The organism is Clostridiales bacterium FE2011 (genome assembly GCA_017569305.1).
Taxonomy (GTDB): domain Bacteria; phylum Bacillota; class Clostridia; order Christensenellales; family Aristaeellaceae; genus Aristaeella.
The window spans coordinates 2,248,927-2,304,507 of sequence record CP069418.1 but is presented as its reverse complement, the minus strand read 5'-3'; the positions used below and the strand labels follow the sequence as shown (position 1 = coordinate 2,304,507).

General features: G+C 52.7%; 66 protein-coding genes (2 of these 66 cut by a window edge). 35 read left to right on the top strand and 31 right to left on the bottom strand.

What is annotated here, in order from left to right; genetic code table 11:
* The 6 genes from JRC49_10450 to JRC49_10425 form a co-directional block, all read right to left on the bottom strand.
* Window positions 1-437, bottom strand: partial view of a hypothetical protein gene (locus tag JRC49_10450; GenBank protein ID QTE70220.1) — the 5' portion only. It extends 325 nt beyond the left edge of the window; the window shows 437 of its 762 coding nt (coding positions 1-437); the start codon lies at window positions 435-437; its stop codon lies beyond the left edge, outside the window.
* Window positions 438-442: 5 nt separating this feature from the next.
* The gene (locus JRC49_10445; protein QTE70219.1) at window positions 443-832 is read right to left on the bottom strand and encodes a hypothetical protein; all 390 of its coding nucleotides are present in this window, start codon (window positions 830-832) and stop codon (window positions 443-445) included.
* A 193-nt stretch (window positions 833-1,025) separates the two neighbouring features.
* Complete coding sequence (locus JRC49_10440) at window positions 1,026-1,379, bottom strand: hypothetical protein (GenBank protein ID QTE70218.1); 354 nt, start codon at window positions 1,377-1,379, stop codon at window positions 1,026-1,028.
* A gap of 16 nt (window positions 1,380-1,395) precedes the next feature.
* Window positions 1,396-1,926, bottom strand: coding sequence for a hypothetical protein (locus tag JRC49_10435; GenBank protein ID QTE70217.1), 531 nt, complete (start codon window positions 1,924-1,926; stop codon window positions 1,396-1,398).
* Between the two features lie 67 nt (window positions 1,927-1,993).
* A complete protein-coding gene (locus JRC49_10430; GenBank protein ID QTE70216.1) occupies window positions 1,994-2,959 on the bottom strand; it encodes a calcium/sodium antiporter in 966 nt (321 codons plus the stop codon).
* A gap of 111 nt (window positions 2,960-3,070) precedes the next feature.
* Window positions 3,071-3,931 (bottom strand): hypothetical protein, encoded by an 861-nt coding sequence (locus JRC49_10425; protein ID QTE70215.1) that lies wholly within the window; start codon window positions 3,929-3,931, stop codon window positions 3,071-3,073.
* A 106-nt stretch (window positions 3,932-4,037) separates the two neighbouring features.
* Between JRC49_10425 and JRC49_10420 the strand changes: the two genes are divergently transcribed.
* From JRC49_10420 to JRC49_10395, 6 genes are all read left to right on the top strand, one after another.
* On the top strand, window positions 4,038-4,403 hold the full coding sequence (locus JRC49_10420) for a hypothetical protein (GenBank protein ID QTE70214.1): 366 nt from the start codon (window positions 4,038-4,040) through the stop codon (window positions 4,401-4,403).
* A 149-nt stretch (window positions 4,404-4,552) separates the two neighbouring features.
* Window positions 4,553-5,026 carry a GNAT family N-acetyltransferase gene (locus tag JRC49_10415; protein QTE70213.1) on the top strand — a complete coding sequence of 158 codons (474 nt, stop codon included), beginning with the start codon at window positions 4,553-4,555 and terminating at the stop codon, window positions 5,024-5,026.
* 23 nt (window positions 5,027-5,049) lie between these two features.
* The gene (locus JRC49_10410) at window positions 5,050-5,658 is read left to right on the top strand and encodes a histidine phosphatase family protein (protein QTE70212.1); all 609 of its coding nucleotides are present in this window, start codon (window positions 5,050-5,052) and stop codon (window positions 5,656-5,658) included.
* Between the two features lie 149 nt (window positions 5,659-5,807).
* Window positions 5,808-6,362 (top strand): SH3 domain-containing protein, encoded by a 555-nt coding sequence (locus JRC49_10405; GenBank protein ID QTE70211.1) that lies wholly within the window; start codon window positions 5,808-5,810, stop codon window positions 6,360-6,362.
* A gap of 329 nt (window positions 6,363-6,691) precedes the next feature.
* Window positions 6,692-7,000, top strand: a complete 309-nt coding sequence (locus JRC49_10400; protein ID QTE70210.1) for a hypothetical protein — start codon at window positions 6,692-6,694, stop codon at window positions 6,998-7,000.
* Window positions 7,001-7,003: 3 nt separating this feature from the next.
* Complete coding sequence (locus JRC49_10395; GenBank protein QTE70209.1) at window positions 7,004-7,159, top strand: hypothetical protein; 156 nt, start codon at window positions 7,004-7,006, stop codon at window positions 7,157-7,159.
* Window positions 7,160-7,163: 4 nt separating this feature from the next.
* Here the strand turns inward: JRC49_10395 and JRC49_10390 are convergent, their stop codons facing one another.
* From JRC49_10390 to JRC49_10380, 3 genes are all read right to left on the bottom strand, one after another.
* A complete protein-coding gene (locus JRC49_10390; protein ID QTE70208.1) occupies window positions 7,164-7,301 on the bottom strand; it encodes a hypothetical protein in 138 nt (45 codons plus the stop codon).
* 35 nt (window positions 7,302-7,336) lie between these two features.
* Complete coding sequence (locus tag JRC49_10385) at window positions 7,337-7,735, bottom strand: hypothetical protein (protein QTE70207.1); 399 nt, start codon at window positions 7,733-7,735, stop codon at window positions 7,337-7,339.
* 151 nt (window positions 7,736-7,886) lie between these two features.
* Entirely contained in the window at window positions 7,887-8,321 is a 435-nt protein-coding gene (locus JRC49_10380) for a DUF3277 family protein (GenBank protein ID QTE70206.1), read from the bottom strand.
* Window positions 8,322-8,416: 95 nt separating this feature from the next.
* Here JRC49_10380 and JRC49_10375 point away from each other — a divergent pair, with 95 nt between their 5' ends.
* The gene (locus JRC49_10375; protein ID QTE70205.1) at window positions 8,417-9,049 is read left to right on the top strand and encodes an HDOD domain-containing protein; all 633 of its coding nucleotides are present in this window, start codon (window positions 8,417-8,419) and stop codon (window positions 9,047-9,049) included.
* A 158-nt stretch (window positions 9,050-9,207) separates the two neighbouring features.
* On the opposite strand, the gene JRC49_10370 is transcribed toward JRC49_10375, so the two are convergent.
* Complete coding sequence (locus tag JRC49_10370) at window positions 9,208-10,314, bottom strand: DUF3383 family protein (GenBank protein ID QTE70204.1); 1,107 nt, start codon at window positions 10,312-10,314, stop codon at window positions 9,208-9,210.
* A gap of 182 nt (window positions 10,315-10,496) precedes the next feature.
* On the opposite strand from JRC49_10370, the gene JRC49_10365 reads away from it, so the two are divergent.
* Window positions 10,497-11,231, top strand: coding sequence for a MerR family transcriptional regulator (locus JRC49_10365; GenBank protein ID QTE70203.1), 735 nt, complete (start codon window positions 10,497-10,499; stop codon window positions 11,229-11,231).
* A 65-nt stretch (window positions 11,232-11,296) separates the two neighbouring features.
* On the opposite strand, the gene JRC49_10360 is transcribed toward JRC49_10365, so the two are convergent.
* Window positions 11,297-11,695: a hypothetical protein gene (locus JRC49_10360; GenBank protein QTE70202.1), complete on the bottom strand. Its 399-nt coding sequence runs from the start codon at window positions 11,693-11,695 to the stop codon at window positions 11,297-11,299.
* 247 nt (window positions 11,696-11,942) lie between these two features.
* Between JRC49_10360 and JRC49_10355 the strand changes: the two genes are divergently transcribed.
* A complete protein-coding gene (locus JRC49_10355; protein QTE70201.1) occupies window positions 11,943-12,227 on the top strand; it encodes an HU family DNA-binding protein in 285 nt (94 codons plus the stop codon).
* Between the two features lie 33 nt (window positions 12,228-12,260).
* Here JRC49_10355 and JRC49_10350 read toward each other — a convergent pair whose 3' ends face one another.
* Window positions 12,261-12,644 (bottom strand): hypothetical protein, encoded by a 384-nt coding sequence (locus JRC49_10350; GenBank protein QTE70200.1) that lies wholly within the window; start codon window positions 12,642-12,644, stop codon window positions 12,261-12,263.
* Between the two features lie 97 nt (window positions 12,645-12,741).
* Between JRC49_10350 and JRC49_10345 the strand changes: the two genes are divergently transcribed.
* From JRC49_10345 to JRC49_10330, 4 genes are all read left to right on the top strand, one after another.
* Window positions 12,742-13,398 (top strand): hypothetical protein, encoded by a 657-nt coding sequence (locus JRC49_10345; GenBank protein QTE70199.1) that lies wholly within the window; start codon window positions 12,742-12,744, stop codon window positions 13,396-13,398.
* A gap of 164 nt (window positions 13,399-13,562) precedes the next feature.
* Window positions 13,563-14,033: a hypothetical protein gene (locus tag JRC49_10340; protein ID QTE70198.1), complete on the top strand. Its 471-nt coding sequence runs from the start codon at window positions 13,563-13,565 to the stop codon at window positions 14,031-14,033.
* A gap of 87 nt (window positions 14,034-14,120) precedes the next feature.
* The gene (locus tag JRC49_10335) at window positions 14,121-15,173 is read left to right on the top strand and encodes a hypothetical protein (GenBank protein QTE70197.1); all 1,053 of its coding nucleotides are present in this window, start codon (window positions 14,121-14,123) and stop codon (window positions 15,171-15,173) included.
* Between the two features lie 185 nt (window positions 15,174-15,358).
* Window positions 15,359-17,233 carry a hypothetical protein gene (locus JRC49_10330; GenBank protein QTE70196.1) on the top strand — a complete coding sequence of 625 codons (1,875 nt, stop codon included), beginning with the start codon at window positions 15,359-15,361 and terminating at the stop codon, window positions 17,231-17,233.
* 57 nt (window positions 17,234-17,290) lie between these two features.
* Here the strand turns inward: JRC49_10330 and JRC49_10325 are convergent, their stop codons facing one another.
* The gene (locus JRC49_10325; GenBank protein ID QTE70195.1) at window positions 17,291-19,522 is read right to left on the bottom strand and encodes a hypothetical protein; all 2,232 of its coding nucleotides are present in this window, start codon (window positions 19,520-19,522) and stop codon (window positions 17,291-17,293) included.
* A 180-nt stretch (window positions 19,523-19,702) separates the two neighbouring features.
* Between JRC49_10325 and JRC49_10320 the strand changes: the two genes are divergently transcribed.
* The 7 genes from JRC49_10320 to JRC49_10290 all read left to right on the top strand — a co-directional run bounded on the left by JRC49_10320 (window position 19,703) and on the right by JRC49_10290 (window position 23,080).
* Complete coding sequence (locus JRC49_10320; GenBank protein QTE70194.1) at window positions 19,703-20,326, top strand: TRIC cation channel family protein; 624 nt, start codon at window positions 19,703-19,705, stop codon at window positions 20,324-20,326.
* A gap of 7 nt (window positions 20,327-20,333) precedes the next feature.
* Window positions 20,334-20,858 (top strand): GNAT family N-acetyltransferase, encoded by a 525-nt coding sequence (locus tag JRC49_10315; GenBank protein QTE70193.1) that lies wholly within the window; start codon window positions 20,334-20,336, stop codon window positions 20,856-20,858.
* 1 nt (window position 20,859) lies between these two features.
* On the top strand, window positions 20,860-21,483 hold the full coding sequence (locus JRC49_10310) for an RpiB/LacA/LacB family sugar-phosphate isomerase (protein QTE70192.1): 624 nt from the start codon (window positions 20,860-20,862) through the stop codon (window positions 21,481-21,483).
* A 43-nt stretch (window positions 21,484-21,526) separates the two neighbouring features.
* Complete coding sequence (locus JRC49_10305; protein QTE70191.1) at window positions 21,527-21,967, top strand: GNAT family N-acetyltransferase; 441 nt, start codon at window positions 21,527-21,529, stop codon at window positions 21,965-21,967.
* A 7-nt stretch (window positions 21,968-21,974) separates the two neighbouring features.
* A complete protein-coding gene (locus JRC49_10300) occupies window positions 21,975-22,598 on the top strand; it encodes a hypothetical protein (GenBank protein ID QTE70190.1) in 624 nt (207 codons plus the stop codon).
* A gap of 94 nt (window positions 22,599-22,692) precedes the next feature.
* Entirely contained in the window at window positions 22,693-22,842 is a 150-nt protein-coding gene (locus JRC49_10295) for a hypothetical protein (GenBank protein ID QTE70189.1), read from the top strand.
* On the top strand, window positions 22,826-23,080 hold the full coding sequence (locus tag JRC49_10290; protein ID QTE70188.1) for a hypothetical protein: 255 nt from the start codon (window positions 22,826-22,828) through the stop codon (window positions 23,078-23,080). The genes JRC49_10295 and JRC49_10290 overlap by 17 nt, the downstream gene beginning before the upstream one ends.
* A 1-nt stretch (window position 23,081) precedes the next feature.
* Here JRC49_10290 and JRC49_10285 read toward each other — a convergent pair whose 3' ends face one another.
* Complete coding sequence (locus tag JRC49_10285) at window positions 23,082-23,588, bottom strand: hypothetical protein (protein ID QTE70187.1); 507 nt, start codon at window positions 23,586-23,588, stop codon at window positions 23,082-23,084.
* A gap of 81 nt (window positions 23,589-23,669) precedes the next feature.
* Here JRC49_10285 and JRC49_10280 point away from each other — a divergent pair, with 81 nt between their 5' ends.
* Entirely contained in the window at window positions 23,670-24,332 is a 663-nt protein-coding gene (locus JRC49_10280) for a hydrolase (protein QTE70186.1), read from the top strand.
* Window positions 24,333-24,336: 4 nt separating this feature from the next.
* On the opposite strand, the gene JRC49_10275 is transcribed toward JRC49_10280, so the two are convergent.
* From JRC49_10275 to JRC49_10250, 6 genes are all read right to left on the bottom strand, one after another.
* The gene (locus JRC49_10275) at window positions 24,337-24,744 is read right to left on the bottom strand and encodes a DUF4054 domain-containing protein (protein QTE70185.1); all 408 of its coding nucleotides are present in this window, start codon (window positions 24,742-24,744) and stop codon (window positions 24,337-24,339) included.
* On the bottom strand, window positions 24,725-26,170 hold the full coding sequence (locus tag JRC49_10270) for a leucine-rich repeat domain-containing protein (protein ID QTE70184.1): 1,446 nt from the start codon (window positions 26,168-26,170) through the stop codon (window positions 24,725-24,727). The genes JRC49_10275 and JRC49_10270 overlap by 20 nt, the downstream gene beginning before the upstream one ends.
* A gap of 70 nt (window positions 26,171-26,240) precedes the next feature.
* Window positions 26,241-26,600, bottom strand: a complete 360-nt coding sequence (locus JRC49_10265; protein QTE70183.1) for a hypothetical protein — start codon at window positions 26,598-26,600, stop codon at window positions 26,241-26,243.
* Window positions 26,601-26,871: 271 nt separating this feature from the next.
* A complete protein-coding gene (locus JRC49_10260) occupies window positions 26,872-27,843 on the bottom strand; it encodes a DUF2184 domain-containing protein (GenBank protein ID QTE70182.1) in 972 nt (323 codons plus the stop codon).
* A 148-nt stretch (window positions 27,844-27,991) separates the two neighbouring features.
* Window positions 27,992-28,483 (bottom strand): hypothetical protein, encoded by a 492-nt coding sequence (locus tag JRC49_10255; GenBank protein ID QTE70181.1) that lies wholly within the window; start codon window positions 28,481-28,483, stop codon window positions 27,992-27,994.
* Complete coding sequence (locus tag JRC49_10250) at window positions 28,476-29,765, bottom strand: DUF2213 domain-containing protein (protein QTE70180.1); 1,290 nt, start codon at window positions 29,763-29,765, stop codon at window positions 28,476-28,478. The genes JRC49_10255 and JRC49_10250 overlap by 8 nt, the downstream gene beginning before the upstream one ends.
* A 126-nt stretch (window positions 29,766-29,891) precedes the next feature.
* On the opposite strand from JRC49_10250, the gene JRC49_10245 reads away from it, so the two are divergent.
* Entirely contained in the window at window positions 29,892-31,514 is a 1,623-nt protein-coding gene (locus tag JRC49_10245) for a polysaccharide biosynthesis protein (GenBank protein ID QTE70179.1), read from the top strand.
* Between the two features lie 7 nt (window positions 31,515-31,521).
* On the opposite strand, the gene JRC49_10240 is transcribed toward JRC49_10245, so the two are convergent.
* The 10 genes from JRC49_10240 to JRC49_10195 form a co-directional block, all read right to left on the bottom strand.
* Window positions 31,522-32,823: a DUF1073 domain-containing protein gene (locus JRC49_10240; protein ID QTE70178.1), complete on the bottom strand. Its 1,302-nt coding sequence runs from the start codon at window positions 32,821-32,823 to the stop codon at window positions 31,522-31,524.
* 130 nt (window positions 32,824-32,953) lie between these two features.
* Entirely contained in the window at window positions 32,954-34,201 is a 1,248-nt protein-coding gene (locus tag JRC49_10235) for a PBSX family phage terminase large subunit (protein ID QTE70177.1), read from the bottom strand.
* Window positions 34,198-34,611 carry a hypothetical protein gene (locus tag JRC49_10230; protein QTE70176.1) on the bottom strand — a complete coding sequence of 138 codons (414 nt, stop codon included), beginning with the start codon at window positions 34,609-34,611 and terminating at the stop codon, window positions 34,198-34,200. Before JRC49_10230 ends, JRC49_10235 begins: the two co-directional genes overlap by 4 nt.
* A 179-nt stretch (window positions 34,612-34,790) precedes the next feature.
* Window positions 34,791-35,594, bottom strand: a complete 804-nt coding sequence (locus JRC49_10225) for a hypothetical protein (protein QTE70175.1) — start codon at window positions 35,592-35,594, stop codon at window positions 34,791-34,793.
* 195 nt (window positions 35,595-35,789) lie between these two features.
* Window positions 35,790-36,935 (bottom strand): hypothetical protein, encoded by a 1,146-nt coding sequence (locus JRC49_10220; protein ID QTE70174.1) that lies wholly within the window; start codon window positions 36,933-36,935, stop codon window positions 35,790-35,792.
* Window positions 36,932-37,753 (bottom strand): carbohydrate ABC transporter permease, encoded by an 822-nt coding sequence (locus JRC49_10215; protein QTE70173.1) that lies wholly within the window; start codon window positions 37,751-37,753, stop codon window positions 36,932-36,934. Before JRC49_10215 ends, JRC49_10220 begins: the two co-directional genes overlap by 4 nt.
* Window positions 37,750-38,502, bottom strand: a complete 753-nt coding sequence (locus JRC49_10210; protein QTE70172.1) for a sugar ABC transporter permease — start codon at window positions 38,500-38,502, stop codon at window positions 37,750-37,752. The genes JRC49_10215 and JRC49_10210 overlap by 4 nt, the downstream gene beginning before the upstream one ends.
* Before the next feature lie 194 nt (window positions 38,503-38,696).
* Window positions 38,697-38,933: a hypothetical protein gene (locus JRC49_10205; protein QTE70171.1), complete on the bottom strand. Its 237-nt coding sequence runs from the start codon at window positions 38,931-38,933 to the stop codon at window positions 38,697-38,699.
* Window positions 38,926-40,233 (bottom strand): extracellular solute-binding protein, encoded by a 1,308-nt coding sequence (locus tag JRC49_10200; GenBank protein QTE70170.1) that lies wholly within the window; start codon window positions 40,231-40,233, stop codon window positions 38,926-38,928. The genes JRC49_10205 and JRC49_10200 overlap by 8 nt, the downstream gene beginning before the upstream one ends.
* Window positions 40,234-40,283: 50 nt before the next feature.
* On the bottom strand, window positions 40,284-40,796 hold the full coding sequence (locus JRC49_10195; protein ID QTE70169.1) for a hypothetical protein: 513 nt from the start codon (window positions 40,794-40,796) through the stop codon (window positions 40,284-40,286).
* A 282-nt stretch (window positions 40,797-41,078) separates the two neighbouring features.
* Here JRC49_10195 and JRC49_10190 point away from each other — a divergent pair, with 282 nt between their 5' ends.
* From JRC49_10190 to JRC49_10130, 13 genes are all read left to right on the top strand, one after another.
* A complete protein-coding gene (locus JRC49_10190) occupies window positions 41,079-42,278 on the top strand; it encodes a GTP-binding protein (GenBank protein QTE70168.1) in 1,200 nt (399 codons plus the stop codon).
* The gene (locus JRC49_10185; protein QTE70167.1) at window positions 42,275-43,225 is read left to right on the top strand and encodes a GTPase; all 951 of its coding nucleotides are present in this window, start codon (window positions 42,275-42,277) and stop codon (window positions 43,223-43,225) included. The genes JRC49_10190 and JRC49_10185 overlap by 4 nt, the downstream gene beginning before the upstream one ends.
* A gap of 169 nt (window positions 43,226-43,394) precedes the next feature.
* On the top strand, window positions 43,395-44,498 hold the full coding sequence (locus JRC49_10180; protein ID QTE70166.1) for a hypothetical protein: 1,104 nt from the start codon (window positions 43,395-43,397) through the stop codon (window positions 44,496-44,498).
* A 23-nt stretch (window positions 44,499-44,521) separates the two neighbouring features.
* Complete coding sequence (locus tag JRC49_10175) at window positions 44,522-45,355, top strand: DegV family protein (GenBank protein QTE70165.1); 834 nt, start codon at window positions 44,522-44,524, stop codon at window positions 45,353-45,355.
* Between the two features lie 347 nt (window positions 45,356-45,702).
* A complete protein-coding gene (locus JRC49_10170; protein QTE72863.1) occupies window positions 45,703-46,218 on the top strand; it encodes a sigma-70 family RNA polymerase sigma factor in 516 nt (171 codons plus the stop codon).
* A complete protein-coding gene (locus tag JRC49_10165) occupies window positions 46,211-47,188 on the top strand; it encodes a hypothetical protein (protein QTE70164.1) in 978 nt (325 codons plus the stop codon). Before JRC49_10170 ends, JRC49_10165 begins: the two co-directional genes overlap by 8 nt.
* A gap of 191 nt (window positions 47,189-47,379) precedes the next feature.
* Window positions 47,380-47,868, top strand: a complete 489-nt coding sequence (locus tag JRC49_10160) for an RNA polymerase sigma factor (protein QTE70163.1) — start codon at window positions 47,380-47,382, stop codon at window positions 47,866-47,868.
* Window positions 47,865-49,115, top strand: a complete 1,251-nt coding sequence (locus tag JRC49_10155; GenBank protein ID QTE70162.1) for a hypothetical protein — start codon at window positions 47,865-47,867, stop codon at window positions 49,113-49,115. Before JRC49_10160 ends, JRC49_10155 begins: the two co-directional genes overlap by 4 nt.
* Before the next feature lie 60 nt (window positions 49,116-49,175).
* On the top strand, window positions 49,176-50,234 hold the full coding sequence (locus tag JRC49_10150) for a hypothetical protein (GenBank protein ID QTE70161.1): 1,059 nt from the start codon (window positions 49,176-49,178) through the stop codon (window positions 50,232-50,234).
* A gap of 18 nt (window positions 50,235-50,252) precedes the next feature.
* Complete coding sequence (locus JRC49_10145) at window positions 50,253-51,377, top strand: hypothetical protein (GenBank protein QTE70160.1); 1,125 nt, start codon at window positions 50,253-50,255, stop codon at window positions 51,375-51,377.
* A gap of 2 nt (window positions 51,378-51,379) precedes the next feature.
* Entirely contained in the window at window positions 51,380-52,444 is a 1,065-nt protein-coding gene (locus JRC49_10140) for a hypothetical protein (protein QTE70159.1), read from the top strand.
* Between the two features lie 27 nt (window positions 52,445-52,471).
* Entirely contained in the window at window positions 52,472-53,548 is a 1,077-nt protein-coding gene (locus tag JRC49_10135; GenBank protein ID QTE70158.1) for a hypothetical protein, read from the top strand.
* Between the two features lie 259 nt (window positions 53,549-53,807).
* Window positions 53,808-54,503, top strand: coding sequence for a hypothetical protein (locus JRC49_10130; GenBank protein QTE70157.1), 696 nt, complete (start codon window positions 53,808-53,810; stop codon window positions 54,501-54,503).
* Window positions 54,504-54,576: 73 nt separating this feature from the next.
* On the opposite strand, the gene JRC49_10125 is transcribed toward JRC49_10130, so the two are convergent.
* A protein-coding gene (locus JRC49_10125; GenBank protein ID QTE70156.1) for a hypothetical protein crosses the window boundary here: on the bottom strand, window positions 54,577-55,581 show its 3' portion. Its footprint extends 102 nt past the window's final position; only the last 1,005 of its 1,107 coding nucleotides appear in the window; its start codon lies off the right edge, out of view — the gene reads right to left on this strand; it ends in the stop codon at window positions 54,577-54,579.

Below are 55,581 nucleotides of genomic sequence, written 5' to 3'. Positions count from 1 at the left end.
AAAGCCTGTCCGCGGCTGCGGACAGGATCCTTTCCGGGAAAAGACAGCAGCGGGATTCCCGTTCCGGAGGCAGCCAGGATTCTCCGCAAGGTTTCGGACATGGAAACGCCGGCCTCCACAGACAGGGAGACCGGTGCTTCCCACAGGGCAAGGCCCGGGGAAAAGGCCACTTCCGTGAGCGCTCCCTCCGGCACATTCTGCCGGAGCACTGCTGAGATCCTGCCGTATGCCAGCAGGGAGTTATCCCGCAGGACAGTCAGTTCTTTCGCGGCATACAGCTGCCCGGCACCGGAATCCGGCAGGTTCAGGATCCGCAGGGTATAGGGCAGCGGCAGCAGCCCCAGGGCTTCCCTGCCTGTCAGGTGCGCATAACAAAAACCGGTCACCTGTTCCCCGTCCGCGAGGACGGTCAGTGACCGGAAAAGATTCTTTTCCATATCTCTTATATATTCACATACTCCGAAACGTCCATACCGATCCGGCTCATGGCGTCCCTCAGGCCCGTGAGGATTTCCTCCCGGCTGAATCCCGCCTTGGCAAGGAAGTCGTCATCCTTGCTGTTCACGTGCTCATAGAACATGAGGATCAGCGGCCCCAGCGCGTCCTTGGGCATACCGGACGTCTCGATGATTTCAAACAGCCGGTTTTCCGCCGCGTTGATTTCTCCTTTATCCACCAGTTCCAGCAAGTAATCATTATTGCCCTTGAATTCATCTCCATAGGCAATGATCAGATCCTGGGCGTCCAGCTTTTTCCCGAAAAGGATCACGGCCAGCATCTGGATAATGCCGTAGATCATGCGCATGATGTAGTCTTTCTCGTAGATATACATGGCCGAAATCTCCGTTTCGTGGTTTTTGTTCATTGTACCCTATCCCTGTCCGCAGGGCAAATAGAAACTATCACATTCGACGTCAGTCGAATATTTCACATCGCGAAGCGATATTTCACATTGAGTCGCCTGCGACTCAATATTTCACATTTGCCACAGGCAAATATTTCATTTTCAATTTACCTCCTACTTCCTACCTGATCTGGTCACTCCAGATCAACTCCAATTCCCTCAAACTCTCCCACGCCGTCTCCTCTCCCGCTCTCAGACAAATCAGCGAACCCACCCCTTTTCCTTCCCGCAGATGCCGGAAAGGCAGGAGCAGGTCGTTCACTTCTCCCCGGGAGCAGATCAGCGGAATCATGTTCACCAGCATCTCTCCCGTTGCGTGATCCCGCAGTGAAAAGAACCACTGATCCGGCGCCGGCAGGTACCGGATCTCCACCTGTGCCTGCATAGGTTCTCCGTCCAGGGTAACGTTCAGGGTCATCACCTGGCGGGGAGAGGAGGTGATAGGAAGGAGATAAATGTTTAATTCACAATTCATAATTCATAATTCATAATTATTCATTCACGTTGATACCGGCTCTCTGCAGCATCTGTAGAAAAGCGGATTCTGTGACTCTTTTCACCGTGCCGGTAAAACCAGTATTCTCACGGGTTGAGGAATTGTCGTTGGTCTTCACAGCGTTCTCCCCGTCCGACGGTACATATTGGGTAAAAGTCAGGCTTCCGCTCCAGCCGCACTGGTTCTCCTCATCCTGGGTGGCTGTGATCTCCGTCAGCAGCATATCCGTGTAGCTTCCCATGGAGGTGACCACACCGCACAGCATGCGTTTCCTCTTCAGCCCTGCCATGGCCGCCAGCATACGGGCCGCCCATCCGGGCGAATGCTCCGCGTCCGTTTCAATCACAGTAAGCGTCACCCGGTCCGGCTGGTTCCTGGCCCCGTTGATCACATCCGTGCCCTGAGCGGCAGTGCTGCTCAGGTTCAGCGACAGGCTGTGCTCAATGGCTGTTACGCCGGTAAAATGCCAGGCACAGGGGGCGCCGTTCACCCGGGCGGTCACGTAGGCGGCGGACGCGGCATTCATATTCTTTCCTCCTTTCGGGCATAAAAAACAGCCTGCCGTCGGCAGGCCGGAATGGGTCGATCAATGATTATCTGACAAACTGGAAGATGCAGAAGGCCGCATAAACACACAGCAGGATGATGCCCTGGGGCCGGGTCAGCTTCTGGCGTTTCAGTGCGGGGAGGGTCATAAACAGCATGACGAAGAACATCACCGGGATATCCACAGCCAGGGAGACCGGAATCCCGAAGAGGCTCTTGGCGGTAGGCACCGCGAAGGGGCAAAGTGCCGTGCTCAGGCCGGACACCAGCACCAGGTTGAACAGGTTCGCGCCCACGATGTTGCCCAGGCTCAGGGCGCTGTGTCCCTTGCGCAGGGCGGTAATGGCCGTCACCAGTTCCGGCAGGCTCGTGCCCAGCGCCACAAAGGTCAGGGCGATCACGGATTCCGGCACACCCAGCCATTCGGCGATCAGGGTTCCATTGTCCACCAGCAGCCTGGCGCCAATGGCAATCGCCGCCGCGCCGACCACCAGCATCAGCATCGTTTTCCAGAGGGGATTGTCCTCGGTATTTTCCGACTGATCCTCCACGCCGAAGCCGTGCCGTTTTCCGGACCAGATGGTGTAGGCGATATAGGCGGCAAACAGCAGCAGCAGGGCGATGCCGGACAGCCGGGTGAAATACCGGTCAATGTAGGCATTCAGCGCGTAGAAGACCGCCGCGGCGAAGAAGAAAATCACCGGCGTACGGAAGGTTCTCGCTTCCACCTTACAGGGCCGCACCGCGAAGGTGATGGCCGAGATCAGCGCCGTGTTGCAGATCACGCTGCCGATGGCATTGCCGTAGGCAATTTCACTGTGGCCGCTGAGGGCGCCGGTTGCGGAAACCAGCACCTCCGGCAAGGTAGTTCCGATGGATACCACCGTCGCTCCGATCACGAGCTCCGGCACATGAAAACGGCGGGCCAGATCCGTGGAACCGTCCACAAACCAGTCTCCGCCCTTAATCAGCAGAATCAATCCGAGTATGAATAACAGAACCGGCACGAGCATGCTTATCTCCTCCTGACCGGTTGATTATACCACACTAACTTCATATCGCGACCCTTGCTTTGAGAAAATAGTCCCGGCTATTCCGCCGAAAACCGCAAAATAGATTTTGCCTCAGCTGAAAGCAGACTCCAGCGTCCGCTGCAGGTACCGTTCCGTCATGCTGTACAGGGACTGGCCGACCTGTTCCGGATCCGTGCCGGAGGCGTGCACCTGGATGCTCACCGGCGCGGAAACATTCTGATGGGTCTGGTAAATGGTCGTCCCAACCTCTCCCGCCGCAAGGCTTCCGGAGAGAATTGTTCCCGCCCGCTCCCGGCTTTCCGCAGGCATTAATTTCATATCCTGAATTCCCGATCCAGAGTTTGTTATGCTTTCCCTCGCTGCCGGAGACAGTTCTGAAAGCAGCTGGCGCAGCAGGGGCAATGCCTTCTCTTCCTTCTTCACGGGAATAATGTATTCCGCGTCCCCGTCCTCCGCCACCTGCACGTCCGTCGGAGAAGAAAACCTGCCGCCGGTGGACATCTTCAGGGTTGTTCCGGTGCTTTTGCTTTTCTCCCCGCCCAGATCCGCCCGGAACCTGATATCCACCGGCTCGGCAAAAATGCTGCGGACGCTGCTCATGGCGGACCGCGCGGCGGAAGTGATTCCGGAGGTATTCACTTTCAGCGATAGAGGCTGTTTCACCAGCGCGGTAAAAGCCTCATAATCGCTGAAAGCCTTTGACAGATCCAGTCCCACCGCCAGCCCGCCGAAGCCGCTCATGCCTTCCGTGGTGATGCCGTATCCGTTGGAAAAGTTGGGCAGGATCCCCAGGTCCTCCGCGAAGGAGCGAATTGCCTCCGAAGCTGCGTTGAAGGCCGCCGCCAGGGAATCCGCCAGTTCCCGGTTTTCAGTCAGGATCGCCTGGAGCCGGGATACCCCGGCCTCATCAATGTCCACCGCAAAGGAAGCCAGGAACTCCTGATCCGCCATACCATCATCTCCCTGAAAAAAAATATCAATTCATGGAACTTTCCGGAATTCCCGGCGTCTGAATAAGTGCAGCGGGAAAAACGCTGCAGGAAAGGAAGTAACGAAAATGAAAAAACTGATTGCCCTCATCCTGATGCTTCTGATGATGATCTCCGCCGCCTCCGCTGAAGGTCCCCTGGAAGGCGGCTGGGCGCCCTCCGCGGATCCCGCTGTTACCGAAGAGCTTAAAACCCTCTTTGACAAAGGAACGGAAACCCTGACCGGCGCCAGCTATATCCCGGTGGCCTACCTGGGCAGCCAGGTGGTTGCCGGAATCAATCACGCCTTCCTGTGCCAGGCCGTTACGGCTTATCCGGGTTCCCTGGAAAAAGCCCCGGCCTATGCCATGGTTTACCTGTATGAAGACCTGGACGGCAATGTGTCCATCCTGAGTATCGCGGACTTCGATATCGGTTCCCTCTGCACCTATTAATCCATTCCCCTCCATCCTCCTTCCATCCCCGGGCCGCTTATGGCCCGGGGATCTTTCTGTCCCGCACTGGACACGGACGGTTCGGGAATGCTATCATTACCTCTGTTCACACAGCACTTCAACCGGCATATGCGGAGGAACAACAGCAGATGAAACTGATCAGGCCTGCCATGGAATATGACCTGCAGATCCAGGCTTTCCGGAAGGAATATATGGCATATGGCGGTTCCATGGACGGAAGCTCCGGTCTGCGGAAGTTTGAAAACACCCGGGACTGGCTGGATCAGCTGAATCCCCGGGAGACGCTTTACCTGTACCTCCGGGAAGAGGACAATAAGGTCGTAGGGATCATCAAAATCCGTCATCAGCCGGAAGAATACGCGGGGCACATCGGCTACTGCGTGCTCCCCAGCGAGCGACGGAAAGGATATGCCGGTCAGATGCTGACCCTGGTCCTGCCGGAATGCAGGGAGCTGGGCATCCATGACGTGCTGGTTTACTGCCTTGCAGGCAACGAGGCCAGCCGGAGAACCATCCTGCACTGCGGCGGCGTTTATGAAGCAACTGTTTCTGAACCCCGCAGCGGGAAGCAGCTTGAACAATACAGGATCCATCCGGACTGATCAGGACAGGGAGGAATACAGCCATGAAAACCATTTATACGGTTCAGCATACACAATCCATCCATCACACCAACGGCATGGTCGGCTCCTGGACAGACTGGGAACTGACAGACCTGGGCAAGCAGCAGGCGGATCAGATCAGTCTCAAGCTGCAGAAAGAACTGGAAGGAAAAGACGTGGTTCTTTATTCTTCCGACCTGATGCGCGCAAAGCAGACCGCCGGGTTTATCGCCGACCGCCTGCAGGTCACGCCGGTTTACCGGACGGAGCTGCGGGAGCGCAATCTCGGCAAATGCTGCGGCAAATCCGTGCAGTGGCTTCGGGAAAACATCGAATGCCCGGAAAAGACGATCGACGACCGGCTTTTCTCGGACGCGGAAAGCCGCCGGGACGAATGGAACCGGCTGAAGCCCTTCTTTGACAGCGTAATGGCGGAAGAAGCAGAACACATCATCATTGTGTCCCACGGAGATCTGCTCAGCGTTTTCAATGCCATGTTCCTCGGCCTGGAAGCGGAATCCCTGAACGCTGTGGATCTGTTCGGCTTTGCCGGCGGGGTTTCCCAGATGATTGTCAAAGACGACGGAAAGCGGACGATCCGGCGTCTCAGCGATATGTCCTACGTCGGATAAACAATACAGGATCCGGCTTTTCTGAGAAAAATAAAAATCATACTGCCATCCTTTTTTCTGCTGCGTACAAATTCATGACAGGCCGATGAAGCCTGCCTGATCTGAAAGCAGCTACCGCCTGTTGAAGGCGCTGAAAGGAAGGATATTTTATGAAAAAGATTCTCAGCATCGTCATGATCCTGGTTACCGTGTTTGCCCTGATGGTCCCCGCCTTCGCCTCCGCCGAAGAATACAGCGGCGTGGATATGTGGGTGAACTGCGATAACGGAAAGAAGCTGAACGTCCGTGAAACGACCAATACCAGCTGCCGGATCATCACCCGCCTGGAATGCGGCACCAAGGTACAGGTTGACTACTTCACCGGAGACGGCTGGGCCGCCATCAGCGACTATCACTTCTCCGGTTATGTGCAGGCCAAGTTCCTGGTCAGCGAAAAGCCCGGCAAATACGGAATCACCGAGCGGGATGATAACTTTGTGAATGTGAAGAATCCCTACCTGGTCAGCGCCGTGCGCCGGAGCGCGAAATCCGACAGCAGCGTCGGCCTTCGCGAGAAGCCCAACAAGACCGCCAAGGCCATCCGCCGCCTGACCGCCGGCGACCAGCTGCAGGTGATTGCCCGCGGCACCGTCTGGAGCAAGGTTGTGGACCTGCAGACCGGCAAAACCGGCTATGTGGCCAACGACTATATCCGGAAGATCTGAGACAGGAGGACAAGGATATGAACAGCAATCGTCGTGAACTGACCATGGAAGAACTGGAGCAGGTAAACGGTGCCGGCTTCTGGGATCTCCTGAAGGAAATCGGTGAAATGATCCTGGACGGCATGACCGGCGCGGACAACTGACGCCCCGACGCCATATCATTCAATGCTTCCACCCGCGCAGCATCCGCCGTGCGGGTTTTCATTTGGAAAAATAACCGGGGATATTTCTCCCATTTGAATCTGTTTTTCCCGCTCCCGCTGCCTTATCCTATGCACGTACCAAATGATTGGTACACCTGATAAGACTTGAAACGGAGGAACATTAAAATGCTGCGCCTGCTTGGAATTCTGACCCTTGGAAATCTGATCTTCGGTGGCAATCGCCGCCGCAATGACAGTCTCCTTGGAGGTCTTTTACTCCTGGCTGCGCTGATTTTTGGCGGCTGGGTTGCCCTTGCCGTGATTGGCGGTGTATTCAGCCTGATTGCCACGGTCATCGGCGGAATCTTCTCCGGACTGGCTTCCATTGCTTCCGGGATCTTCTCCGGCCATGGCCTTGTGATCGGCATCATCATCAGTGTCGCCCTGTATTACTACGTCCGTCGCCAGAACAACGATACTGCCGAGGAGGAGTAAAGCATGCTCATACTGATTGGCATTCTGGTCTTCAGCGCTTTCCTGTACCGGAAGAGCCTGCGGCTTGAAGGAGCCGCCGAAACAAACCAGGATCTGTCTGTCCGCGCCTATGTGGACGGCAAACGGGTAACCTCCTATGTAAAAGATCACGTTTCCTGAACGGTCAATTTCCCCGGGCGGCTTGTGCCGCCCTTTTTTGATTGTCCCTGCGGATTCGGATCAGCTCCGTGATGTCCAGCAAGTCATCCAGGGTATAGGTGCCGTCCCAGAGCTCGTGCTGCCGCCAGTACCCCTCCGCCACGGGCAGGAACAGAAATTCATCGATGTTCGGGCAGGTCAGGGGGATGTATCCGCAGTCCCGGTTTTCTCCCTCAACCCGCCTTCGCCGAAAAAACCGGAAAGGCTCCAGGCGATGCCCTCCATCAGCAGCTTCATGCAGGCGGGGGTATCATGCTCCAGCTCCGGATATCCCCATTCCGGCCCGGTCATCACCGGCTGCGGCCCGGCGGGCAGCAGCACGGCGGTATGATTCAGCACCGCCGTCATCACGGAGCGGAGCTCCTCCTCCGACAGGGAAGCAATCAGATCCAACAAAGTCGGATGCGCATTCTTCTCTTCCAACCGCATCAGCAGCCGGAGCAGCATGATCCCGGAAAAAGCGTCGAGTTTTGTCAGACGGAAACCAGTCTGGTTTCCGTCAATGTTTATCCGGATATCCTTATTGACTGTTCGCATACCAAACACTCCATAATTATGCATTATGCATTGTTGAGCAGCTGTCCAAATCTTTGATTTGGGAAACGGCTGCCATGCTACAGCTGTCCATTTCCGCAAGCCAAAGGCGTGGCGGAAATGGATAACAGCGATCGCAAAATTATGAATTGTCTTACTGTTCCGTTATCGTCGTTGCCAGCAGCGTATAACTCACATTCGTCGCGGTCCGGTCATACGTTCGGTCCGGAGCCTTTTGCAATGAAACGCCGGTGCAGATTGTTCTGTAACCGGAGACGCTGTCCGTGATGGTCAGCGTCCCCAGGGCAATCCGGTTCGGGCTGTTTGTATTCCTTGCCCACCGGGCCCAGCGTCGGAGGAAATCATCCCCCATGGAATTCTGCGGCACCTCAATGGTGATGGTACCGTTGGTCGTCTTCAGCCGGTTCACCACCACGTACCCGTCCGCTGTGGAGGTATGGGAGCTCAGGTCGCCCGCCGCGGCGATCGTGATCTTCCCGATCCCGCACAGATGCAGGTTGGCAGTGCCCACGTCCGGATGATAGAGAACGGACTTCACGTCCGGAAGAGAATACACATTGTATGCCATATGAAACAACTCCTTTCCGGCGTCCTTTCAGCGGATGCCAGGCTGTGATATAATCGTTCTGTTTTCAATCCCATCATCATCCGGAGGAAATCAAAATGCTGCCCACTGCGGAAGAAGCCATGCAGGAACTGAGGAACGCGGAAGAAATGAATCCCGGTCCCTGGGTAAAGCACTCCATCAATACCGGCATTGCCGCCCGGAAGATTGCCGAAAAGATCCCGTCCATGGATCCTGAAAAAGCCTATATTGTCGGCCTGCTGCATGATATCGGCAGGCGGGTCGGCGTTGTGGATATCCCGACCCACATCTATGAAGGGTATAAGTACTGTATGGAAAAGGGCTGGGATGAAGCTGCCCGGATCTGCATGACCCATTCCTATCTCCGCATGCAGGAAGAGTTCGATTATGAACCGGAAAGCGATACGGAAAAAGCCATCAAAGCATACATCATGAACTGCGAGGCGGATGACTACGACCGGCTGATCCAGCTCTGCGATTCCCTGGCCGTTGATTACGGCTTTGTCATCCTGGAAAAGCGGTTCGTGGACGTGACCCGGCGGTACGGCATCATGGAAGGCTATATCAAAGGCTGGAATACCGCCTTTGCCATCAAGGAAGCCTTTGAAAAGGAAATGGGCTGTTCCATCTACGACGTCCTGCCGGACATTGCCCAGACGTCGCTGCTGACGCCGAAGCCCTGGAAGCCAAAGGCAATTCACAATTCATAATTCATAATTCACAATTATGAATGCATATTCGGCTTTATCGGAAATGTTCAGGCGCATATATCTGTAAATCACAGCAAGAGCGGTGTTTTTCCGCTTGCATAACAATAACAATTATGAATTGTGAATTATGAATTATGAATTAATGTATAATCCGCTTACTATACTTGTACATTTACAGTAATAACAATAGACTCTATACTTCCCGCCGGTGTCAGGGCAACCTGCACCGGCATTGCTTTATGTGCCGCCCGGTCAGCGTCCGGCTGGTCGTCATAGCTGTCCGCCCAGAGCATGAAGCCGTTCTCTATGATCTCCCCGCTCCGAACCGGGCCGATATCCGCGCCGCGCCAGGCGGAGGAAGCCAGGATTCCCCGCTCGGTATAGCCCATGAGGATAGACGAAAACCGGTTGATAAACTGCGCCGTGGAATCATCCGTCTGGGGCAGTTTGTCCGGGTTCTCCGCCAGCAGGGTCACCGCCGCGTTCTGCAGGTCCGCCCCAATCTTGTCGATATACAGCACCTCGTCATACCGCTGCCCGTTGGCCATCGTGCCGTTCTCCAGCAGGAAATGGGTATAGCCCCGGGCCACATAGACGTTCCCATTCTTCGCCTTGACGCTGTCCACCTGCGTCTGCGTCAGGTCTGCGGGCTGGATCCCGTTGATCGTCTTGTAGCACAGGGCAAAAGCAGAACCGGTGTGGGACAGCTCCAGCCCCATGGCGGTTCCCATCACGGCGGCGCAGTCGGAAAGCGTCCCGCAGCAGAAGGGCAGCGTCCGTTTGAACTGGTTCCGGTACAGCAAATCCAGCGTTCCTCCGGCCTCCGCGGAGAAGGACGTCACCGGCGCAAAGAGCACCGCCGGATGCTCCAGTGCCTCCACATGCTGTGCCAGGCTGACCAGCTCCTCATTATTCAAGTTGGAAGCCGGCATCACGCCGTAGAAATCCGCCGTCCGCTCCAGTACCGCGTCCAGCGCTTCTCCCGGGGTCTGGGAAACCGGATAGCAGGAAACCAGCAGCCTCCCGGGTGCCGGAGACGCGGCAAAATACTTGAGTACCGCTTTGTATGCCTCGGAATCCGCCGTAAAGCCCAGCTCAGTCAGCCCTGCCGCCGCGGCCGGGCCGGAGGGATAGGCCATCAGCCGCCGATCCTCCGTAAAGGAGGCGTCCGGCACCAGCAGCAGGCCGGTATCAAAAGCGGAAGGCGAAGAAGAAGCCCGTATGGTATTCACAACCACACGGGCTATGGACGTTACAGGTAACATCGTTGTTCCTCCAATTCATTTCACTAATTCAGAATTATGAATTCAGAATTCAGAATTTTATGTTTATAAGCAGTGTTCCGTGCACAGCATAATTCATCATATGGAAAAATATAAAAAAGTATTGACTCTTACGTTACGTCATAGTTTATAGTACCCTTGTCAGGCGAAAGGAGGAAACCGCTATGATGACGGTTCATGAGGTGAGCAAGCTTGCCGGGGTGAGTATACGCACCCTGCAGTACTACGACAAGATCGGGCTTTTGCATCCGACGGGATACACCGATGCGGGTTACAGGCTGTATGACGATGCGGACCTGGAACGCCTTCAGCACATCTTATTGTTCCGTGAACTGGAGTTTCCCCTGAAAGACATCAGGGACATCCTGAACAGCCCTGATTTCGACAGAAGCCGGGCGCTGGAGCAGCAGATCGAACTGCTGAAGCTGAAGAAGGAACACATCGAGAACCTGATGAACTTTGCGCTTGGGATCAAAATGATGGGAGTGAAGCATATGGACTTCAAAGCTTTCGACAGAAGCAAACTGGACGAGTATTCCAGGCAGGCAAAAGAGCTTTACGGCAATACGCCGGAGTATAAGGAACTTGAGGAAAAGCAGAAGAACCGGACCAAAGAAGAGGATAACCTGCTGGCTGACCGGTTCATGCTCCTCTTCAAGGAAGCCGGGGAGATGAAGGATAAAGATCCCGCTTCCCCCGAAGCCCAGGATCTGGTAAAGCGGATACAGGACTACATCACGGAAAACTTGTATACCTGTACCAATAAGATCCTGCGGGGACTGGGAAAAATGTATTCCGGCGGCGGTGATTTTACGAAGAACATTGACGCGTACGGCGGCGAAGGCACAGCCGTGTTCGTGGACAACGCCATCCAGATCTACTGTGACAAAGCCGAATAAATTCCTGCAAGGGAGCCAGGAAACCGGCTCTCTTTAATTCATAATTCATAATTCAAAATTCATAATTATCGGTGAACAAGCACCGCTGGCGGAAACATGATTGAGTTGCGTTCCGGAGCTTGTATTGCGTATTGAACACGCAGGGAGATCGTCAGGTCTGCCCGTTTGCGCCAGAGGGAACCTTCCTCCTCATACAGGATGGCCGGCTGGGGCGGATCGGGAACCGGATAAATCCCGGCCTCCCGCAGGATCCGCCGGGGAAAGCCGGAACCGTCCAGGTACAGCATGGAGCGGATCCGGAGCGCGTATTCCTCCGCGTCCGGACCGTAGCAGACGATGATCAGCTGGTATTTCAGCGTCGTGCACACCGTGACGCTGTTCCTGCCCGCTCCCGCAGGCTCCGGATTATACGCGGTGGAAACCGGATCGGAAGCCGGGTCCTGCAGCAGCGTCCAGTAGATCACATTCCTGTTCCGGGGCGGCCTGGGAGCGTTTTCCGGCTCGGCATAAGCCTCATGAATGAGGGCTGCAGCCTCCCTTGAGTCCCTTCCCAGTCCTAAACAGGCGCAAAAAGCGTCGAAAATGGCGGTATGATGCGGTTTTTTTGAAAAAAACATGCAGGAAATCCTTCCATTTGTATGGATTTAAATGCACAAGTGTGATATAATGTCACAAAAGAAAGGGCATAAGCCCGGAAAGGAAAATAAGATTATGAACAAAACTGAACTCGTAGAAGTCGTATCCAAGAATGCTGCTATCTCCAAGGCAGAAGCTCAGAAGGTCGTTACCGCCACGCTGGACGCTATCGTTGCCGGTGTTGTTTCCGATGGCAAAGTGATCCTGCCCGGCTTTGGTACCTTTGAAACCCGTCAGCGTTCCGCCCGCAATGGCCGGAACCCCCGCACCGGCGAGGTCATCAAGATCAAGGCCACCAAGGCCCCCGCTTTCAAACCCGGCAAGGGAATGAAGGACGCCGTTGCCAAGAAAAAGAAGTAATTCAATCATCTCATAAACAGCCGGGAGTGATCATCACTCCCGGTTTTCTTTGTCTTCCGGCATCCGTACTGCCCAGGCCTGCACATAGCCGAAGCCCTGCCAGTCCCGGATCTTCACCACCCGCCAGGCCTGCCCGCTCCAGTGAATCCGGTCCGGCGCATCAAAGGACGCTCCGTCCTCCCCCGGAGTGCCTGTGCTCAGGATATAATCTGTATAAATCACAATAAAGGTCTCCTGCTGCTCCTCCGCCGGCAGCAGTTTCAGCATTTCCGGCGTTCCGGGATGAATGCAGCCCGTTGCCTGTATCGTCCGGCTGCAGGCGGTTGTCCCCTCCCGGCTCCGGGTATAGGTAATCCGCTCTACGGTAAAGGCTGTACAGCCCAGTTCCGGATCAAAAATGGCAGAAGTAATGTCCATAACCCCTCCTTCACAGATTTCATTCCCTTTTTGATCGTAATGTGTTACCATGCACCTACGGATACAAAGTTATCGAATAACAGGGAGGTCAATCCATATGAGAATCCACAGCCGACTCACCGGCTTCCTGCTTCTCCTGCTGGCCCTCATCCTCTGCTCTTCCGCTTCCGCGGGAACATGCATTACCGCCATGGCCACGTCGGTGGATCCGGACAACCTGGCCTGTACCGCCGTGAACGCCAGGATCCTCGGATATAATCCGGATAGCAATTCGCTTACCCTGGAGCTGATCATACCCGAAGTGTTTTCCGCCGAGGAAGTTGAAAACCTGAAAGTCGGCGACGCCATCTACTCCCAGGGAAAAGAAATCCCGGTGAAGTCCATTGAGGATGACGTACTGAGTATCAGTATCAACGGTGGGAGTTACGAATACGAAGAGGGCACACTCTGGCTGGTTCAGGATTCCACTGACGACAGGAACTACCGGCCGATGTATTACAATGATTATTTCTGGACGTCGCTGGCAGAGCTTCAGGTGCCTGTGCCGGATTCCCTCCTGTTCCTGGATGATATTGATACACTGGGAGGCCCGCTCCCGCTTCCCGCCGTTTATACCGCGAAAGAGTTCCTGCGGATCCTGCGGGAAGAAGCAGAATACGACGGCGTCGGTTTCACAACAAACAATGTGTATGTGGTCTTCGACGGCCAAGGAGCACTGGCTTCCATTGAGCGGTATTACGTGCCCTGGCAGTAAGCGGTTCTCCCGGCATGCTGTTTTTCATCATCGGCGCTTTTTCATGCCCGCGGAATAATATGCAGTTTTATTTTTCGCCCTCTGTGCTTTATTTCATCATGTGAGTATGCTATCTTTCTTACGGTAAATATTCACCCCGTACCTGATGAAAGGAGCGTCCCGAAATGGCAGCCCGCAAAAAAAGGATGTCCCCCGCCCAGCGGCGTTCCCTTGCCGCAGCCCGTGACAATATAATGCGGCGCAGAATTGAGCGGGGCGCCTGGATTTTTTTCCTCATTGTGATCATTACAGCAGGGATAGCCATCGGGATCAGCCAAAAAAACAACGGCGTCAAATCATTCGCGGTTGAGCATCCCGCGGCTTTCATTCTTATCAGTGTGCTTTGCGGCGTGTTGATCGGTTTCTATCTGTATATGACTGCCCGGAAAAATCATTCGCGCCGTCCCGACCCTGAAGAGGATGAGGACCAGGAAAACGGAATTTCACGCAAGGCACGGAGAAACGCCGCCCGGAGAGCGTCCCTTCAGAACGCACAGGCTGCGGGTGAACCCCGCCTCTATCCCCTGATGAACACAAAAACCGAAAACAACAATGATTCCGGCCCTGCCGAAACACAGCGTTCCGCCCGTTCCTGACAAGACCTCCGCCCGTCCGGGACAAAAATTGAGGATTGCTTCGTTATATTGATGAACATGCTTAAGGTTAAAGGAGGAATGTGTAAGATGTTCATCAATCACCACGGAAAATCTATTCTCATGCGGCTCCTGGGTGTTCTGCTGGCCGCTGTCCTGATCATGGGTTCTGCCTTCGCGGAAGGAAACGATACATTCTTTGCGCAGTTTAACGGGATGACCTGGAGTTTCTGCAGCGGCGCCGGCGCCTGGAGCACGGATCTCAAAATCCAGCCGGACGGCTCCTTCAGCGGAGACTACCATGACAGCGATATGGGAGATAAAGCGGAAGCCTATCCGAACGGTACCGTCTATATCTGCTCCTTCTCCGGCAAAATGTCCCTTGTGGAGCAGGTGGATGAAAACTCCTGGAAGCTCCGTGTGGATGAACTGAGCTATACCGAACCCAATGGCAAGGAAGTCTTTGAGGACGGATGCAAATATATTTATACCGACGTTTACGGTCTCAGCGCCGGAGATGAAATGATGCTGTACAAACCGGGCACCCCGGTGGACAGCTTCACGGATGAAATGAAGTTCTTTGCCCATGCCTTTGATCTCACCGTTCTGCCTTCCTGGTACTTCTACAGCGTCAAGAACAACAGCGGTTTTGAAGGCTTCAAGTCCGAGCCCGATCAGTCCGCCGCCATCACAGATATCCAGGACGCATCCATGGCCAATCCCTGGGAAGTCATGACCGCTGAAGAGCTGCAGAACACCATCGGGATCATGTTCCACGCGCCGAAGGACGCGGAACAAACGGCTTATCGCTGGTTTGCTGCCGCCAGTCTGGCGGAAATGCAGTTCATCATGAAGGGCGGAGACTATACCTTCCGCGCCCAGCCTGTTGCCCTGGATGTGGGCGAGATGCCGGACATCTCCGGACTGTATTACACCTGGGAAAACCAGGAGTCTGTAACGGTTGCCGGATTCAACGGCCTGATCGGCCAGGCGAAAACCGAAACCGGGGATACAGTGGAGCGCGTCCTGTGGTATGACAACACCACGGGTACCATGCATTCCCTTGCCGTGCTCGCCCATGACGTGGACGGCCTGGACCTGGCCGCTGTCGCGGAGCAGATCGTGCTTCCCGCAGTGGAATAACAAATGAATTCAGCCCTTACCAGATAACGCGCCATTCATGGCGTGTTTTTTTTGCCCCGCCCTGGTCGGGATCCCCGTAAGGAACAAAACCGGCAGTTCAATCGTTAGAATGTAAGGAACCTCCCCCAGAGCAACATCGCCCGGAAAAACACCGGTGACGAAGACTTGTAAAGGAGTTTTACAGTATGAAAAAGATTATTCTGTTGGTCTTAGCCATGGTTTTGCTGGTATCAACCGCCCTGGCGGAAGATCTTTCCAGTCTGACAGACGAGGAACTGAAAGCCCTGTATGATCGGGTGGCTTGCGAAATGGCCGGCAGGGATCTCTTTTCAAAAGTACCGGACGATCCGGATAGTGAATTAAAAAACCGCCTGTATGAATTTATGTCTCTCTGGTACGAACAGGATATTGCTGGTATGGTCTACTACAGCACATCCGACTGGCAGGCAAAGCAGGATAATCCCCAGGCATCGATGTACTCTATCCTGAAAAACAGACGGCCCCAATACTATGAACTTCTCTCTGTCTCCGGAGATCCTGACGCTGCAGTCCGGTATGCAGAGTGCAATGTTAATATAGACTGGAACACCGGCAAAATACCAGAGACATACAACATGCTGATCACCATGGTGCTGGAAGAAGACGGCCTCTGGCATGTCGAGCCCACCAGTCTGGAGACTGATAAAATACCGGAACCGACCCTGGTGCCGGAGCTGACGCCCGCCCCTGAAGAAGCGCAGGATGAGTCCTTAAAAATGCGCCTGTATGAATTCATGTGCCTGTGGAGTGAAAACGATATTGCGGGCATGGTGAAATACTGCTCTTCCGAATGGGCAGCGCAGCAGGAAGATCCGGCAATGTCCCTGTTTGGCATCCTGAAAAACAGGACGCCCATAGTCTATGAATTGGTCTCTGTTTCCGGATCCCCGGCGGATACGACCCGGTCTGTTGCGTGTAATGTTGAAGCCGATCTGCATACCGGAAAAGACTACAAGACATACGAGTACCAAATCTCAATGGTTCTGGAAAACGGCCTCTGGTATGTCGATCCTGCCAGTATTGTGGCAAATTACACCTCGGAACCGACCCTGGTGCCGGAGCTGACGCCCGCCCCTGATGGGGCAGCGGCCGGCACTGCCGGGGATATCATAGATGCAGAAATAAAAAACCGCCTGAATGAGTTCATCCTTTTCTGGTCCGCGAACGATTGCCCGAGCATGGTAAACTACTGCACTTCCGACTGGAAATCAAAGCAGGAAAACCCCCAGGCTTCGCTGCTTGCGGTTCTTAAAAACAGGACAGCTGTCACTTATAAACTCAACGCTCTTTTAAAAGCTCCTGACAATAAATCCTGTACTGCATCATGCAATATTGAAATAGACTCGAACATCGGTAAACCTCACAGGATATATCTTTACATGATCTCCATGGTCCTGGAAAAAGACGGCCTCTGGTATGTCGATCCTGCCAGTCTGGCAACCAATGAAATACCGGAATCAGCCCCGGTGCCGGAGCAGACGCCCGCTCCTGCTGCGGAAATCACCGGAGACACCATCCTGTATTACAATCCGGAGGGTGGATCAAAATACCATCTGGATCCGAACTGCAAAACAGTCAATCCGAAGTTTCTTCCGCTGCAGGGTACCTTCCGCTATTCGGAAGTGAACGACCCGCAGTACCAGGAACTGAGGACCTGCCATATCTGTCTCGCACCCGAAAGGCCGTCAGGCGATTCCGGTGAGCTCTCACCTTCAGATTACACCCAGAAGGCATGGGCATTCACCCCTGAAATCTACACCTTAATACAGAACAATCCGGACAGCATTCTCAACCAGTCATTCTGTATCAAAGGCATGGTACAGGAGGTCCTTTCCGAAAACCCGCTGACCATACTGATCAACACCGGCGATGACGGCGAATCCCTGCCGGTCATCATCGAAAGCCCTGACGCGGACAAATTCCACTGGGAGAAAGGCTGTAAGTACCAGATTTACGGGGATTTTGTTGCCGTGAAGGACAACATGCCCGTGCTGGCCGCCCGCTTCAGCTTCACCTGGTAAAACTGCCGCATAATAAAACGGAGACAAGGATTCGTTTCCTTGTCTCCGTTTATATTTTTATTTCTTCCGGGAGGCTTTCCATGCCGCACTGCACAGAAGCAGTCCCAGGAGACTGAACAGGATCAGGCCGATCCATATCATCGGCTGACCGTTATCGCCGGTTTTCGGCACCGGCCGCGGTGTTGCTGTCGGAGCCGGAGTCGGCGCAGGAGAAGGTGTCGGGGATGCCGTCGGGGATATCGTCGGGGAAGCCGTCGGAGAGACCGTCGGGGAAGCCGTAGCCGGCGCGGTTGTAACAGGCGCTGCCTGACTGACGGTCAGGGTCGCTTCCGCCTCTCCGTCTTCAAAGGTAATTACGATCTTGTGCTCTCCGGCGGCCAGCGAATCCAGGTACCCTGCCTTCAGCGTCAGGACCAGGCTGCCCGCGGTCTTGCTGTAATTTCCCTCGCCGACAGGATTCCCATCCACGGTGACGCTTTTAAAGCTGTCAAATGTCACCGCGTCCCGGATGCTGCGCTTAACCGTAAAAACAAAGTCTTTCCCGCTGCCCTGGATATACCCGTCTCCTTCCGCTGTAACGGAATAAACCGGATCCTCTTCATAGGTATAAACATAGACGGTGTCCTGAGTGAGTACCGTTTCCGTATCCGGCGTCACGTCCCAGCTGCCGGCCTTGCAGCTGGCGGCAGGTTTTGTGCCGGCGCCGGGAATCTGCTCCGTCTTCAGTTTCAGCGTATCCCCTTCGAAGCCGGTCAGCACGGCTTCCATGTCATCGCTGCCGCCCTGGTCCCATTCACCGTTGACCACGCGGAAGATAACCTTCACGCTGACCCCGTCCCGGACCGTCAGGCTGCCCGGTACATACTTGATATCGTAATTGCCGGTCATATCCTGCTCTTCGTTGTCCGTGATCCGGGCCGCGGACGGAACGATTTTCCCGTTTTCCACTTTCAGCGTAACCGCGCTGAGGGTATGGCCGTCTGCCAGGCCGTCCGCATCCACATAGCCTACGCCGGTTTCAGGCTGGCTGCCTTCCGTAACTGTCTGGGCTTTCGCTGTCACGGAAACCGCTCTGGGGCTGATAACCACTGTGACACACTTCCTGCCGGAATGGCTGTGGGTGCTGTCGCCGGCCGCCCGGTACCAGACGTAATAGGTTCCCGCATCGATACCTGTTGGAATCTCTTCGCCCCAGCCGAAAACAGGAGCATCTTCCGCGTTCTTGCCGAGAATATACTGCATCGTACCGTCCTCAGCCTTCCCGGCGGTAACAAGCGCAACAGCCGAACCCGTATAGTTTTTATCCTGCCCCTGGGGCACGGTTTTGACGGTTGCAGAAGGTTTTTCCGGCCATATCGCTTTTACCTTGATCACTCCGTCTACTGCGCAGGAGCGGGTAATCAGTACTTCCGTTCCCACTTCACCGATCAGATCCACGCCGTTGACTTCCCAATGGCTGAATTTCCTTCCCTCCGGCGGTTCAAAGCCGCAATCCGGAAGCACCACCTTTCCGCCTTCACTGACCGTTTCGGATTCCATAGTGCCAAAGCCGCCGTTGGGATCATAGACAAGTTTAAACTGCACGGACGGGAAACCCGCTTCTTTATAGTCCAGCGTTTTTCCCGTCTTATCAACCGGTATGCCTGTCGGCTGTTTCCACCGGTCATAACCCACGCCGGACACCTCATTGACCACGGTACCGGAAAAGGCTTTTCCGCTATCCAGGAAGGCCTGTGTTTCCACAGAAACAATCTCTTTTTTGATCGTGACCTTGGAAGCGCTGATGCCGCCGCTTCCGCCAATCGCTTTGACTGAACCGCCGCTGAAGACCAGCGGACCGTTACAGATGATTGCCGGGCCGCCCCAGGTGTCGTACATTTCAGCATTCAGGCTGCCGGAACCGCCGATGGTTACAGTACAATCGGCTTTGGCGCTCCTGATGACGTTATCCTCATCATAGGCCCATTCCTTGCCCTGGATCACGGAGTTTGTCCCCTCAAGGAGAATTGTCAGGTTATCGGTGCCGTTATAGTAGATCGCGGCGTTTCTGCCGGCTGTATACTCATACCCCAGCCCGTTGTAGCTGTAGTCCTTCAAGGTGAGGGTATGGGAAGAGGGGTCATACTTCCAGTGGTTTTCCTCCAGGCTGCCGCAGTTTTCATCGGTAACCTGTGTTCCACCAATCCAGAGAGGATACTGAGTCGCGGATGTTCCCAGTGCGGCGGTGCAGGCTGCAGCAAAAACAAGGCATAGCAGCAGGCATGCCAGAACCTTTGTCCTGTTGATCATTTCTGTGTCCTCTTTTCACGCGGCAGCACCGGTGCTTTGCCCGGAAACCGCAAATCACAAATATTGTACATACTCTTTCTTATAATTTCAACATCAAAATATGCGTTTTCCTTTCCCTACCCAGGCGTTTCGCTTTGTGTTATACTCTCACCGAAAATATCCCAGCGGGAGGAGCGGGTCATGCAGATCCTTTTTATCCTGGAAATCATCGGTACCATAGCCTTTGCGATTTCCGGCGCGATTGTCGGCATTCAGAAAAAAATGGATATCTTCGGCGTAAGCATTCTGGGCCTCACGGCGGCTGTCGGAGGCGGTATCCTGCGGGACCTGATCCTGAACATCACCCCGCCCGCGGCTTTCCAGAATCCTGCCTTCGCGGCGACTGCCATCGTCGTCAGCATCCTGGTTTTCATTCCGGCGATCCGGAACGTCTTTGAACACGGGAAGAAGTTCTATGAAGCTGTGATCCTGATCATGGATTCCATCGGCCTGGGACTGTTCACCGTGGTCGGCGTCCAGGTGGCCACTGCCGCCATGCCGGAACGGAACCTGTTCCTGATCACCTTCGTCGGTGTGCTCACCGGTGTGGGCGGCGGCATCCTGAGGGATGTGTTTGCAGGGAACACGCCCTATATTTTCATCAAGCACTTCTATGCCTGCGCCTCCATCATCGGGGCGTGGACCTGTGCCCTGCTCTGGCCTTATACCGGCTCTGTCACCGCTATGATCGCCGGTGCGGCCCTGACCGTCGTCCTCCGCCTGCTGGCAGCCCGCTTCCGCTGGAGCCTGCCGAAGGCAAAGTGAGGGGAAAATGCAGTATAAGGAAATCAGCCTGCAGGAGCTGGATCGGTACGCCCCGGAGATGTTTTCCATCTTGTCCGCCAATATGGCATTGATTCATCCCGAGGAAACCGTGTCCGGGGATGATTATGTCCTCTGGAAAGCCTACCAGCAGGAGCATTTCAGCGAAAAGACCTTCATCGTTTTTGAAGACGGGGATACCCTGGCCGGATACTTCCAGTACTCCCTGCGGGATCATGATCTTTTCATTGAGGAAATTGAAATCCGGCCGGACTACCAGGTGCGGTATAACATCCTGGGCAGCCTGCTCCGGTTTGTCCGGGAAAGAATCCCGGATCATATCACCACCCTGTCCGCCTATATCAACAAGAATAATCTGCGGTCATATACCGTCGCGGAAAAGCTCGGCCTGTCGGCAGTCGCGGAAACTGCCTCCGGAAAAAGCCTTCTGTATTCGGGAGATATCCGGCGGCTGCTGCACCGGAGCCACGATTCCGCAGCGGCAAAACACAAGCAGGAAGACGGAGAAGCATAACATGAAAATCGGAGTCATCCAGGCAAGTTCACAGGCTTCCAAAAACAGCCTGATCTACAATACCGTCAGGAAATATGCCCCGGAGGCGGAAGTGATCAACTTCGGCTGCACGGAAGACGAGCAGGAACGCTACAGCTATATCGAGATCTCCCTGCTGGCCGGGATGCTGCTTGCCAGCGGAGCGGTGGACTTTATCGTCACCGGCTGTTCCTCCGGCCAGGGCATGATGCTCGCCTGCAACAGCTTCCCGGGCGTGCTGTGCGGCTATGCGCCCACCCCGGCGGATGCGTATCTCTTTGCCCAGATCAATAACGGCAACGCCGTTTCCCTTCCCCTGGGAGAAGAATACTCCTGGACCGGACCGGAAAACTTTGAGGCCACCATTGCCCGGCTTTTCTCGGAACCTTTCGGCCAGGGCTGGCCCAAGGGAGAATCCGCCCGGAAGCTCCGGGATACGGAACTGCTAAAGAGCATCCGCCGCAGCTCCCAGGTATCTGCAATTGAATTGTTGAATTCCCTGGACAAGTCCGTTCTGAAAAGCATCCTGCGTAAAAAGAACGTTATCGAGTACATAAAGACGCATGGAAACGAAGAAATAAAACAATTCATAATTCACAATTCATAATTCATAATTATTTGCTTATACGCCAAATGGAGAATATATACGCATGGAAATACGCATTATTGACAACGACATCCGCCTGATTCCTTACTATCGCAACGACGAGGTTTCCCTTGCCTGGTACCAGGACCTGGACGTCTGCAAACAAGTGGATAACATTGACCACACCTATGATCTGGAAACCCTGCATAACATGTATGATTACCTGTCCTCCCACGGTGACTGCTATTATATCGAGTACCGGGGCGTGCTGGTGGGCGACGTCTCCCTGCGGGAGAACAAGGAAGTCGCCATCGTCATCTGCAAGGAATACCAGAACAGGCATATCGGCCGGAAGTGCGTCATGGATATGCTGAAGCTGGCAAAAGAGAAAGACTATGACAAGGTCGTCGCCAACATCTACTCCTTCAACGAACAGAGCAAAAGCATGTTCCAGGCGCTGGGCTTCGTGCAGACCGGCGAAGAAGACTTTGAACTGATACTGTGAGGACTCCATGGATATTCAGCGCATAGACAACTATACAGATACCCGTTTTTCAAAGACCGTGCTGGAGCAGCACGGCGCTTACCTGATTGACGGTGATCCCTATGAAATCGAAATCACAGGCCCGTCGGAAGCAACAGTCCGCGGGAAAGATCCGGCCGCGTATGCGGAGCTGATTGAGGAATTCCGTTTCCACGCGCCGCATATCGTCCGCTTCTTTGATGAAACCGGTTCGCCGCTTGCGGAGTATCCTGTTCCGGAGATCATCGAGGTGAAACCGGAGCAAATCCAGCCTTCCCAGTTCTTTGTGGATGAGGAAAAACTGGCCGCCATCCGGACCTTTATCCATCAGCCGGAAGACGTCATTATCCAGGTGCTTCCCTGGAACGGCCGTTTCATCTCCCTGGACGGCCACACCCGCCTGTACGCTGCCGTGCAGGACGGTTTCCCGTTCGTGAAGGCGGTCATCAGCGAAACGGATGACTGGGTCTGGCCCTTTGTCCGGGAAGCGGAAAGAAGAAACATCCTCAGTCCCCGGGATCTGATCCTGCTTTCCCATGACGATTACGAGGTTCAGTGGAACCAATACTGCGATTCCGTTTTTGCGCAGCAAGATCCCGGTGCGGACGGTTAACCGATCCTATTTTTCCAAAACAGTCCTGTATTCAGGATTGTTTTTCATTTACACTGTATCCATATCAAAACACACTGCAGGAGGAAGAGTAAAGATGCTTGAATTTCTCGTTGAAGCAGCAGATGTCGTACTGGACGTTATCATTAACATATTCTCGGCGAAGCGGCGGAAGCTCAAAGCCCAGCGCAAAGCGGAGGAAACCGGAGGAACCAGTGAACACACCGAAGATGAACAGGGACAATAATGTGCCTGTGATCTGTCCGTACTGCGGACAGGAAATGGATGACGGAGAAGTCATGAGCAACGGCCCCTGTGCTCTCTACTGGTTGCCATCTGATCCGGAGCGCAGGGCTTTGGCCTTCCGTGGGGGCCGCGGCCTGCTTAAAAATGTTGTTTCCGGGAACCTTGTACAGATTTCTATAAAGGGAAATTACTGCCACACCTGCAGGAAGCTGATCATCCCCACGGAGATCCAGCCCTGACTCACCTCTCTGTAACCTCATAATCAAAATCCTCATACAAAGCGCCGGTGTCAAGCAAAGCCTTGTCACCGGTTTTTCCTTTGACCGGGACGCCCTTTTTTGCCACCCGGTTATAAATCCATCCGCCGGAAAGGGTAACCGGGCTGTTGGGCGGATCAATCCCGGCGTCAATATATTCCCGGATACCCTCCGCACCCCGCTGTCCGGCATTCTCCAGCCCGGCCTGCGTACCGGGAAGATCGCCTTTGGCTGCCGCCTCGCAGGCTTCCATCAGGCACTCCGCCATTTCCGCCTGCAGGGTTTCCCTTGCCAGGGCCGGCCGGACCACCGGCCGGGGCGGAATCCGCATGACCGGCGATCCCCGGGTATGGATGGCCAGCAGGAACTTTGACCGGGCGGAAGCCCCGGACGTCAGGCCCACGTCCACCCGGTGCATTTGCAGATACTTCAGGCATTTTGCCCGTTTTTTGATTTGATCCGTGTTCTCTGTGACTGTGATCTTCAGCATATGTTCACATTTTGCGCATGCGAAATACATACAGACATTTTACAATCATGGTGGAGGATTCCATACAGAAAGGAGATTCCTATGGAAAAGAACACCCCTAACATTTCCAGTTCCCTGCGTCATGAGATCCTGAGGATTCCCGAGGCCACCTATGCGGCCACCGGGATTATCATCAACGGCCGGCGGATCAAGAGCCTGGTATTCACCACAGACCTGGCCATCATCCGGAACTGTGACGCGGACGCTGTTTTCGCTGTATATCCCTTTACACCCCAGCAGGTCATCAGTGACGCGATCATCAAGGCGTCCTATATCCCTGTTTTCTGCGGCGTCGGCGGCGGCACCACCCAGGGCCTGCGCACCGTCACCCTGGCGAAGGACGTGGAATGCCAGGGCGCCATGGGCGTTGTGCTCAACGCGCCGATTACCAACCCGAACCTGAGCGCCGTTGTCAAGGCGGTGGATATCCCCGTCATCATCACGGTCACCAAACCGGATACGGATATTGAAGCCCGGCTGGACGCCGGCGCCTCCATCCTGAACGTCGCCGGCGGTGCAGCAACGCCGGATATTGTCCGCAGCATCCGGGAGCGCTTCCCGGAGGTTCCCATCATCGCCAGCGGCGGAAACACAGATGAGAACATCGAGAAGACGATCCAGGCCGGGGCAAACGCCATCACCTACACCCCGCCCACTACCAACGACCTGTTCAAGGCCCTCATGGAAAAATACAGGGAAGAATAATCCCTCAGGGAATATAGACTGACCGGCTGTACAGCCGGATCAGCGACAGCAGCTGCAGTCCAAAGGTGGTTTCCGGCAGATCCGCCAGGGCCGTGGACGCAGCGGAAGAAGCAGAGGAGGCGCCGGCCGCGTAAGTGACCGACACCTCCCCTGCTTTTTTACCTGTAATCCGCTGCGGCGGCTGCCCTGCCGCGGCGATCTGTTCCTTGGTTGCAGCGATCCCATCCGGCAGGGCTGTGCGGGCATACAGCGTCAGCTTATGCGCCGCGTACAGCCGCCGGGCCTCCTCCGCGTCCTCCGCCGTGAAGGCGGAGAAGCGGGCATTGGCCTGGGCAATACAGGAGGATAAAACAAAAGCGGGCGTAAAGCCCGCAAATTGTGGATAATAGGATTTAAACTCCGATTCTGTCAAAATTTGATTCCTCGTACAGGTCGCTCAGATCCGGAAGATCCAGCTTCACGCAGTTCTCAAAGGCGTCGGAGCCGACGTTTTCCAGTTCCTCCGGCAGCTCGATTCTTTCCAGCGCCAGGCAATTGGAGAAGGCCTTGTCGCCGATCACTTCCACCGGATCGGGAATCACGATTTCCTTCAGCGTGTAGCAGCAGAAGAAGGCGCTCTCACCGATTTCCTCCAGATCGTCCGGCAGCCGGATGTCTGTCAGGGCAACACAGCCGGAGAAAGTGAAGGGATTGATCGAGTAAGTCCAGGAAGGCATCACAATATTCCGGAGGGACTGACAGCGGCAGAAGGCCTTGGCGCCGATGAAGCTGCAGGTATCCGGTATAAAGACGTTTGCCAGGCTGATGCAGCCGTCAAACGCTTCGCTGCCAATGTAGTCCACCGCGGCGGGCAGGGTTACACTGGTCAGGCTTTCGCAATTCTGGAAGGCGCCTCCGCCGATGTAGAACAGCTCATCCGGCAGGATCAGCTCGGTCAGGCTCTTGCAGCCCGCGAAGGTGTTCTTGCCGATGGTGGTCAGGTCCACAGGCAGGCGCACGGAGGTCAGGCTTTCACAATTCCGGAAGGCCATTTCCCCGATGAAGGTGATGTTTTCCGGGAAAACCAGTTCCGTCAGGGCAGTACATCCCTGGAAGGCACGCTCCGCAATGGAGGTGACCTTCGCCGGGAAAGTGATGCTCTTCAGCTTGCGGCAGCCGTTGAAGGCGTCCGCGCCGACAGTGGAAATACTGGTATCATGCAGGTTGATATACCGCAGGTTGTCACACTGGTAGAATGCCCGCCGGCCGATCGCCCGCACCGAGTCGAAAACGACCACCTGGGCCAGGCTTTCGTTGCCGTAGAAGGCGGACGCGCCGATAATGCGGGTTCCCTCCGGCAGTGTGTACACGCTGTATTCCTTGGTCATGGGATAGCAGATCAGGCGGCCGTCATCCCGGCTGAACAGTACTCCGTCGTTCAGGTACAGGTTCGGGTTCCCTTCGGCAACCGTCATGTCCGTCAGCCAGTCGCAGCCTTCAAAGGGATTCATGCCGACCTCCGTCAGGGTGGCGGGCAGGATCACCTTCTCCAGGTTGGCGCAGCGGCGGAAAGCGTAATCCCCGAGGTAGATCAAACCGTCTTTGATTTCCAGCTCTTCCAGGTAATCATCCGCCTGGAAAGCGGAAGGCCCGATGGCCGTAACCTTAATGCCGTTCAGTTCCTGCGGAATAACCAGGGAGGTTTCCGTTCCTTCATACAGGATGATCTCCGCAGTGCCGTCATGCTGGATGATATAGGTGTAATCCCCAGCCTTCTGGCTCTGCTCCGCAACAGCGGCCGGAAGGATACAGCAAAGGAAGAGTACGCAGATCATCAGAGCCGCTGCGAACTTTCTCATCCGTATCCCTCCCATCATGCTGTTCTATTCTGCCTTTTCGTGTCATATAATCATATCGTGTTTTCGCCTGTTAGTCAATTTTTTTGTTGTTTTCTGCCGCAGTGGAATCCACCTGTGGCGCGGTTTTTGCGGCGTTCTGCTTCCGGCCGGACGTATTCGGGCGCGTTTCCCCCTCCGGAGAGGAGGCGGCAGGCACTTTCCGGCCTGTCGCGTCCGTGCCCTCCAGCGGCTCCGCTTCAAGCTTTTTCCGCTGTACGGAGGTCACTGCCGCCTCCAGGGAACCGTCGTTGAGCAGCATCTGGAACAGGGGATCCTCGCGGATGGCCTCCGGGGCTTCCCGGAAGGTCAGGCGCGTTTCCGGGGTAACCCGGTGAATCACTGTGCCGGTATGATCACGAAACTCGGCGCAAACGCGAGAGAGAATAAGCATGTTTTTCTCCTTTCAGGAGAAATCAGGGAGGAGGTAGGAAGTAGGAGGTAGGAGGTCTATTTACTTCCTTCCCATTTCCTGACTGATTTCTGCTTTCAATTATAATGTTTTATGTTAAGATCCTGATAGAGACACAGCCAGGGGTCCGTAAGGCATTGCGACCTTGCATTGCACTGGCAGGGTCTCTTTTGTTTTTCTCTTTTCAAGAAAAAAAGGTGAGTTCGAAGGTAACTTTACCTCCTACCTCCTCCCTCCTAACTCCTACCTTTTCTCAAATCCCATCCAGATACCGCACAGTACTCGGATACAGGAATCGCACTTCCGAGAACTGCGCGATATAGGGGATTTTGATCCGCATTTCGGAATACTCCGTGTCCATCCGGCGCAGGGGCTGGGTGAGGTTGAAGCAGATCCGGTCCACCCGGTTCATATAAACCACCATGCGGTCGGATCCGTTGCTGCCCACGCCGCCGCACCACTTGCAAGGGGAAATGGTCAGTTCCCCGCCCTGCTGCACAGACAGGTTGTTCTCCAGCACATAGGTCAGGATGGATCGTTCGGAGTCGTCGGAGACCTTGCGAGTCACCAGCTGGCCGAACTGTTCCACAGGGATCAGGATATGGTTCGGCAGGGCGTCGGAAGAGCAGTCGTTGTCCTTCCAGAGGGCGGAAATGGCCCGGTTGATATCCGCCAGGATTTCATCCGCCGTTTTGTTGTCCCAGGCCGTGTCCGTTCCGCCCGGGGTATGCGGTGCCGCGGAAGACCGGGTGATATTCGGGTTATTGCACAGGCCCGTGGAGGATACCTTGGTAAAGCCGGTATAAACGTTGCGGTCAATCAGCTTGTCGCAGTGCAGGCGGATGCCCTTGTTCAGGAAAGTTTCCGGATCCCGGCCGACCTGCAGCATCTTCTCCCGCTCCATGGTGGAGAAGGACATATATTCCGCGAAGTTGAAGGTCCGTGCCACCTGCTTGGACATGTCCGCCTGGATCACGGGAATGTCGTTGGCCGCCTCAAAGAAGAGGTTGTCGTCATCCCCGCCGGAGGAAGCATAGGACACGTCCACGGATGCAATGGATTCCAGCAGGCCTCCGCCGGTAATCACAGGCATGTCCCGGGGCCAGTCGGTCCCGGACAGCGGCTCCAGGATGGTGTCGTCCACCTTCTCCAGTTCCTTCATCAAGAAGGTATAGGAATCGTTCACCGCCAGGCGGCGGGGAGCGATCCGCGTCAGTTGATTCATGTAAAAACTCCTTTCGTGGCACATGCCAAATTCAGAATTCATAATTCATAATTCACAATTCATAATTTGTAGATACTCAACCCAGCCGGCATACACTTACAGGGTGTTGTACACTAATAATTCTGAATTCTTAATTCTGAATTCTGAATTAAATTATGTTTCTCTTGTTTACGACAACCTCGCAGCACATGGTTCCGCTGTTCCGGATCCGGACGTTCTCCAGCAGCACCGTGGAATCAGCCGCGCCCGCGGAAGCGGTCAGCGCTCCGTCGGATTTACGGATATAAACCTTGCCGCCGGTTGTGCCGCTGGCCGCCAGCGCAACGGTGACGCCGCCCCGGACCAGCACTTCCATCACGTCCCCCGGTTTCCAGCAGCCCGCCTGGGGATTGCCGGACTGATCCTGCGGATAGGTGTCCGGGGTCTTGTCCGCAATCCGGACCGCGAAGCCCAGGAAACTGCTGAAGTCCTGCGGGGAATCCGGATCGAAAGGAACCGCTCCGCCCGAGGCCAGGAAGACCGGAGTGCCGAAGGCAATCTCCCCTTCCCCCGCGTTCTTCACCGAGATCACAATATCGTCCACGGAGCGGGTGATTGCTCCGGGACTGCCGTTGCCAAAGACTGCCTGTACCTTACCCACGACGGTTTCCCTCCTTATAGCTGGCATTGCGTTTTTCCATGATCCGGCGTCCCAGGTCAGCGGACACGGGCGCTGTACGCCGCTGTGCCGAGGCCAGGGCCGCATAGACGCCGGACTTGTCCGCCCGGTTGTCCCCGGCGCGGCGGAGCCGGGCCGCGATATCCCCGGCAACCTTTTTCCGCATCCCACCGGGCATGCGGGCCAGCACCGGCTTCACGGCGGTCAGGGCGGCACGCAGCGCGTCCCCGGTCTGCAGGGTTTCCGGCAGCGGATTCTCCTCTTCCTCCTCAAGGATCACGGAGGCCACCGGATCCAGGATTTCCTCCATCACGGCGGCGATCTCTTCCGTGGCCGGATCTTCCGTTTCCAGGGCAGCCTGCTCCAGCGCCTCGCTGACAGCCTCTTCGGCGTCCTCATCCGCGGCGCTGTTCATTCCGCCCGCTTCCAGCAGAGCGATGATCCGGTCCAGGCGTTCCAGGACGCCGGTCAGTCCGCCTTCATCGATGATGATGTTCTTCGTTTCCTCCTGCGGTTCTTCCGCGGGTTCCTCCGCCGGAGCCTCCACCACCACCGTGCTTTCGCCGGCCTCCGGGGCGGTTTCACTTTCCGTTTCCGCGGGGTCGATCATCTCCTCAATGATCTCAGCGACGGTTTCAATGTCGCCGTCTTTGGCCATCCGGGCCAGTACTTTGGACAGGGATTTCTTCATGATGCTTTTTCTCCTTTCAATCACAGGTTTCTGATCTTTGATAGAAACGCGGGAACCGGCGCGGCCGGCATCCACAACCGCCACGTGATTCCCGCGGATCTTCCTCTGGATATATTGTCCGTTCTCCATACACAGCTCATAGGTATAGCCGCAGGAGATTTCCCGCTTTCCTTCCTCCAGGATCGCGGTGATCAGGGCCGGATCGGTAATGATCAGGTCCGCCAGCAGCAGGTCTGATTCTTCCCCGCTGCCCCGCCGGACGTTGTGGGCATGCCCCTTCTGCAAAGCCCTGATATTGGAAACATCCACCCCGTCGGGTGGATGATCATTGGTTACCGGCATTCCCTCAAAGGAAGCCATCGTAGACGGTGAGAACACCTCCTCTTCCGGCCGATACACAGGAATAAGCTCATTCTCGCCCGCAGGCGATAATTCTGAATTCTGAATTCTTAATTCTGAATTGGTATACTCTTGTATACCCGTCCGGGCAACGGGCACGTTAAGACACAGTAAATACCCTTCCGGTTCACGACGAGAGATGTTGTCAGACAATCTGGTTCCGTAATAGTGCAACTCCGCACCTCCTTTTTCGTGTTGCTGACCAGGACAAGGGGACGGTTCTTTTGTCCCGTTTTTCCTTTTTGTTGTCTTTGTGATATAATATCCGGGATTTCATTCTGTGATCAGAAAGGAAGCATTATGACTCAAAGACAGCGCAGCCTGATCGGCGGCATTTCCGTACTGGGTGTAGCCGGAATCATCTGCAAGGTCGTCGGCGTTCTGTTCCGGATCCCGCTGACGCATATCATCGGCACTGACGGGCTTGGCCTGTTCCAGCAGGTCATGCCAGCCTATAATCTTCTTTTGGCCATTACTTCCGCGGGTATTCCGGTTGCAATTTCCCGCATGGTTTCCCATTACGTCACCATCGGAGAACCCGGCAATGCCCGCCGTACATTTAAAGCGGCTCTGAAGCTGCTCACGATACTGGGTATTGTCTCCACCGTTATCCTGCTGCTCTTGTCCCGCCTAATTGCAACACTTGTTAAAACCCCTGAGGGCTACCTCAGCTATATGTGCATCGCTCCTTCCCTGTTCTTCGTCTGCGTCATGAGCGCTTACCGGGGATATATGCAGGGTATGCGCCGTATGATGCCTACTGCCATCAGCCAGCTGATTGAGCAGGTCGGCAAGGTTGCCGTGGCCCTGCCTTTAGCCGCCATCGGCTTCGCCCGAGGCGGTGAAGAAACGGGTTGGATCATGGGCAGCGCCGGTGCCCTGCTGGGCACTTCCCTGGCAGAATGCGTCGCCATGCTGTATATGATCATCCATGCCCACTTTGTGAAGCCCCTGCCTCCCCAGCCGAATGAAAAACCCGTATCCGGCCGCGAGCTGGCAAAACGCATCGTCCGTATTTCCATCCCGATCACGCTGGGTGCCTGTATCGTTCCCCTGGCTTCCACCATAGACTCCGCAATGCTCAAAAGCCTGATGATGGGCACAGGTATTCCTGATGATATTGCCGGCAGGCATTACGGCGTATACAGCGGTATCGTCATCACGATGATCAACGTACCCACCGCCGTCGCCATGGCCATGTCCACCAACCTGGTACCCTCCATCGCCTCCGGCCTGGCCCGGAAGGATATGAAATATGTGGCCCGGGAAGCCGGGATCGGCCTTCAGGTTGCCTCAGTGGTTGGCTTCCCCTGCTCCATCGGTATGAGCCTGCTGGCCAAGCCCATCGTCTACCTGCTTTATGGCAGCAATGCCAAGTTTACTCCTGAAGAACTGATGCTGGCCGGTAATCTGCTGGAGTTCTCCGCCATGACCATCATCCTGTTTACCATGGTGCAGGCAACTTCCGGCATCCTTCAGGGCGCTGGGAAGCAGAAAATTCCAATGCTGACCCTGGTTGCCGGTGTAGTCTGCAAAGTTATCCTGAATGCGATCCTGGTCAGCACTCCCGGCATCAGCATTCACGGTGCGCCCATTGCGTCCCTTGTCTGCTACACCGTATCCATGTTCCCGAACCTGTATTATGCCTGCAAGTATTCAGGCTACCGGTTTTCCATCCCGAACATCATTCTTAAGCCACTGGCCGCCACTGCCGTAATGGGCGTGGTTGTATGGGCAGTTTACAATTTCGTCTTCGGGGGCATACAGGGTATACTCTCGGCGGATTTCTTCAGGCGCCTGGTGATGGTTGCGATCTGTATCGCAGTCGGTGCTGTGGTCTATCTCATCGCTGCCATCCTTTTCAAGGCGATCAATCCCGACCATCTTCCCGCGCGTTTCCGCCCGAAGAAAAAGGCACAATAACCCTTCACTACACCTTGGTATATACCCCCAGTTCTTCTCCCCGCGTCTTGAGTTCCATGACGGCCTGTTCCCTTGTGAACAGGCCGCATTTATATCCCTCAATCACATCCCCGGACAGTTTCTGCACCAGCTCCGCCCTTTCGGCGGGGCTGCTTGTCATCACAGGCTCGAAGACAATCTCCAGGCTTTCCGGAACATAACCCCAGCAGGAGACTGCCATCACTGGCAGCAGCTTTTCCAGGGCCGGGCGCAGCTGCCTCTCCTGCAGGGAAGCGATCATGTCGTAATAGTTCCGCAGGTCTGATTCTCCGGTGGCGTTCATCCCCTGGGGCGAACGGCCGAACAGTCTGGTCGCCGGGATTTCTGCCGCACCGGCCATGTCCATCATGAACTGCTCATAGATCTCACTCAATCCCGTAAAGGAATAGGGATGATTCTCCAGGGAATCATCCCGGGAAAGCAGCTGGATGCCGAAGGAAGTCCGGAACCGGTTTTCCATCCCCATGGCGTATTCCACACTCTTTCGCTGTTCCTCTGTTCCGGCACCCAGGAGTTCGCCGAAGTCAGACATCTTCAGCGTGGTGATATTCGCCTGGAAGATCAGCTGGGCGATGTTGGCGGAAGCCGCGCTGCGCTTGAGCAGTTCATCCCGGATATGCTCCATTTCACTGGCACCCCAGAAGTTCTCCCGGATGGTTTCTCCCCTCGGCAGTTCCCTGCCGATAAAGCGCAGCACCCGGGAGTGATGCAGCCGCACCATACGATAGTTTTCCGTGTCCAGGTTCACGGTATAGTATTCCGGCAGGCCGAAATCCGGATCATCCAGGTCCGAAACCAGTTCCGCCGAGGGCTCGATTCCCTGTGCCCGGTCCAGCACCAGCAGGCCCTGAAAGCAGTCCGGCAGCAGCATCTCCTGCTCCAGCGGCTGATCCAGCCTTCCTTCCTCTCCCCGGATCACCATCAGGGCCAGCGATCCGCCATACAGCCGGGCCCAGCGCAGGGCATTGGTCAGCTCCTGCTTCACGCTGTGCCGGGCTTCCAGCCTGCGCAGGACGTGGATCTCTTCCGGATCCACGGAGGAGGAAAGCCGGTACCAGGCGCGGGTCATATCTTCCGACGGCGTATCAATAATCCGCTTCGTCAGCCAGGATTCCCGGTACATGGCCGTCAAAAGTTCCGGATCCGATGTCAGTCCGGATCGGAGAAACGTCCCGGACGAAAGCAGCGTCGAATCCTCTCCCAGAAACGCCGCCGCGTTGGCATAACCGTCTGCGCCGCGAACACGGCGATTTTTCAATTCACAATTCATAATTCATAATTATTCTCATGTTACCCACCACAGGGAAACACCCTCAACCGTAGACTCTATAGTATTTTTAAGTTTTCAGTTTTAAGTTTTCAGTATTCATTAACACGAAAGCGTCCCATGTTTTCGCTGTTTACCTGCGAAAACGGGACGCTTTCGTGTGACATAAGTATCTCACCGCGTCCATCGCGTGATCATGCACCTTCACCGGCCGCTCCTCCCCTTTCATCCTGGCCTTCTCATCCCACACATAGCTGTGAACCTCCCCCAGCAGGGCCGGACACCGGTTCCGCTCCACCCGGATCCGCCGGTTGCTGATGCATACCGCCGTGGTGGCGATGCCTTCCCGGACGTCGTTCTTCGCGTCCAGCACCCGGAAGCCCCGGTTCCGGAGTTCCGCCTTGAAACTGGCCGCGCTGGGATCCACAATGATCTGCGTGTTCCGGTCATTCCCCAGGAACTCCGCCAGGTCATTGGCGTATTCCGCGTCTGTTTTCTGGCGGCGTTTGGAGGTGGAATTCCAGTAATATTCCTTCATGATCCAGAAGGTTTTCCCGTCATCCCGCACATCCAGGAAAACGCAGGGATTCACCGTGCCGTAGTCCACCGCGCAGAAGCGGCGCATATCCCGGAATGGCAGCGCCTCCGGATCCCGTTCTCCTTCGATAAAGGTATTCTCCCTGTCATCCCACATGGGATAGACCGCGCCCTCCGCGCTGACCCATTCACCCAGGATATACTGGCGGTAAAAAACCCCGGTAAAGCTCCGGGCATAGCTCTGCCGGATTTCCGGAGACAGGGTCAGGTTATCGTCCATGGTGAAGTGCAGCCGGTACAGGCCCAGTTCCTCCGCCCGGTCGATAAAGTCTGTCTTGATATAGTGCCAGGCGCCGTTGGGATTGCAGTTCAGGAAGATCCGGCTGCCCTCCACGGAGCAGCGGCCGATCATCTGGTCGATAAAGGAGCGGGGAAACAGGGCCGCCTCATCCGCGTAGGCGCCGGCGGCCGTCATACCCTGCAGCTTATCCTGGGCGTTATCCTTATCCGCGCCGAAGAGATAATAGCTGTTCTTCCCGATGATCACCCGTGCTTCCCCGCGCTTCCATTCATACGCGATGCCGAGGGTCTCCAGCATGGAAAGCATCGGTCCTAACACATTGCGCACCAGCGCTCCGGAGGTGACCCCGGCCATGATAAAGTCCTTCCCGCTGAAGCAGGTCAGGCTCCAGAGCAGGAAGGACAGGATCATGGCTACGGTTTTGCCGCTGCGGATGGCGCCATCCGCCAATACGATGCGCCGGTCTTCCACGCCGGAACCCGGCCGCCACCAGTTCAGCAGCTGGCTCTGCTTGCGGGAGAAGGGCTGAAAATGAAAGCTCAAGCCTCTTCACCGCCCTCTTCCGCTTCCCCGTACAGTTCCTTCATTGTCTCAGTGGAGGGCGTCACCGCGGTCGTCAGCAGGCGGATTGCGTTCTCGGCGTCATCCCGAGGATCCACGCCCGCGCCGGGCAGGAACCGGTTGTACTGCTGGCTGATGATGGTGGCGCTTTTCTTCAGCTGGTCAAAGCTGGCCCGCCGGATGGCAATGAGGCCGTCCTTGCGGATCATGGGAATCATCTCCGCCAGCGGACGGCGGTAGATCTTCCGGCACCAGCTTTCCAGCTTCTTTTCTGTGGTTCCGATATAGCCCAGGATTTCCTCCGTTGTGCACTGGAGCGCCGCCAGTTCCTCAAAAAGATCCTTTGTCAGTTCACGGCGCAGGCCGCACAGGGTTGTGGTCGTCTCCGGCATCCTTCTCCTCCTCAACCAAAACAGCCCCGGCATTGCTGCCGGAGCCGTAAACATATTTTTCTATCTTAAGGATAATCCCGAAGTCTACTGTTTTTCAAGTCTCACACAGCTATCCTTTTACTCTCCTCCAGAAAAAAACGCTGTCCCGTTTGTGGGACAGTGTGCTGTTTTTCTGTTGCTTAATAGGTCAGCGTCAGGTCGTTTGCGTTGAAGAAGAGGAATGTCCTGTAATAGGAATCCTGCTCTTCGCCGCTCCGGAAGATGATGCCCGGAAGCGGATTGTTCTGCTTATCGGGGCTGATGTAGCGGGCGGTGCGCTTTTCGCACATCAGGATCCGGGTGCCTTCCTGCAGGGTGCCGCGGTTGCCCTTCCGGTCCGTCGGCATGACGCCGGAGGTGTTGCTGTAAACGGCAATGCAGTATCCGTAGGTGACGGCCTCTGACAGGCTCAGCGTCCAGTAGGGGGCGGTGACGAAATGGATCACGTCAATCCATGTCTGCTCAAAGGTGTCCAGGCGGACTACCTGCAGGTGGCCGCTGAACTTGTGTCCCCTCTCTTCCTTAATCTGCTGATCTGTAACCAGCACCGGCGTCTTATGCGCCACGGCACCGACGACTTTCCACTTCGTGCCCTCCTGCCCGTACAATGGCAGCATCCAGGGCGTCTCTGTAAAGGTATTGAAGCGGCTGACCTCCCAGCCGGTCTGCAGGGCTACATATCCGACGGTTCCCCGGTAATCCGGTTCCACCCCGGCCACGTCCGGGTTCCCCCGGCCCAGCACTTCCGGCGCTTTCCGCGGCTGGATCGAATTTCCCTCCGCGTCTGTGAGATTCAGCATCGAAACAGCGCTGTTTGCCAGCATCAGATCAACGTCCGCCTGGTCCGCCTTCACGGGTACAGGCAGGCAAACGGACACAAGCAGCGTTGCCAGCAGCGCCAGCGCTGCCGCCCTGCGGACGTCCGTTCCTATGGTTGATCTCACGGCTTTTCCTCCTTATGCTAAACCGTTGAAAGAAGTGAATGGATGTCTCAAATCAATCCGTCTATGTCACTGAAAGAGCATGTGCATGTAACTGTGTAAGGTATTATAACACCAATTGTACGGTTTGTCACGTATAAGTCAAGAAAAGCTATTGGAAACAAAGGGGTTGTTATTTATGTCACAATATAATATGAATTAGGGTTCAATCGCTATCTCACATCCATCATTTAGTTCACGATCCCAATTTGAAATAATGTTTGCAGAATCTATCAATCCATCCGTTACAATCCAATACTGTTCATTCCCGGGTATAACCTTTACTTCAATTAATCTTGCTCTATCTATTCTCTTATTTCCATTCCATATATTTTCGGCAATGTATAAACATGAATCCGATACAAATGCATACGAGGGAACTAGCAAGCCACTAGCCGGTGACAAATATTCTAGTTTGAGAGTATCGGATAATAACAGTGGAAAGTTTTCATCCTCATTTGACACTGCAAACATGACTTCTGTGCCTTCTGCAGATTGTTTCATACTATCTATTTCTATAGAAACTCGTTTCTCTAAATCATCCACTATGATTAATGGATTTATAACGGATTCCAGTTCTTCTACAGAAACATCCAACCATATCACAAATTGCAAAGTAGAATCGCTTGGTATTATTTCCCATGCGTTTCCCTTCCATCCAAGAAGATGGCCTGATATAGGAGAACGTATTTCTCCATTATTATCTTTTATGTTTTTCAGTTCATCCCTCTTCATTTCTATTTGATCTAGTTTGTATTGAAGAATATCATAAGTTGTACCTTGATAAATTCCTTCATTTTCCATAAGCTGTAGTCTTTCTTGAATGAATTCATACCTCAACTCAAGTTCATCAACGTCTTGTTTGGACAATTGATCTCCTTCTTCCTTTTCTTTTTTTATTCCTTCACATTCTTTTTGTAGTTGTAATACTTCTTTTCTATATGCTTGAGAAAATGATAGCAAATCATCTTTTGCCTGAGCATATTGTTCTTCTACAACAATTAGTTCATCTTCAATACTGCTTATATCATATCGCATCAATACTTCTTCTTCCTGAATAGATCTTGCTTCCTCATTAATATATATTGGTGATAAAACATCTATCACTTTAGGTGGTGCAATAGATATCTTATTCTCCGATCGAATATCAACATCAAGTATATCCGCGTAACACTTAAGGCTTCCAGTGCGTGGATTAATTAGTTTAACCTTTGGAAGCAACCAATAATGAATTGAACTCCCGGCAATTGTAAAGAATAGGATAATGCAAATAAAACAAATGATAACCTTCACTTTTGCTTTCATTTGACAGATGAAGCCTCCATCATCATATTAATATCTTCATGCGATAACCAATATGCTAAAATGGCTGGAATCATAAACAATACTGCACCTGACCACACCGGAACCCCACCATTATCCTTAGCTCCACTGAGCAGAAGAGAAAGAGGGTATTTTGTTTTATCTGATAGTAAGATTAACGGCTGTTCAATCATGTTCCAACTTTCAGTAAAAGAAATCAGTAGCAAAACAAATATAAACGGTTTCAGACAAGGAACAATTATATGCCACATAATAGTCCATATATTTCCTGTTTCTATACGTGCTGCCTCCATCAGTTCATCAGGAAACATATGAAATGCAAACATCAATAAACATACACCAAGCGGAGAAAACATCATTGGAAACAAAAGGCTTAACCAATTATTATATATTCCGATTGTTCTACATAAAATATACACAGGCACAAGCAGTACTTGCTGAGGTAAAACTAGTGCCAGAAGGAATATCCACCGTATAACCCGTCTTCCCCGAAACTGTATTTTGGAAAGCACATAACTAGCAGGTATTGCCATTATCGCCTGTAATATAGTTATACAAGAAGATAAGAAGAAAGAATTCCAAAAAGATTGTAAATACTTTGAGTTATCAACCAACAGAGTATAATATTGAGTTAATGATAATACTGGCGGGATCCATAGAAAACCAGATATATTTATATTAGACAATTCCTGATCCCTAACAAATGATAAAATTACGGTTTCCCAGACTGGCAGCATAAGAGACAATCCAATCAGCACTGCAATCAAGGACTTTATCCACTCAACAATACATTTTTTCATCTCTTCATTTTCCTCCATATCACAGACATGGCAAAAATCAATACGAGAACAAAGGCTAATTCTATCAAAGTCGCAGCAGATAAAAGTGGATAATTATGTTTCTGAAAATGATGATTCAAATAATGTTGTAGTAGATAGACATCAGTTGTTGGATAATCGCCAAAAAGTATATATGATTCTCTATACAATCTCTGACTTTGTATTAGAATATACACCAACATAAAAAGCAACGACGGACCCATCTGCGGAAAAACCACCCAATAATATCGCTGGACAAATGTAGCTCCATCCATTTGTGCCGCCTCCTCTTGATGAGGATCTAATGCTGCAAAGCCAACTAGCATTATGGAAGCCGGAATTCCAAGTGATTTCCAGGTCGCCATTGCTAATAATGCTAAATGATTGGTATAAGATATTTGTGGAATAATTAGCCATGTATTTCCCAACGCCGCGGATGGAACAAAAACCATAAGAAGCAATATGATATGCAACCATGAAAAATCTCTATTTTCCCGAATAAATACAGATATCGGTATAACCAATATAAAAACCGAAAAAACCATTTCAAACATAATAGATATCATGTTTATACTAGCTATGCTAAAATAGCGTCCTTGTATCACCTGAAGAAAATTCAGTGCTCCTGCAAAAGAATGATTAAAAGAAGTTTGCCAAAATGCTGATCGAAAAATATATTCAAATGGCAGAATATAAAAAGCTATAAAGCCACCCAAAGCTGGCAACATCATATATATATCTCGTCGTGGATAGACATGGTTCATTTTTCTATGTTGGCAATTAGTCCTCATGATCAAAAGCCTTTCCAGACAACACAATCTGTAACAAACTTAATGGAATAATACCTGTTTTAGGAACATCATTATCGAAGAAATATCGACCATGTATTATACGAAGTGTTCTTGATTCTGAAGCATCCTATTTTTTAATCATATATTTGCAGCTTTGCTTTCATGTATAGACAAAATAGTTTCTTTTCTTCATACCACAAAAAAGCAGCTGGCTCGCTGCTTTTATCATCATAAAACGCTTCATTTGATGAAATATTGGTTTGTTCAAATCTTCCTGTAATCTCTATTGTATGAATAGTACACATGGATAACCCCCAAAGAAATGCGACTGTCATCCATAAAACAACATATAGTCCTTTTTGTCTATTCATTAATCATCATATCCCAGATCGTATTCAATTTCTCTGCTAATTCATCGAAAGACATTTGTCCATCCTTATAATATCCGATATTGCTGTAAAAAACCTTCCACAATTCAGTAGTATTGCTTAGATATGGACATAAATATTGATGGAATTTCTGTATGTTTTCTATTGTTTGCAAACGAACATTCCCATTATAGAATACCGGCGATGCTATCGTTAAGTAGTGATTTGTATTCTCCAAAGTAACTTCCCATGTTAATTCACCCATCTCATTGGGAGAAAAATGATCGAAAGTAGATAACATATTTGGATCCATAATAATTTCGGCAGGCCACTCTTTAGCAAAGCATGTTTGAGGATCTGTATATGCTGCTTGTCCTATGTCAGATACAAGGAGCTGAAGAAATTGCTTTGTTTCCTCTTTAATCTGATCTGTTTTGGGCATACACCACACCTGATAAAATGCTAGATATCTTGGGTTTTCTTTATCGATTACCGGAGGTAGTAAATAGGAAGCATTTGTTTCTTCAACCTCTGCCTGCCAAATAATATCCGTCAAGGGAGAAAAGCAAGTAATCAATGTGCCCATATCATCCCCAAGAAGTGGAATCTGATTATAAGACATAACCGTTTCACTCGACCAGAAAGCAATAAAACTGTCTATCAAGCATTTAAACAAATCTGTCTGAAATCCACCAAGTGGCTCTGCGCACGATGAAATATATAATTCTATCATGTCCGGTATGAATGCACCATTCAACTGTTCATGCGATGAACCTATAATCAGGCCAAGCTCCCGATTACCATCATTATCTAAATCATACTGAGGATCTGCCAGAAGCGTAGCAAATTCGTCCCAAGTATAGGGCTCTTCAGGTTTACTACATTGAAGCAAATTAGCAACATCCTGATTCCATATCCATTGAAAATACTCAGCAGTATGTGGCAAAGCATAAACATGATTATTTATCTCATGAAGCTTGCGCATAGGTAAAAGGGTTTCCGGCCAATAATCAAAAATATGCTCTTCCTCAAGATCTACCAATGCATCCTGATAAGCCAGATAAAGCATTTCCTGATAAGAAACAATTAACAGATCAAGTCCACTCATACCGGACAACATTTGTACAGAAAGTTGTTCTGGATCCAAAAGATGATAAACAATAGTCCAATCTGGATTCTGCTCCAAAAACAGTTTTTCCACAGCAAAATTGTATTCACACCCTTCACGTCCTATTCCTATGTGAAGAATTTTCTCCTCATTGGTTTCTCCCACAGCTGTAATAGGAAAGAGTGAACAAAGCACAATACAAAACAGTCGTTGAAGCAATCTCCGCAATTGTTTTCACATCCTTATTACCGAGTAAACGTTTTATTAAAAGCAAATTGATATGTTGAAGTTACTTTAGAATTAGTATAGCTTTCTTTTCCGTTTACAACCTTAATTGTATCTTTAGAAACAATTGTAAAGGATCCTCCATTAATTGAAACAGTCAATTTATTATATTGAATATTTCCATTCTTATCCTTGGGATGGGAGGTGTGGGGCGCTATGCTAGAAGGATAAGTCACATTTGTGGGACTCTCTGCATACTTTTTCATTGCCGCAGTTTGATTAACCTTAAATGCCTGAGATGCCGTTCCATCACTTCTAGCACCTGAGTATTTCCCTTGAGTAACATTAAGTACAATGTTCCATTTTTTTGTAGCAACTGTATGGCTAGATACATTTGTTGTCCCATTATCAAACTGATAGAAAAGAGCGGTATTGCAGTTAGAAGAAATAGTCTGCTTCTCCGCCAGAGCCGTACATACAACACATAGCAGCATAATAATAGTAACCACCAAGAGCATTCCCTTTTTAACCATGTTTTATCCCTCCAAAAATCTTTTGCTGAAACAGATTATTCTATAATCTGTGCAGCTTGTGCAAATTGTATCACTATTGCGTATATTTTGCAATCTGTTACATTTTTTGCATTATTTTTTCATGCGTAACTTTTTCTGACAGCAAATAAAAACGCTATTTTTATAATCCCATAAACTCAAGCATCATATAGCCAAAAACAATTGACAAAGAAGGGCTCAAGCGCTATAAAAGGAATGCGCCGGATAAAACCGGCGATTGTAAGGAAAGAAGGATCTGTACCAATGGTCAAAGTAAACGTTATCTCCGGTTTCCTGGGAGCCGGTAAAACGACGCTGATTAAAAAACTGCTGACCGGCCGCCTCCGGAATGAGAAGGTCGTGCTGCTGGAAAATGAATACGGCGAGATCGGTATTGACGGCGGTTTCATGAAGGACGCCGGCATCACCGTGACTGAGCTGAACGCGGGCTGCATCTGCTGCACCCTGGCCGGAGACTTCCAGGCCGCGGTGGACCAGCTGATCGACACCTATCATCCGGACCGCATCCTGGTGGAGCCCACCGGCGTAGGCAAGCTGAGCGAAATCCTGTCCGCTGTCGAAAAGGCCAAGGAGCGCCATTCCGACATCGAGACCGGCGGCAGCGCCACCGTCGTGGACGCCGGCAAGTGCCGGATGTATATGAAGAACTTCGGTGAATTCTTCCTGGACCAGGTGAAGAGCGCCTCCACGGTGATCTTCAGCCGCACCCAGCTGCTGGACGCCGCCCGGGTGGAAAAGAGCCGCCAGCTGATCGCCGAAGCGCACCCCGACGCCCGGATCATCACCACCCCCTGGGATGATATGGAACCTGACTTCATGCTGGACGTGATCGAGAACGGCAAGCCCATCTGGTTCGCCCCGCTGGATGATGACGATGATGACGACGATGAGGATGAGGATGAACATGAGCATCATCACCATCACCACCATGATCATGACGACGATGAGGATGAGCATGAGCATCATCACCACCATCACGACGATGATGATGACGATGACGACGAACACGAGCATCACCATCATCACCACGATCATGATGACGACGATGACGACGATGATCACGATCATGAACATCACCATCATGAGCACGGCGAAGGCTGCACCTGCGGCTGCCACGACCATGACCATCATCATCACCATCACCACCACGGCGAAGGCCATGACGCGGACGAAGTGTTCGGCAACATCGGCCTGGAGACCGCGCAGCGGTATGAGCAGGAGGAAATCCGTTCCATCCTGGAGAAGCTTTCCGACGAAGAGGAATACGGCAAGGTGCTGCGTGCCAAGGGTATCCTGCAGAACGCGGCAGGCAGCTGGTTCCAGTTTGACTATGTGCCCGGCGAAATCGATATGCGCGACGGCAGCGCGGACTACACCGGCCGCCTGTGCGTGATCGGCGCCGACCTGAACGAAAAAGCGCTGACGGAGTTGTTTCATTTATGATCAGGAGATTTGTTCCGGTTTATCTGATCACCGGTTTCATTGAAAGCGGCAAGACCACCCTGGGCCTGACGGTCCTGGGCAACGAACGCTTTACCAACGGCGGCCGGGTGCTGATCCTGTGCTGCGAGGAAGGCGAAACCGAGTGGGACGATGACAGCCTTGACAAGTACAAGGGTGTGCTGGTGAACCTGGATAACAAGGACGAGCTGACCACAGCGAAACTCGCGGACCTGGACCGGGAGATTGAGCCGACCTGCGTCATCATGGAGTACAACACCATGTGGGGCCTGGAAAAGCTGGATGAGATCACGCTGCCCCGCCTGTGGGACTGGGCACAGGTGGTCACCACGGCTGACGCCACCACCTTTGATAACTACATGAACAACATGCGCAAGCTCCTCACCGACCCGATGAAGACCGCGGACATGATCTATGTCAACCGCTGCGGTGAGAACTTCAACAAGAGCTCCTGGCGCCGGCAGCTGCGCGCCATGAACAGCGCCGCCACGATCATGTTTGAAAACCTGGACGGCACGGTGGACGACGGCATCACGGACGAAGACCTGCCCTACGACATGAAGGCGGACGTGATCCAGATTTCCGAGGAGCAGTTCGGCCTGTTCTATGTGGACAGCATGGAGCATCCGGAGCGCTATGACGGCAAGGTGGTTTCCCTTGTGGGCCAGGCCTGGAAGCGCCGGGAATTCCCCAAGGGCTTCTACTACTTCGCCCGGGAGGCCATGACCTGCTGCGCCAACGACGTGGCGCCCTGCGGCTGGGTCTGCAAGGGAGAGCGCACCCCGGACAACAAGACCTACTTCACCCTGACCGCCCGCTGCAAGATGGTGCAGGGACCGGACGGACAGACCGCCCTGATGCTGAACGAGCTGAAGTGCGAGCGGGCCAAGACGCCCCGGGAGCCGATGGTCAATTTCGTCAATCTCTGATGGTAGATTCATAACGGAACGGTTTGAAGACCGTTCCGTTTTTTGTTTCCGGAAGAAAAGCACAAAAAGGACGGACGGTACAGGGACATGCATTGCAAAAAAACAAAGTTCAAGAGTATAATGAAAGGTGATTCGGCTTGCTGAAGCCGCGAAAGGAGGGCAGCGTGGAATGAAACGTGCTCTGACCCTGGCTTTTGTATTGATAATGGCGGTCTGCCTGGCAGTATCCGCGCAGGCGGCTGCTCCCAAGGGCGGCTACGTCCTGCTTGACAGTATGAAAACCATCCCGGTTTCCGCCGCGGACATTACCCTGCCCGAAGGCCTGGCCCCGACCACGCGGATCACGGACTTCTCCGTGGAAAACGGCGTCGTGAAGCTGGCGCTGGACCGGATGGTCTCCAACCTGCAGATCAACGAGCTTGATTTTAATGAAGGCGCTGAAAAAGTCATCTTCTCAAAGCAGAACGTCTCCGAAGCGGAAGCTGAGAAGGCCGGCGGCGATTACAGCGTTTTTATCGTCTATGTTTACCCGGATGAAACCCAGGCGCGCCGCTTCGTGGAGGAATACAACACCTGGACCGGCGATATTGCCTTTGTCCGTTCCGAACTGACGCTGCGGGCGGACGTGTCCATGTTCCCCTCCTGGAACTCCGGTGAAAACATCTATTCCTTCCGGGAAGACGGCACCCTGCTTTCCGAAACCCGGACCCTTTCCAGCAAGAACTCCGGCTTTACCCGCACCGTCAATTTTGCGGCCGACGGACAGGCCGAAACCTGCACCCTCGGCTGGCGCTCCGCGGATTACGGCGGATATGAGCTGAACGTGGAACTGGACACAAAGGAAGTTCCCCTGTCCATGAACTACCGGTCAGACGGCGAGGCCTTCCAGGTCCGCAGCCTGCCGCTGAGCGCGGATGACGCCGATATCGAGGTCCTGCTGAACAACTGCTACGACCCCGCGGACGCCACCGCCACCATCCTGAGTGATTATCCCGCCGCCGCGGCCTCCATCCTGGCCATGGCCACGATGACGGACCTGCCCCCGGTCACCGACGGTTCCCTGGACAACGCCCGCATCTGGGTGCTGACCTTCGGGGACTATTCCGATTTTGAGGAATATGTTGTTGTAGCGGAAGACCCGGTCTTCGTGCTGAAGGACAAAAAGATCGTACCCAATACCGACGCGAAAGATATCAACGGCAATCCCATTGATTTTGCCTCCATGCCTTCCGCGGAAACCCCTGAATTCGACACTCCTGTGTTCAAGCAGTGATATTTGAAGGGAGATGTTCCTGTATGTGGCATCTGGTTGCTGATTCTGCCTGTGATCTCTACGAGCTGGAAGGGACGGAAGGCAAAATGGATTTCGCCACGATTCCGTTCTCCATCCGGATCGGCGGCAAAGAATATGTAGATGATGAGAATATGCCGGTTTCCGAAATGCTGGAAGCCAATGAAACCCATGACGAAATGGCGCAAACCGCCTGTCCTTCCCCGGAAGCCTGGCGGGAGAAGTTTTCCGCGCCCGGTCCCGTGATTGCCTTCACCATTTCCGGCGCCCTGTCCGGCTGCTATAACAGCGCCTGCCTCGGCCGGGATATGCTGCTGGAGGATGAACCGGACAAGCAGATTATCATCATCGATACCAAGGCCACCGGTCCCGAAGAGGCAATGCTGATCTGGCGTGCCCGGGACCTGATCCTCGCCGGAACGCCCTTTGAGGAAATCGAAAAAGACCTGAACGAGACCGCCGACAGGATTCATACCTGCTTCGCACTGGCCTCCTACCATAACCTGATCAAGTCCGGCCGGGTCGGCCGCCTGATTGGTTTCATTGCCGGCCACCTGGGTTTCTGGGGCATCGGTGCCGGAGATGAAAAGGGTGAAATTGTCATCCGTGGCAAAGCCCGGGGCAGCAAAGGCATGGTTCGCTTCCTGGTGGAGGAAATCACCCGGGTCGGTCTTGCCGGAAAGCAGATTGTCATCAGCCACTGCCAGAACCTGAAGGATGCCGAAGCGCTGAAGGCCGCACTGGAAGCAGCCCATGCCGGCATCCAGGTGCTCATTCAGGCCACCCGCGGTCTGGACAGCTTCTACGCTGAAAGAAGCGGACTGATCATCGGCTATTGAGCGAAGCTCAAGAGCCGATGTAATGAATACTGAAAACTTTGCGATCGCCGTATTCCATTTCTCCATCGCCTGTAGCTCGCAGAAATGGACGGCTGTAGCATGGCAGTTGTTACCCAAATCAAAGATTTGGACAACTGCTCAATAACTGAAGACTTAAAAATATATCACAGCCGCTCTCCACTGGAGAACGGCTGTGATTGCTTATAAAGGTTTCTGACCATATCATTGTTGATTGAAAAAAGCTTTTCTGTGGTATCCTGAAAAACTTTTTTTGACAAAATACGACAGAATGAGCTCCTCAATACGTCTGTATAAATGTAGGAGGTGAGTGACACGTGAGCATTGTTATGGGCCCTGACACTGCCACGGATCGCGATCAGAAACTGATCAGTCTGGTGGACCGGTATCAGGAGCCGCTGCTGCGTATGTGCTGCCTTTACCTCCGTGACCGATCCCTGGCGGAAGACGCCGTACAGGAAACCTTTATAAAAGCCTACCGGGCGCTGGATTCCTTCCGGGGAGAAAGCAGTGAGAAAACCTGGCTGATGAGAATCGCCATGCATATCTGCTGTGATATCAACCGCACCGGATGGTTTCGGTTCATGAACCGGGAAATTACCCCGGAGATGTTCGTCGATCAGGCCGCTTCTCCGCCTGAGGAGCGCGATGAAGAGCTGGCGGCCGCCGTCATGAAGCTGCCGCGCAGGCTGCGCGAAGTGATCCTCCTTTTCTACTATCAGGGAATGAATGTTAACGAGATTGCAGACGCGCTGAATCTCTCCCACTCCTCTGTATCGGGAAGACTGAAGCGGGGACGGGAGAAGCTGAAAAACATGCTGGAAGGGAGAGAATTGGATGAATGAGAAAATCAAACCGGATGAATTCCGGAAATCCATGGACCGTTGTCTTTCTGGTGTAAAAGCCGACCCCTTCCTGGCGGGGCGCGTCATTGCCTCGAAGGAAGGAGAACCCGGAATGAAAAGAAAACTGTCTGTGAGCCTGGTGTTCGCACTGATAGCGCTGCTGGCATTGGGCACCGTAGCATATTCCGCCACTCATCTGTTCCGTTCTGTCAACATGAGCGGCGAAGTTGTCAGTACAGAACCTCCCCGTGAAATAGATGAATGCTTCTATGGAAGCGGCATGAGCGCCATGGAAACCAAGAAACTGGTGGATCAGACCGCCAATGACGTCCCGGACGATATTTATTGCCAGGCTTGGTACAGCAGTCCTAAGGATCATGCAACCTACCTCTCAACCCATTACAGGACGAAAAAGATCACTTCCTATGAGGAATTCCTGGAATACATGGCCGGGACAGAACACCTGACCCTGCCGGCATATGTACCGGAGGATTACACTTCATTCTCCGCCGAAGTTTACATGGACTGTGCCTATGGCTATCCGCTGGAATTACTCGAAGAAAATACGAATGGTCCTGTCCAGTACGTGCGCTATACCTATGATGAATCCGCCTCAGTTATCTCGGGCTACTTGCTGATTTTCGGTTACGAAGATCATAGCAGGGATATGTATATCATGTCGTCGATGGCCGGCTCTGTCCCGGAAGCATATGACCTGACAGACAATGACACATCTGAGCCTGTCACAGTCAAAGGCATGGATGGAGCCATCCTGTTATCAAACCCCGAATACTACATCCAGCTCCATATGCAGAGACGCTTCGATCAGTATAAGCGTATTCGCATTCATGTGCCCGAAAAAGCTGACAGCGATCAATCAGACAACGGTTACTACAAATATGAATACGTGGTTGTCGCTGCCAAAGACTGTCAACCGGAAGATCTGTTGAAGGTGTTTAACGGGAAATAAACCTTAAAAAACAGGTTCCGAAATCACTCATATTTTTCAGTCATAAAGTTTGTCTTCAGAAAAATTTACCTGAAGGCAAACTTTTTTCCGTTTTGAATCGTCTTATAGACGGAAGCTGTAAACAGCGCTGTACAGAATGTCCTTCGGAACGCGGACGCGCGGACCGGATAATACTAAAGGGGAAAGATGTCGTGGATGCTTTGACGTTTCAGGCGGAAATCAGGCGGATTGAGAAGCTGTTATACCGCATCGCCTGGTCCTACATGGGCAGCAATGCCGATGCCGAGGATGCGGTACAGGATGCATTGATCAAAGCCTGGGAGAAACGGGATTCCCTGCGGGATCTGAAGCAGTTCAGACCGTGGATGGCCCGGATTCTCACCAACCAGTGCAAGGATCTGCTGCGCACGCGCAAAAAATGGAGCTTCTGCCCCCTGGAGGAAGCCGCCGCGCAGGAAGCGGAACCGGCAGAGCCGGTCTCCCCTGTATTTGACGCGGTGAAAAAACTGAAACCGGAGCTCGGCCTGCTTGTCACGCTCCACTATGTGGACGGCTGCTCCATGCAGGATCTGGCGAACGACCTGGGCATCCCGGTCAGTACCGTCAAGACCCGATTGAGAAGCGCACGGAGGCAGATAGGCAGAACACTCCTCGTGGAATGGGAGGAGGCGGAAAAATGAAGATCAATGAATTTAAAGATAAGCTGGCATCTGTAACCCCTGAAGTCCCGGAGCATTTCCACAGCCGTGTGGAAATGACCCTGGAGAACATTGTTTCACAGGAGGCTCAGATGAAAGAAAGTACAAAACAGGCGATCCGGACCGCTGGCCGTTTCAGCCGCCGCACCCTGGTGATCGCGCTGGCCATCGTCCTGGCGCTTGGCGCCATCGCCCTGGCCGCGACCCAGTGGCATCTGTTTGATACACTCTCTTTTATGACAGGCGATGATATGCCGAAAAATGCGGACAGCTTAATGCAAGGCAACCTGTACCAGGATACAGTCAATAATGTGGAAATCACCGTTCAGGAGGCTGGCTATGACGGCCGCACCCTGCTGCTGCGGTACAGCTACAGGATGCTGGACGTAGACACAGTATACGGAATCACCGCTGCGGAGCTTTACGGAGATGATCTCCCTGAAGGCATGACCCCGGATACAATTGTGGAAGGACTCAAGGACAATGCAGAAGAAGCCCTGATGGCGCACAATGTCGGCTGGTGGGCGGACGCCATCTGGTTCAACGGAGAAGCCATGGATATGCCGGACAATTCCGGCGGCGTCGTTATGGGCAGCACCGTTCCGGGTGAGATTATCCACACGGAATACTGGAGACTGGATAATGAAGGCGTCTTCCTGGAAGGCCCGGTACAGATCAGCCTGCCCATCGGCGAAAGCCAGTCCCCTGAATACAGGCACAGTATTTATGATCAGGAAACGGGTAAATACCGGCTGCCGGATAAAGGTGTCGTAACCTTCACCTTTGACGCGAAAGATATTTCATCCCTTGTCAGGAAAGTCCATCCTGACAAGGAAACAAAGCTGCCGGAAGTCACCGCAAAAGTATCGGAAGCTGCCTTCACACCCCTGATGACCTATATTACGCTGGATCTGGAAGTGAATCCTGACGCACTGGCAGCCTATATTGCCGAGAATGGCGAAGGATATGTCGATGAGAACGGCGAACTGCTCTGGGCCTATGGCGGCATGGATGTGTTCAGCGATTACCTCATGAGTCTGGAACTTGTCGACGGTAAAGGAGATGTCGTATTCCCCGGATTCTATGGTCAGAACGGATATGGCAACGACTCTGCCGAATACCTGTATCCTTATCTGGAAACTATCCCGGACGAACTGTATCTGGCTCCCATTAATGATGATGGAAAAGGAGATCTGAGCCAGGCTGTGCTGGTAAAAGGCGCAGACTGATCATCTCTTTTTCAGAGGGTACGGGAGCGCCTGTGCCCTCTGTCCTTTATGGAGGAACACGTGAAAAGAATATTAGCGATTCTGGCACTTATGCTATGGCTTCCCGGCATTGCAGCCGGTGAAGGAGAATACTTTACCATCCGTGAAATCCGTCAGCAAGCCGAAGGTATGATAAACAGCAACAGTTCTGAAAGATCGATTGAAATTGAGACATCCAAAGGCCGCTATACTGTTGTGCTGGAAATTCCGGAGATTAATCAGGTACCGGTCATTAAGGCGACTACTCCCAGCTCCAGAATGGCTCCTTCTTTGCCTGAAAACAGTATTGTGGAAGAACGGAAACTTTCCGATTATCTTTACGGATGGACCATTCAGAAACAGCGGAATGAGCTATACGGAATCACTGACTATAGCATTACGCAAATTGGAGAATATGGAGTGGATGTACAGGCAAACGGCAGTCCCCTGACAATGACAGAGGCCATTGACTTTGCTGAAAAAGTCCTCAATTCAAGTGGTAACTGGCGGTTTCACTTGCATCGCGCTATTACCCGCTCATGGCGGTACAAAGCAAAAAATGCATCAGAGTTGCCGGATCGTAACGGGTTTTACTCACTGAGCTTTGACCAGATACTTCGCGGCATTCCCTATTATGATCATATTCAACACTCCTTTACCTCCGCCGGCAACTATGACAGGCGCGGCGGAATCCCCCATGGCGGCTGCACATTCAATATATTTTCTCCGGAATGCTATGCATGTAATCTGGATGTATGTGTAGAAGCCGACGTTCTGGCAGAGGATGTGCCGCTCTGTTCTTTAGCAACTGTCATAGAAGCTTTGAAGGCTTCCTGCAACAGTGAAATCAATCTGGAGAAGCGTACTCCCGCAAGATTGAGGTTTGTTTATGTAGCCATGAACAATCCTGAGGACAGAACAGGAGATACCATCCTGATTCCCACCTGGATCCTTGAAAATGATGACGGACCGAATGAAATCACTTATGCCATTGCGCTTGTCAACGCGCAAACCGGTCAGTTGATTGATACTGATGCAAAGGATCTGGATAAAGGCCGCCGTTGTGACGCTGTCTGGATCACTTGGGACGATGTAAAATAACACTTCAGGAGAACATCAATGAAAAAGATATGCTGTTTATTGCTTGCCATCATGTTCAGTACACTGTGTGCTTCCGCCGCAATGACGGAAGCCACACCTGTATCCATCAAGGAATTGCAGAGCATGACTGGCCCGGTATGGGAACAGACATATGAAGCCTGCGGCCGGACAATTCGGGTCAACACAGCTATTGTTGTTCCGCAGACGGAAAAAATCCCGCTGCTGGCAGTAAAGCCAATGGAGCCGTTGTCTGAGGAGGAAGTGCAGAAATATGAGGAACTGTTCCGCACTCCCTACAGTTCCAAATTTCTGAATGACAAATACCGGACATACATCTCTTTTTCGGACCACGAAGGTCATCCCGACCTTTCCAATGCAGAAAAGGTCACAACACCCCACCGGCCGTTATATGAATATGACAGGGATAAGGCGTATACCGAAGATAATGACCTGACTGTCGCGGAAGCGGAGAACCTGGTCCGGGAAAACATTCAGAAAGTTTTCCCGGGTGTGGATTTCCGGGTGGACACAATTGTAATCAATGACAGGACAAAATACAGAAAATCCGGAAAAAAACTGGAAGCAAAAGGGTATTATGAGCTTGGCTGCGCACAGGTGATCGACGGAATCCCTGTGGCAGGAAGCATTCACGACGCCTACAGGAATGACCGGACCAAGCATGATCATATTATAAGTAAATATGGAACTGCCAGCGCAGAAGTGACAGATGCGGGAAAACTTTACGGATATTATTCCATTTGGGACAAAACGACCGAACTGGGAATCCCGGACCGGTTTCTGCCCTTTGACGTCGTCAGACCCCAAATCGAAGAAATGATCATGAGCGGTAATATCCGGCATGTTTTCAGCGTGGATCTCGGATACGCCCAGTATGATCTGCCGGAAGGCTGCAAATATGAGTATGTCCTGGTACCGGCATGGGTGGTCTCGGTTGGCTGGATGGACGACCCCGAGGAAGAAGACGACGGAGCAACGTCTGTGAACGGATCGGATTATGCCATGGGATGCACATACCTGCCGATCATTGTGGATGTCCTCACCGGAGAGGCAACCAACCCGCTGGATGAAAAGGGCGACAGGATGCTGCTGCCTGCATCATGGATGCAATGGGTGGAGGAATAACAATGAAACGCATATGCATCCTGCTGCTTGTCCTGCTGCTCGGCATATTATGTGTTTCCACCGCAGCGGCAGAAGGCAAAGCGGTTTCCATCCGGGAACTCCGAGAATCCATGCCGGCACGATGGGACCGTGACATCACAACCAATGACGGTGAAGAAGTCTCCATTAATGCCCCGATCAATATCCCGGATGTGGAATCCTTCCCCATCCTGTTGTGTGAAACACAAGCTGCTGATGATCGATTTGACTTTCAGGAAGGCAGCGATAAAGACCTGTACGGAAAAACAGATGTCTATGTCAGGCCAAGTATCTATAATCCGGCAGAATTCCCGGATATGGAAATCAGCGTAGACGATGTACTCCGCTTCATCAGGCAAAAGCTGGATTCAGAAGGCCTGGAAAATGTTGATTTTACCTTGTATCGTTACAATGCCCTCGGACCATTGTGTAAAACCAAATCAATAAAGCATACCAAACCTGATGGCAAAGTAAGCTTCCGGGTTATTGTTGCAGATCCGGAAAGCCCCTGGAAGAACAATGACACTCATGGCTGGAAATGCACCATAACACAAAAAATCAACGGTATACCTGTTTTCCTGACCGGTACCGTTGCCCACAGTAATTCTGTTTATTCCTATGCCACCATGGGATATACCAAATTCATAAACAAAGATCTGTATATGTTATGGATGTGCACAGTGCAGCCAACCGAAACCGTCTCTCCGGACACTGAATTGCTGTCCCGTGAAGCTCTTTTCAGCATTCTGGAGCAGCGAGTCAGGGAAGACCAATTGCACATTGTTGTTGAGATGAACCTGGGTTATTTCTGTATCGATCAGGATACAGCACGGAAGCTGAATGTCGCTCCCTCTCAGGATTTTGAGTACATGCTTCTTCCTGTGTGGCAGATCCGCGGCTATGATGCCGTCATAGATCCCATTCTGGACGGAAGCTTTTCCGATCTTCCTTTTGATGAGGACGTCCTCTTTGATCCGGATGGAATCTTCTACCTCCTTCTGGACGCCAGGACCGGTGAGGTTATCAATTATTATCCCGACGATGAATAAACGACGCATTAATTCAAGAGGTGATATATGAAAAAGATCATACTGCTTCTTACACTTATATTGTTGCTGCCCATCTTTGCGACAGCTGAAGAACAATACTATACCATCCGCGAAATCCGGAAGCAGGCAGAAGCCCTGATGGCACAGAACGGCGGCACCGTGAACATAAAAGCCGCCCATGGAGATTTCGACGTACCGATTGAGGTTCCGGATGTCGACCGGGTGCCGATCATCAAAATCGACTTTCCCCTGGAGGATCAGATGCCAGCGGCACCGGAGAATGGAAAACTGGAACGGCATCTTACCTCTGATGATGAGTATCTGGCGGGCTGGATCGGGCAAGCTGGTTCAAGAGAGGAATTATTTGGAAAATACTTCAAAAGTTCTTCCCGTATCGGGCAATACGGAATGGATGCCCGCGCCGACGGAAGTCCCCTGTCCATGGAGGAGAGTATCTGTTTCGCAGAACAGCTTCTGGACGCGTACCGGGTAAAAAACGGCTGGGATTTCCATCTTTGCCGTGCCATCGCCAGATCCAGGCAGTATAAAGCACACTACGGAAGGGATGACGTCATACCGGATACCAGCAAAGCGCTGGATGAAACCGGATATTATGATCTGTATTATGAACAAACCTTCTACGGTATTCCGTTCAATGATTATATCAGTTATACCCAGCCCAGCCGGTATTATCGCAACAAACCCGTTCCCCTTGGGGATACAATAATGACAATCTTCTCCCCTGACCTGTATGAATATGTGCTGGACGTTGCCCGTGAAACTGCCGTTCTGGCAGAAGATGTTCCACTCTGCGGTCTCGACAAAATATTGCAGTCCTGGAAAAAAGCAGGTAAATACTCCTATCGTGCCAAACCCAGCAAGATCCGCTTTGTGTATGTTTCCATGTATAACCCGGAGGATAAGGAGGGCGAGCAGATTCTTGTTCCCGTCTGGGCGCTGGAGGATGATATAGGTCCCGACTGGTCATCAGGTTCCATGGCTTATGTCAATGCCCAGACCGGGGAGTTTATCAACCATAATGAGGAAAAAGATCGTGATGGTCATCGGGGTGACGCTGTCTGGATCACCTGGGATGATATCTGAAACATAAGCAACTGAAGCAATAATTATACTTTGCCAAAAAGAATGACCGCGTTCAAATGAACGCGGCCATTTCTTTTTTGCTTATCAGTCGTCGTTTTCCACCCAGGCATGGCTTTCCACGGTGGTCAGTTTAATGCTGATAATTTTGCCTGAAAAGCGCACTTTTTTGCAATATCTTCCAACATATGGTAGGATAGAAAAGACTTTTTCGCATAATAAGTGCGACAGATGAAAGAAAAGACAAAGGAGCGATGAACTGATGAAGAAACTGTTCTCTCTGATCCTGGCTTTGTGCATGGCATGCATGATGATTCCCGCAGTGGCGGAAGAAGGCGTCGCAGGCGAATGGTACGCCTCCCTTGGCGGCATGACGATGGTCCTGAACCTGGCCGAAGACGGTACCGCGGAAATGACCATGCCCGGCAGTGAAAATGCTGCTGCCGGTTCCTGGGTTCTCGACGGTGAAAAGATTACCATCACCATCGAAGACTCTCCCGCCGAAGGCACCTACGCCGATGGCACCATCACGCTGGGTGATGAAGATATGACCATGGTCTTCACCCGCGAGATGCCCAAGGCTGTCGAGATTGCGGCAGTGAACACGGCCGCCGCAGCGGAAGATTTTGAAGGCACATGGGACATTGCATATATCGCATATAACGGCACAGTTGTGGATGCTTCCGCAGCCGGTGAACAGCTTCCCGGCCTGGTTGTTGAAAACGGCGCCATGAAATTTACCGGTGAAAGCAGCCTAGCCCAGGTATTCGGAACGAACGCCCTGCCGATGACCTTTGCCGACGGTGCCCTCAGCATGTCCGTTGCCCTGGGTGAAACCTCTTACGGACTCAAGCTGGAAATGCTGGAAGACGGCATGCTGTCCCTGACTGCATCCATGGGGGATATGAACGTCAACATGTATTTTGTCAAAGCTGCCGCGGAAGAACCCGCTGCCTGATTCTGACAGACAAACAAATGCCGTGCTCGCATTGAGCACGGCATTTTCTTTTATCCTTTGTGTTTTGATTGGCTTACCAGTCCTTGTTTTCAACCCAGGCATAGGCTTCCACGGTGGTGGGCTCAATGCCGTTTTCCTTGCAGTAATCACGGATCTTGTTATCCACGGAAGAAACCAGGGTCAGGGAGCTGTGCGGTCCCAGTTCATAGCGGTACAGGGACTCAGTGCTGATGTACAGCAGTTCGCCTTCAGCGTCTTCCAGCACAAGCACTGCTTCGATGCCGGCCAGGGGTTCATCGGAATTGTTGACCACGGTCACCCGCATGGTGTCGCTGTCATATTCGCCGGTGCCCTTGACGTAGGTGGGATTCTCCACGGTCACGGCAAAGTCGGTTCCCCGATAGTAATCAAACTTTGTATCCACATGCTTTGCCACGTTGACTTCAATGTTCTCTTCCAGATCCGCCTGCATGGCAACGAAGGTGATTTCGCCGGGCTCCAGGTACATGGAACCGTTGGGATACAGATACTTCGCTTCACCCACGGTCTTGCCGTCTTTATCCGTCAGCTGCATGCTGCCGTCCGTTACAAACATGGGGGAGTCCATTTCATTCTTGATCTTGGCAATGTACAGTCCGGTATAACCGCTGTAGCTCTTCACGATCTTGAAGCTTTCCTTCAGGACGGTGGCTTCGGCAGGACCGGCAGGAGCCTCACCGTCAGAACCCGTGGAACTGTAGTTTTCCATAATCTTTGTATATTCAGCCAGGAAGTTCATGGCTATGGTGGTCATTTCCAGGTCGGTCATACCTTCCGGCAGGGTGTATTCCTCACCGGCCATCATCTTGGAGATGATATCCATGGGAAGCTTTCCCTCTTCCCGGTTCAGGGGAAGCGGGAACTGATCGCTGCTGAGGGAAGTACCGTCATAGGCAAAATCCAGGGGCTGATTCTGGATTGTAATGGTAACGGTTTCCCCGTCTCCGGTCCAGGTTCCCTGCATGTCTTCCTGGGACGCAATATTCACAACGGCGGTGCCGTCTTCATTGAGCAGGATGTATCCAAGCGTAACATCCGC

Excerpts from the sequence above, each read along its gene's own strand:
- JRC49_10130 (QTE70157.1), top strand. The coding sequence starts at position 53,808 with ATGAAGAAACTGTTCTCTCTGATCCTGGCTTTGTGCATGGCATGCATG.
- JRC49_10175 (QTE70165.1), top strand. The coding sequence starts at position 44,522 with ATGTGGCATCTGGTTGCTGATTCTGCCTGTGATCTCTACGAGCTGGAA.
- JRC49_10430 (QTE70216.1), bottom strand. The coding sequence starts at position 2,959 with ATGCTCGTGCCGGTTCTGTTATTCATACTCGGATTGATTCTGCTGATT.
- JRC49_10375 (QTE70205.1), top strand. The coding sequence starts at position 8,417 with ATGCTGCCCACTGCGGAAGAAGCCATGCAGGAACTGAGGAACGCGGAA.
- JRC49_10340 (QTE70198.1), top strand. The coding sequence starts at position 13,563 with ATGGCAGCCCGCAAAAAAAGGATGTCCCCCGCCCAGCGGCGTTCCCTT.
- JRC49_10440 (QTE70218.1), bottom strand. The coding sequence starts at position 1,379 with ATGAATTGTGAATTAAACATTTATCTCCTTCCTATCACCTCCTCTCCC.
- JRC49_10260 (QTE70182.1), bottom strand. The coding sequence starts at position 27,843 with ATGAATCAACTGACGCGGATCGCTCCCCGCCGCCTGGCGGTGAACGAT.
- JRC49_10195 (QTE70169.1), bottom strand. The coding sequence starts at position 40,796 with ATGGTTAAAAAGGGAATGCTCTTGGTGGTTACTATTATTATGCTGCTA.
- JRC49_10190 (QTE70168.1), top strand. The coding sequence starts at position 41,079 with ATGGTCAAAGTAAACGTTATCTCCGGTTTCCTGGGAGCCGGTAAAACG.
- JRC49_10425 (QTE70215.1), bottom strand. The coding sequence starts at position 3,931 with ATGGCGGATCAGGAGTTCCTGGCTTCCTTTGCGGTGGACATTGATGAG.
- JRC49_10380 (QTE70206.1), bottom strand. The coding sequence starts at position 8,321 with ATGGCATACAATGTGTATTCTCTTCCGGACGTGAAGTCCGTTCTCTAT.
- JRC49_10230 (QTE70176.1), bottom strand. The coding sequence starts at position 34,611 with ATGCCGGAGACGACCACAACCCTGTGCGGCCTGCGCCGTGAACTGACA.
- JRC49_10365 (QTE70203.1), top strand. The coding sequence starts at position 10,497 with ATGATGACGGTTCATGAGGTGAGCAAGCTTGCCGGGGTGAGTATACGC.
- JRC49_10350 (QTE70200.1), bottom strand. The coding sequence starts at position 12,644 with ATGGACATTACTTCTGCCATTTTTGATCCGGAACTGGGCTGTACAGCC.
- JRC49_10295 (QTE70189.1), top strand. The coding sequence starts at position 22,693 with ATGCTTGAATTTCTCGTTGAAGCAGCAGATGTCGTACTGGACGTTATC.
- JRC49_10345 (QTE70199.1), top strand. The coding sequence starts at position 12,742 with ATGAGAATCCACAGCCGACTCACCGGCTTCCTGCTTCTCCTGCTGGCC.
- JRC49_10320 (QTE70194.1), top strand. The coding sequence starts at position 19,703 with ATGCAGATCCTTTTTATCCTGGAAATCATCGGTACCATAGCCTTTGCG.
- JRC49_10335 (QTE70197.1), top strand. The coding sequence starts at position 14,121 with ATGTTCATCAATCACCACGGAAAATCTATTCTCATGCGGCTCCTGGGT.
- JRC49_10180 (QTE70166.1), top strand. The coding sequence starts at position 43,395 with ATGAAACGTGCTCTGACCCTGGCTTTTGTATTGATAATGGCGGTCTGC.
- JRC49_10265 (QTE70183.1), bottom strand. The coding sequence starts at position 26,600 with ATGCTTATTCTCTCTCGCGTTTGCGCCGAGTTTCGTGATCATACCGGC.
- JRC49_10210 (QTE70172.1), bottom strand. The coding sequence starts at position 38,502 with ATGATGTTGCCAGCTTTGGGTGGCTTTATAGCTTTTTATATTCTGCCA.
- JRC49_10415 (QTE70213.1), top strand. The coding sequence starts at position 4,553 with ATGAAACTGATCAGGCCTGCCATGGAATATGACCTGCAGATCCAGGCT.
- JRC49_10185 (QTE70167.1), top strand. The coding sequence starts at position 42,275 with ATGATCAGGAGATTTGTTCCGGTTTATCTGATCACCGGTTTCATTGAA.
- JRC49_10400 (QTE70210.1), top strand. The coding sequence starts at position 6,692 with ATGCTGCGCCTGCTTGGAATTCTGACCCTTGGAAATCTGATCTTCGGT.
- JRC49_10325 (QTE70195.1), bottom strand. The coding sequence starts at position 19,522 with ATGATCAACAGGACAAAGGTTCTGGCATGCCTGCTGCTATGCCTTGTT.
- JRC49_10135 (QTE70158.1), top strand. The coding sequence starts at position 52,472 with ATGAAAAAGATCATACTGCTTCTTACACTTATATTGTTGCTGCCCATC.
- JRC49_10445 (QTE70219.1), bottom strand. The coding sequence starts at position 832 with ATGTATATCTACGAGAAAGACTACATCATGCGCATGATCTACGGCATT.
- JRC49_10435 (QTE70217.1), bottom strand. The coding sequence starts at position 1,926 with ATGAATGCCGCGTCCGCCGCCTACGTGACCGCCCGGGTGAACGGCGCC.
- JRC49_10140 (QTE70159.1), top strand. The coding sequence starts at position 51,380 with ATGAAACGCATATGCATCCTGCTGCTTGTCCTGCTGCTCGGCATATTA.
- JRC49_10420 (QTE70214.1), top strand. The coding sequence starts at position 4,038 with ATGAAAAAACTGATTGCCCTCATCCTGATGCTTCTGATGATGATCTCC.
- JRC49_10155 (QTE70162.1), top strand. The coding sequence starts at position 47,865 with ATGAAGATCAATGAATTTAAAGATAAGCTGGCATCTGTAACCCCTGAA.
- JRC49_10300 (QTE70190.1), top strand. The coding sequence starts at position 21,975 with ATGGATATTCAGCGCATAGACAACTATACAGATACCCGTTTTTCAAAG.
- JRC49_10145 (QTE70160.1), top strand. The coding sequence starts at position 50,253 with ATGAAAAAGATATGCTGTTTATTGCTTGCCATCATGTTCAGTACACTG.
- JRC49_10280 (QTE70186.1), top strand. The coding sequence starts at position 23,670 with ATGGAAAAGAACACCCCTAACATTTCCAGTTCCCTGCGTCATGAGATC.
- JRC49_10170 (QTE72863.1), top strand. The coding sequence starts at position 45,703 with ATGGGCCCTGACACTGCCACGGATCGCGATCAGAAACTGATCAGTCTG.
- JRC49_10240 (QTE70178.1), bottom strand. The coding sequence starts at position 32,823 with ATGAATTGTGAATTGAAAAATCGCCGTGTTCGCGGCGCAGACGGTTAT.
- JRC49_10330 (QTE70196.1), top strand. The coding sequence starts at position 15,359 with ATGAAAAAGATTATTCTGTTGGTCTTAGCCATGGTTTTGCTGGTATCA.
- JRC49_10270 (QTE70184.1), bottom strand. The coding sequence starts at position 26,170 with ATGAGAAAGTTCGCAGCGGCTCTGATGATCTGCGTACTCTTCCTTTGC.
- JRC49_10285 (QTE70187.1), bottom strand. The coding sequence starts at position 23,588 with ATGCTGAAGATCACAGTCACAGAGAACACGGATCAAATCAAAAAACGG.
- JRC49_10215 (QTE70173.1), bottom strand. The coding sequence starts at position 37,753 with ATGAAAAAATGTATTGTTGAGTGGATAAAGTCCTTGATTGCAGTGCTG.
- JRC49_10385 (QTE70207.1), bottom strand. The coding sequence starts at position 7,735 with ATGCGAACAGTCAATAAGGATATCCGGATAAACATTGACGGAAACCAG.
- JRC49_10165 (QTE70164.1), top strand. The coding sequence starts at position 46,211 with ATGAATGAGAAAATCAAACCGGATGAATTCCGGAAATCCATGGACCGT.
- JRC49_10395 (QTE70209.1), top strand. The coding sequence starts at position 7,004 with ATGCTCATACTGATTGGCATTCTGGTCTTCAGCGCTTTCCTGTACCGG.
- JRC49_10405 (QTE70211.1), top strand. The coding sequence starts at position 5,808 with ATGAAAAAGATTCTCAGCATCGTCATGATCCTGGTTACCGTGTTTGCC.
- JRC49_10370 (QTE70204.1), bottom strand. The coding sequence starts at position 10,314 with ATGTTACCTGTAACGTCCATAGCCCGTGTGGTTGTGAATACCATACGG.
- JRC49_10310 (QTE70192.1), top strand. The coding sequence starts at position 20,860 with ATGAAAATCGGAGTCATCCAGGCAAGTTCACAGGCTTCCAAAAACAGC.
- JRC49_10220 (QTE70174.1), bottom strand. The coding sequence starts at position 36,935 with ATGAAAGCAAAAGTGAAGGTTATCATTTGTTTTATTTGCATTATCCTA.
- JRC49_10205 (QTE70171.1), bottom strand. The coding sequence starts at position 38,933 with ATGAATAGACAAAAAGGACTATATGTTGTTTTATGGATGACAGTCGCA.
- JRC49_10290 (QTE70188.1), top strand. The coding sequence starts at position 22,826 with ATGAACAGGGACAATAATGTGCCTGTGATCTGTCCGTACTGCGGACAG.
- JRC49_10355 (QTE70201.1), top strand. The coding sequence starts at position 11,943 with ATGAACAAAACTGAACTCGTAGAAGTCGTATCCAAGAATGCTGCTATC.
- JRC49_10245 (QTE70179.1), top strand. The coding sequence starts at position 29,892 with ATGACTCAAAGACAGCGCAGCCTGATCGGCGGCATTTCCGTACTGGGT.
- JRC49_10305 (QTE70191.1), top strand. The coding sequence starts at position 21,527 with ATGGAAATACGCATTATTGACAACGACATCCGCCTGATTCCTTACTAT.
- JRC49_10410 (QTE70212.1), top strand. The coding sequence starts at position 5,050 with ATGAAAACCATTTATACGGTTCAGCATACACAATCCATCCATCACACC.
- JRC49_10315 (QTE70193.1), top strand. The coding sequence starts at position 20,334 with ATGCAGTATAAGGAAATCAGCCTGCAGGAGCTGGATCGGTACGCCCCG.